This window comes from Belnapia arida, from assembly GCF_016773205.1.
GTDB classification, from domain to species: Bacteria; Pseudomonadota; Alphaproteobacteria; order Acetobacterales; family Acetobacteraceae; genus Belnapia; species Belnapia arida.
In genome coordinates, this window is record NZ_JAETWB010000002.1 from 272423 (window position 1) to 327731 (window position 55309).

General features: G+C 70.8%; 52 protein-coding genes (2 of these 52 cut by a window edge). 28 read left to right on the forward strand and 24 right to left on the reverse strand.

The genetic code is table 11. The features are described 5' to 3' along the window. The 5 genes from hemE to hemJ form a co-directional block, all read left to right on the forward strand. A protein-coding gene (gene hemE / locus JMJ56_RS08305; RefSeq protein ID WP_202831156.1) for a uroporphyrinogen decarboxylase crosses the window boundary here: on the forward strand, nucleotides 1-455 show its end. 604 nt of this gene lie to the left of the window's left edge; the window shows 455 of its 1059 coding nt (coding positions 605-1059); its start codon lies beyond the left edge, outside the window; it ends in the stop codon at nucleotides 453-455. 186 nt (nucleotides 456-641) lie between these two features. Then, nucleotides 642-1718, forward strand: a complete 1077-nt coding sequence (hemH, locus tag JMJ56_RS08310; protein ID WP_236037560.1) for a ferrochelatase — start codon at nucleotides 642-644, stop codon at nucleotides 1716-1718. Continuing rightward, complete coding sequence (locus tag JMJ56_RS08315) at nucleotides 1718-2368, forward strand: HAD family hydrolase (protein ID WP_202831158.1); 651 nt, start codon at nucleotides 1718-1720, stop codon at nucleotides 2366-2368. The genes hemH and JMJ56_RS08315 overlap by 1 nt, the downstream gene beginning before the upstream one ends. Nucleotides 2369-2371: 3 nt before the next feature. Continuing rightward, nucleotides 2372-2953: a hypothetical protein gene (locus tag JMJ56_RS08320; protein ID WP_202831159.1), complete on the forward strand. Its 582-nt coding sequence runs from the start codon at nucleotides 2372-2374 to the stop codon at nucleotides 2951-2953. A 4-nt stretch (nucleotides 2954-2957) separates the two neighbouring features. Next, entirely contained in the window at nucleotides 2958-3410 is a 453-nt protein-coding gene (gene hemJ / locus JMJ56_RS08325) for a protoporphyrinogen oxidase HemJ (protein WP_202831160.1), read from the forward strand. On the opposite strand, the gene def is transcribed toward hemJ, so the two are convergent. Next, nucleotides 3407-3985: a peptide deformylase gene (gene def / locus JMJ56_RS08330; protein WP_202831161.1), complete on the reverse strand. Its 579-nt coding sequence runs from the start codon at nucleotides 3983-3985 to the stop codon at nucleotides 3407-3409. The two genes, hemJ and def, sit on opposite strands and share 4 nt — an antisense overlap. A gap of 315 nt (nucleotides 3986-4300) precedes the next feature. Between def and rho the strand changes: the two genes are divergently transcribed. Further along, on the forward strand, nucleotides 4301-5575 hold the full coding sequence (gene rho, locus JMJ56_RS08335) for a transcription termination factor Rho (RefSeq protein WP_043336915.1): 1275 nt from the start codon (nucleotides 4301-4303) through the stop codon (nucleotides 5573-5575). A gap of 170 nt (nucleotides 5576-5745) precedes the next feature. On the opposite strand, the gene JMJ56_RS08340 is transcribed toward rho, so the two are convergent. Beyond that, nucleotides 5746-6222: a putative adhesin gene (locus tag JMJ56_RS08340; protein ID WP_202831162.1), complete on the reverse strand. Its 477-nt coding sequence runs from the start codon at nucleotides 6220-6222 to the stop codon at nucleotides 5746-5748. Nucleotides 6223-6313: 91 nt separating this feature from the next. Between JMJ56_RS08340 and JMJ56_RS08345 the strand changes: the two genes are divergently transcribed. From JMJ56_RS08345 to JMJ56_RS08355, 3 genes are all read left to right on the forward strand, one after another. Next, on the forward strand, nucleotides 6314-6913 hold the full coding sequence (locus JMJ56_RS08345) for an HD domain-containing protein (RefSeq protein ID WP_202831163.1): 600 nt from the start codon (nucleotides 6314-6316) through the stop codon (nucleotides 6911-6913). A 332-nt stretch (nucleotides 6914-7245) separates the two neighbouring features. Further along, nucleotides 7246-8220 (forward strand): tripartite tricarboxylate transporter substrate binding protein, encoded by a 975-nt coding sequence (locus JMJ56_RS08350; protein WP_202831164.1) that lies wholly within the window; start codon nucleotides 7246-7248, stop codon nucleotides 8218-8220. Beyond that, entirely contained in the window at nucleotides 8220-8975 is a 756-nt protein-coding gene (locus JMJ56_RS08355; RefSeq protein ID WP_202831165.1) for a GNAT family N-acetyltransferase, read from the forward strand. Before JMJ56_RS08350 ends, JMJ56_RS08355 begins: the two co-directional genes overlap by 1 nt. An 81-nt stretch (nucleotides 8976-9056) precedes the next feature. Here the strand turns inward: JMJ56_RS08355 and JMJ56_RS08360 are convergent, their stop codons facing one another. From JMJ56_RS08360 to JMJ56_RS08370, 3 genes are read right to left on the reverse strand one after another with little or no spacing between them, the layout of a single operon-like run. Beyond that, a complete protein-coding gene (locus JMJ56_RS08360; RefSeq protein ID WP_202831166.1) occupies nucleotides 9057-9965 on the reverse strand; it encodes a LysR family transcriptional regulator in 909 nt (302 codons plus the stop codon). Nucleotides 9966-10023: 58 nt separating this feature from the next. Next, on the reverse strand, nucleotides 10024-10992 hold the full coding sequence (locus tag JMJ56_RS08365; RefSeq protein WP_202831167.1) for a quinone oxidoreductase family protein: 969 nt from the start codon (nucleotides 10990-10992) through the stop codon (nucleotides 10024-10026). Further along, nucleotides 10989-11528, reverse strand: a complete 540-nt coding sequence (locus JMJ56_RS08370) for a methylated-DNA--[protein]-cysteine S-methyltransferase (protein WP_202831168.1) — start codon at nucleotides 11526-11528, stop codon at nucleotides 10989-10991. Before JMJ56_RS08370 ends, JMJ56_RS08365 begins: the two co-directional genes overlap by 4 nt. A gap of 105 nt (nucleotides 11529-11633) precedes the next feature. Between JMJ56_RS08370 and JMJ56_RS08375 the strand changes: the two genes are divergently transcribed. From JMJ56_RS08375 to JMJ56_RS08405, 7 genes are read left to right on the forward strand one after another with little or no spacing between them, the layout of a single operon-like run. Continuing rightward, on the forward strand, nucleotides 11634-11993 hold the full coding sequence (locus tag JMJ56_RS08375; protein ID WP_202831169.1) for a (2Fe-2S) ferredoxin domain-containing protein: 360 nt from the start codon (nucleotides 11634-11636) through the stop codon (nucleotides 11991-11993). Beyond that, nucleotides 11986-13281, forward strand: coding sequence for a tRNA uridine-5-carboxymethylaminomethyl(34) synthesis GTPase MnmE (gene mnmE, locus JMJ56_RS08380; RefSeq protein WP_202831170.1), 1296 nt, complete (start codon nucleotides 11986-11988; stop codon nucleotides 13279-13281). Before JMJ56_RS08375 ends, mnmE begins: the two co-directional genes overlap by 8 nt. 1 nt (nucleotide 13282) lies before the next feature. Then, nucleotides 13283-13897, forward strand: coding sequence for a hypothetical protein (locus tag JMJ56_RS08385; RefSeq protein WP_202831171.1), 615 nt, complete (start codon nucleotides 13283-13285; stop codon nucleotides 13895-13897). Between the two features lie 21 nt (nucleotides 13898-13918). Continuing rightward, nucleotides 13919-15790: a tRNA uridine-5-carboxymethylaminomethyl(34) synthesis enzyme MnmG gene (mnmG, locus tag JMJ56_RS08390; protein WP_202831172.1), complete on the forward strand. Its 1872-nt coding sequence runs from the start codon at nucleotides 13919-13921 to the stop codon at nucleotides 15788-15790. Nucleotides 15791-15831: 41 nt separating this feature from the next. Further along, nucleotides 15832-16398 carry a 16S rRNA (guanine(527)-N(7))-methyltransferase RsmG gene (rsmG, locus tag JMJ56_RS08395; protein ID WP_236037561.1) on the forward strand — a complete coding sequence of 189 codons (567 nt, stop codon included), beginning with the start codon at nucleotides 15832-15834 and terminating at the stop codon, nucleotides 16396-16398. After that, complete coding sequence (locus JMJ56_RS08400) at nucleotides 16367-17185, forward strand: ParA family protein (RefSeq protein WP_328702315.1); 819 nt, start codon at nucleotides 16367-16369, stop codon at nucleotides 17183-17185. The genes rsmG and JMJ56_RS08400 overlap by 32 nt, the downstream gene beginning before the upstream one ends. Further along, nucleotides 17182-18024 (forward strand): ParB/RepB/Spo0J family partition protein, encoded by an 843-nt coding sequence (locus JMJ56_RS08405; RefSeq protein WP_202831174.1) that lies wholly within the window; start codon nucleotides 17182-17184, stop codon nucleotides 18022-18024. Before JMJ56_RS08400 ends, JMJ56_RS08405 begins: the two co-directional genes overlap by 4 nt. A gap of 63 nt (nucleotides 18025-18087) precedes the next feature. Here JMJ56_RS08405 and holA read toward each other — a convergent pair whose 3' ends face one another. Genes holA through leuS form a run of 3 tightly spaced genes read right to left on the reverse strand, consistent with a single transcriptional unit; the run spans nucleotide 18088 to nucleotide 22254 of the window. Next, nucleotides 18088-19107 (reverse strand): DNA polymerase III subunit delta, encoded by a 1020-nt coding sequence (holA, locus tag JMJ56_RS08410; RefSeq protein WP_202831175.1) that lies wholly within the window; start codon nucleotides 19105-19107, stop codon nucleotides 18088-18090. Next, nucleotides 19107-19670 carry an LPS assembly lipoprotein LptE gene (gene lptE / locus JMJ56_RS08415; protein ID WP_202831176.1) on the reverse strand — a complete coding sequence of 188 codons (564 nt, stop codon included), beginning with the start codon at nucleotides 19668-19670 and terminating at the stop codon, nucleotides 19107-19109. Before lptE ends, holA begins: the two co-directional genes overlap by 1 nt. Next, complete coding sequence (leuS, locus tag JMJ56_RS08420) at nucleotides 19636-22254, reverse strand: leucine--tRNA ligase (RefSeq protein WP_202831177.1); 2619 nt, start codon at nucleotides 22252-22254, stop codon at nucleotides 19636-19638. Before leuS ends, lptE begins: the two co-directional genes overlap by 35 nt. A gap of 169 nt (nucleotides 22255-22423) precedes the next feature. On the opposite strand from leuS, the gene JMJ56_RS08425 reads away from it, so the two are divergent. Genes JMJ56_RS08425 through JMJ56_RS08440 form a run of 4 tightly spaced genes read left to right on the forward strand, consistent with a single transcriptional unit; the run spans nucleotide 22424 to nucleotide 27221 of the window. Beyond that, nucleotides 22424-23518, forward strand: coding sequence for an alpha/beta hydrolase (locus JMJ56_RS08425; RefSeq protein WP_202831178.1), 1095 nt, complete (start codon nucleotides 22424-22426; stop codon nucleotides 23516-23518). Nucleotides 23519-23563: 45 nt separating this feature from the next. After that, nucleotides 23564-24424, forward strand: a complete 861-nt coding sequence (locus JMJ56_RS08430; RefSeq protein WP_202831179.1) for an FAD binding domain-containing protein — start codon at nucleotides 23564-23566, stop codon at nucleotides 24422-24424. Next, entirely contained in the window at nucleotides 24421-26727 is a 2307-nt protein-coding gene (locus JMJ56_RS08435; protein WP_202831180.1) for a xanthine dehydrogenase family protein molybdopterin-binding subunit, read from the forward strand. Before JMJ56_RS08430 ends, JMJ56_RS08435 begins: the two co-directional genes overlap by 4 nt. Continuing rightward, nucleotides 26724-27221, forward strand: a complete 498-nt coding sequence (locus JMJ56_RS08440) for a (2Fe-2S)-binding protein (protein WP_202831181.1) — start codon at nucleotides 26724-26726, stop codon at nucleotides 27219-27221. The genes JMJ56_RS08435 and JMJ56_RS08440 overlap by 4 nt, the downstream gene beginning before the upstream one ends. Before the next feature lie 10 nt (nucleotides 27222-27231). On the opposite strand, the gene JMJ56_RS08445 is transcribed toward JMJ56_RS08440, so the two are convergent. The 3 genes from JMJ56_RS08445 to JMJ56_RS08455 all read right to left on the reverse strand — a co-directional run bounded on the left by JMJ56_RS08445 (nucleotide 27232) and on the right by JMJ56_RS08455 (nucleotide 30136). Further along, nucleotides 27232-27768: a DUF3576 domain-containing protein gene (locus tag JMJ56_RS08445; RefSeq protein WP_202831182.1), complete on the reverse strand. Its 537-nt coding sequence runs from the start codon at nucleotides 27766-27768 to the stop codon at nucleotides 27232-27234. 110 nt (nucleotides 27769-27878) lie between these two features. Next, a complete protein-coding gene (locus JMJ56_RS08450; RefSeq protein WP_202831183.1) occupies nucleotides 27879-29309 on the reverse strand; it encodes a porin in 1431 nt (476 codons plus the stop codon). A gap of 245 nt (nucleotides 29310-29554) precedes the next feature. After that, a complete protein-coding gene (locus JMJ56_RS08455) occupies nucleotides 29555-30136 on the reverse strand; it encodes a thiamine phosphate synthase (protein WP_202831184.1) in 582 nt (193 codons plus the stop codon). A gap of 3 nt (nucleotides 30137-30139) precedes the next feature. On the opposite strand from JMJ56_RS08455, the gene JMJ56_RS08460 reads away from it, so the two are divergent. Beyond that, nucleotides 30140-30805: a YggS family pyridoxal phosphate-dependent enzyme gene (locus tag JMJ56_RS08460; protein ID WP_202831185.1), complete on the forward strand. Its 666-nt coding sequence runs from the start codon at nucleotides 30140-30142 to the stop codon at nucleotides 30803-30805. 59 nt (nucleotides 30806-30864) lie between these two features. Here the strand turns inward: JMJ56_RS08460 and JMJ56_RS08465 are convergent, their stop codons facing one another. The 3 genes from JMJ56_RS08465 to ribA form a co-directional block, all read right to left on the reverse strand. Beyond that, on the reverse strand, nucleotides 30865-31038 hold the full coding sequence (locus tag JMJ56_RS08465) for a hypothetical protein (protein ID WP_202831186.1): 174 nt from the start codon (nucleotides 31036-31038) through the stop codon (nucleotides 30865-30867). A gap of 72 nt (nucleotides 31039-31110) precedes the next feature. After that, a complete protein-coding gene (locus tag JMJ56_RS08470; RefSeq protein ID WP_202831187.1) occupies nucleotides 31111-31608 on the reverse strand; it encodes a L,D-transpeptidase family protein in 498 nt (165 codons plus the stop codon). Continuing rightward, nucleotides 31605-32753: a GTP cyclohydrolase II gene (gene ribA, locus JMJ56_RS08475; RefSeq protein ID WP_202831188.1), complete on the reverse strand. Its 1149-nt coding sequence runs from the start codon at nucleotides 32751-32753 to the stop codon at nucleotides 31605-31607. Before ribA ends, JMJ56_RS08470 begins: the two co-directional genes overlap by 4 nt. Before the next feature lie 205 nt (nucleotides 32754-32958). On the opposite strand from ribA, the gene JMJ56_RS08480 reads away from it, so the two are divergent. After that, nucleotides 32959-33681 (forward strand): response regulator transcription factor, encoded by a 723-nt coding sequence (locus tag JMJ56_RS08480; RefSeq protein WP_202831189.1) that lies wholly within the window; start codon nucleotides 32959-32961, stop codon nucleotides 33679-33681. A 6-nt stretch (nucleotides 33682-33687) separates the two neighbouring features. Here JMJ56_RS08480 and JMJ56_RS08485 read toward each other — a convergent pair whose 3' ends face one another. The 4 genes from JMJ56_RS08485 to ispH all read right to left on the reverse strand — a co-directional run bounded on the left by JMJ56_RS08485 (nucleotide 33688) and on the right by ispH (nucleotide 37281). Next, nucleotides 33688-34278 (reverse strand): malonic semialdehyde reductase, encoded by a 591-nt coding sequence (locus tag JMJ56_RS08485; protein WP_202831190.1) that lies wholly within the window; start codon nucleotides 34276-34278, stop codon nucleotides 33688-33690. 106 nt (nucleotides 34279-34384) lie between these two features. Continuing rightward, complete coding sequence (locus tag JMJ56_RS08490; protein ID WP_202831191.1) at nucleotides 34385-34945, reverse strand: NifU family protein; 561 nt, start codon at nucleotides 34943-34945, stop codon at nucleotides 34385-34387. A 93-nt stretch (nucleotides 34946-35038) separates the two neighbouring features. Further along, on the reverse strand, nucleotides 35039-36211 hold the full coding sequence (gene hpnH, locus JMJ56_RS08495; RefSeq protein WP_202831192.1) for an adenosyl-hopene transferase HpnH: 1173 nt from the start codon (nucleotides 36209-36211) through the stop codon (nucleotides 35039-35041). Between the two features lie 125 nt (nucleotides 36212-36336). Next, complete coding sequence (ispH, locus tag JMJ56_RS08500) at nucleotides 36337-37281, reverse strand: 4-hydroxy-3-methylbut-2-enyl diphosphate reductase (protein ID WP_202831193.1); 945 nt, start codon at nucleotides 37279-37281, stop codon at nucleotides 36337-36339. 184 nt (nucleotides 37282-37465) lie between these two features. Here ispH and JMJ56_RS08505 point away from each other — a divergent pair, with 184 nt between their 5' ends. From JMJ56_RS08505 to JMJ56_RS08515, 3 genes are read left to right on the forward strand one after another with little or no spacing between them, the layout of a single operon-like run. Further along, nucleotides 37466-37864 carry a copper resistance CopC family protein gene (locus JMJ56_RS08505; protein ID WP_202831194.1) on the forward strand — a complete coding sequence of 133 codons (399 nt, stop codon included), beginning with the start codon at nucleotides 37466-37468 and terminating at the stop codon, nucleotides 37862-37864. Continuing rightward, nucleotides 37865-39520, forward strand: coding sequence for a copper resistance D family protein (locus JMJ56_RS08510; RefSeq protein ID WP_202831195.1), 1656 nt, complete (start codon nucleotides 37865-37867; stop codon nucleotides 39518-39520). It begins immediately after the preceding gene. A gap of 4 nt (nucleotides 39521-39524) precedes the next feature. Then, nucleotides 39525-42092 (forward strand): MMPL family transporter, encoded by a 2568-nt coding sequence (locus tag JMJ56_RS08515; protein ID WP_202831196.1) that lies wholly within the window; start codon nucleotides 39525-39527, stop codon nucleotides 42090-42092. Nucleotides 42093-42107: 15 nt separating this feature from the next. Here the strand turns inward: JMJ56_RS08515 and murJ are convergent, their stop codons facing one another. Continuing rightward, complete coding sequence (murJ, locus tag JMJ56_RS08520; RefSeq protein WP_202831197.1) at nucleotides 42108-43652, reverse strand: murein biosynthesis integral membrane protein MurJ; 1545 nt, start codon at nucleotides 43650-43652, stop codon at nucleotides 42108-42110. Between the two features lie 21 nt (nucleotides 43653-43673). Then, nucleotides 43674-44570 carry a LysR substrate-binding domain-containing protein gene (locus tag JMJ56_RS08525; protein ID WP_236037562.1) on the reverse strand — a complete coding sequence of 299 codons (897 nt, stop codon included), beginning with the start codon at nucleotides 44568-44570 and terminating at the stop codon, nucleotides 43674-43676. 68 nt (nucleotides 44571-44638) lie between these two features. On the opposite strand from JMJ56_RS08525, the gene JMJ56_RS08530 reads away from it, so the two are divergent. Both JMJ56_RS08530 and JMJ56_RS08535 read left to right on the forward strand, forming a co-directional pair. After that, nucleotides 44639-45400, forward strand: a complete 762-nt coding sequence (locus JMJ56_RS08530; RefSeq protein WP_202831198.1) for a TSUP family transporter — start codon at nucleotides 44639-44641, stop codon at nucleotides 45398-45400. Nucleotides 45401-45405: 5 nt separating this feature from the next. Then, nucleotides 45406-45636: a hypothetical protein gene (locus JMJ56_RS08535; protein ID WP_202831199.1), complete on the forward strand. Its 231-nt coding sequence runs from the start codon at nucleotides 45406-45408 to the stop codon at nucleotides 45634-45636. 79 nt (nucleotides 45637-45715) lie between these two features. On the opposite strand, the gene JMJ56_RS08540 is transcribed toward JMJ56_RS08535, so the two are convergent. Further along, entirely contained in the window at nucleotides 45716-47398 is a 1683-nt protein-coding gene (locus JMJ56_RS08540) for a methyl-accepting chemotaxis protein (protein WP_202831200.1), read from the reverse strand. 484 nt (nucleotides 47399-47882) lie between these two features. On the opposite strand from JMJ56_RS08540, the gene JMJ56_RS08545 reads away from it, so the two are divergent. Beyond that, nucleotides 47883-49664 (forward strand): chloride channel protein, encoded by a 1782-nt coding sequence (locus JMJ56_RS08545; protein ID WP_202831201.1) that lies wholly within the window; start codon nucleotides 47883-47885, stop codon nucleotides 49662-49664. Here the strand turns inward: JMJ56_RS08545 and JMJ56_RS08550 are convergent, their stop codons facing one another. The 3 genes in view from JMJ56_RS08550 to mutS are tightly spaced (at most 56 nt apart) and all read right to left on the reverse strand, a layout consistent with a single transcriptional unit that may run on beyond the window. Then, nucleotides 49665-49946 carry a hypothetical protein gene (locus JMJ56_RS08550; protein WP_043360560.1) on the reverse strand — a complete coding sequence of 94 codons (282 nt, stop codon included), beginning with the start codon at nucleotides 49944-49946 and terminating at the stop codon, nucleotides 49665-49667. A gap of 56 nt (nucleotides 49947-50002) precedes the next feature. Then, nucleotides 50003-52819 (reverse strand): [protein-PII] uridylyltransferase, encoded by a 2817-nt coding sequence (locus JMJ56_RS08555; RefSeq protein WP_202831202.1) that lies wholly within the window; start codon nucleotides 52817-52819, stop codon nucleotides 50003-50005. 20 nt (nucleotides 52820-52839) lie between these two features. Then, nucleotides 52840-55309, reverse strand: the 3' portion of a protein-coding gene (gene mutS / locus JMJ56_RS08560) for a DNA mismatch repair protein MutS (RefSeq protein ID WP_202831203.1). 173 nt of this gene lie beyond the right edge of the window; 2470 of the gene's 2643 nt are visible here — the last part of the coding sequence; the start codon falls outside the window, past its right edge; it ends in the stop codon at nucleotides 52840-52842.

Below are 55309 nucleotides of genomic sequence, written 5' to 3' on the forward strand. Positions count from 1 at the left end.
AGGCCGATGCGGGGGCCGAGGTGCTGATGCTGTTCGACAGCTGGGCCGGGCTGCTGGCGCCGAGCCAGTTCCGCCGCTGGGTGATCGAGCCGACGGCGAGCCTGGTGCGGGCCATCCGCAAGCGCCACCCGACCATCCCGCTGATCGGCTTCCCCCGCCTCGCCGGGCCGATGCTGGCGGAATACGCCCAGCGCACCGGGGTGCAGTGCCTCGGCGTCGATACCTCGATGGACCTCCGCTGGGCGGCCTCCGCCGTGCCGCCGTCGATGTGCCTCCAGGGCAACCTCGATCCGCTATCCCTGGTCACCGGCGGCATGGCCCTGGAGACGGAGGCCCGTTCCATCCTGGGTGCGATGCGCGGCCGTCCCTTCATCTTCAACCTCGGCCACGGCATCGAGAAGGTGACCTCGCCCGAGAATGTATCGACCCTCGTGAGGCTGGTCCGCACCGGCTGACTCAAGGGCTCCAAAGGCCGTTCGGCCCCTGGCGGGCGGAGCTTGAGGAGGGCAGCGCCCTCCTCGAACGCCCGGTTTTGCGCCCCAGGGTAATTCCCCCCGCCCCCGCTTTGCTCTAACCCCCGGCTTGACCCGCTGGCGAAGCGGCCAAATCTGCGGGCCTGGATTATGGCTCGGGGAGTTCCGATGCAGCGGGTGGCGGTGGTGCTGTTCAATCTCGGGGGGCCGGATGCGCCGGACAGCGTGCGCCCGTTCCTCGAGAACCTGTTCACCGACCCGGCCATCCTGCGGGTGCCCGGCTTCATCCGTCCCTGGCTTGGCCGGTTCATCGCCAGGCGGCGCACGCCGGCGGCGTCCGAGAACTACGCCATCCTCGGCGGCCGGTCGCCCCTGCTGGACCTGACCGAGGCGCAGGCCCACGACCTCCAGGCGGCGCTGAACGAGGCCGGCGGGGCGGAGTATCGCTGCTTCATCGCCATGCGCTACTGGCACCCCATGAGCGATGCCACCGCCCGCGCCGTGCGCGAGTGGGGCCCGGACCGGGTGCTGCTGCTGCCGCTCTACCCGCAGTACTCGACGACGACGACCGGCAGCAGCGTCACCGCCTGGGACGAGGCGGCCGCCCGCGCCGGCCTCGCCGTGCCGACCAAGACGCTCTGCTGCTACCACTCCGACCCGGCCTTCGCCGCGGCGACGGCGGCGGCCGTGCAGACCGCCTACGAGGCCGCCCGTGCCGCCCTGGCGCCGGAGGTGAAGCTGCGCATTCTGTTCTCCGCCCATGGCCTGCCGGAGAGCATCGTGAAGCGCGGCGACCCCTACCAGTGGCAGGTGGAGCAGACCGTGGCCGCCGTGGTCGAGCGCCTGGCGATCGAGGGGCTGGACCACATCGTCTGCTACCAGTCCCGCGTCACCCCGCAGAAATGGATCGGCCCGAGCACCGAGCTGGAGCTGGAGCGCGCGGCGCATGACAAGACCGCGGTGCTGATCTGCCCCATCGCCTTCGTCTCCGAGCATTCCGAGACGCTGGTCGAGCTCGACGTCGAGTATCGGGAGGAGGCGGAGCGCCTCGGCGTCCCCGGCTACTACCGCGTCCCCGCCCAGAACAGCGACCCGGGCTTCATCGCCGCGCTGCGCGACCTGGTCCGCCGCGCCGAGGCCGATGACCGCCCGCTGTGCAGCTTCGCCGGCGCCCGGCAATGCCCGAAGCCCTTCGGCGACTGCCCGCATGCCAGGGCCCGCATTCGCGCCCCGGAGCTCGCCTGATGCGCCCCGCCGCCGTCCTCTTCGACTGCGACGGCGTGCTGGCGGACAGCGAGGGGCTGGTGAACCGCCTGGTCGCCGAGGCGATCAGCGCCCAAGGCTGGCGCCTTTCCACCGAGCAGGCGCGCGAGACGTTCCTCGGCATGGCCCTGCCGGAGATGCTGCCCGTCATCGAGGCCCGCTGCGGCCGCCTGCCAAGCGACTGGGGTGGGGCGCTGACCCGCCGCATCATGGCCGCCCTGACCGGGGAGGTGGAGGCCATCCCCGGCGCCCCGGCTGCCGTCGCCGCCGCTGCGGCTGCCGGGCTGCCGCTCGCCGTCGCCTCCAACTCCACCCGCGGCGAGCTGCGGGCGAAGCTTGCCCGGCTCGATCTCGCCCGGTATTTCGGCACGCGCGTCTTCACCTTCGAGGACGTGCCCCGGCCGAAGCCCGCGCCCGACATCTACCGCGCCGCCGCCGCCGCCTGCGGCGCCGACCCGGCTGACTGCATCGTGGTGGAAGACAGCCTGCTCGGCGCCCGCGCCGGGATCGCCGCGGGCTGCCGCGTGTTGGGCTTCACGCGGGATACGGAAGCGGCCGTGCTGGCCGCCATCGGCGCCCGGCCCTTCGCCAGCATGGCGGAGCTGCCGGCCCTGCTGGGAATCGAGGAGTAGCCCATGATCGGACGCGGAATACTGGCCGCCGTGGCGGCGCTGCTGCTGGTGGCCGCCGGCGAGCCGCCCGAGGCGGAGCGGATGGTCCCCGGCGGCCGCGCCGGCTGGGTGGCCGACCCAAGGAGCGGCTGCTGGCTCTGGGCCGGCGGCATCGAGCCCGGCGCGAGCGACATCGTCGCTGACTGGAACGGCGCCTGCCCCGAAGGCCCCGCCGAGGGCCCTGGCCGCGCCATCGTCACCTGGCAGAGCCGCGGCGAGACCCGCCGCATGGACTACCAGGGCGACATCCTCCGCGGGAAGAACGAGGGCCGCGGCAAGCTCACCATCACCGAAGGGCAGCGGGTGGTGAGCGAGGAAGAGGGCGTGTTCCGCGACGACCGGCTGGTGGAGGGCCGCCTCGCCCTGCCCCGCCTCGGCATCGAGTTCGAGGGGACGCTCCGCGCCGGCCATCCGCAGGGCCCGGGGCGGCTCAGCGTGCAAGGCCGCGTCTTCCAGGGCAATTGGGTGAATGGCTGCCTGCAGCAGGGCGACAACTGGGTCGCCTTCACCCGCCCGGTCGAGAGCTGCGCGGGCCAGGATACCTGACACCGTGACCATCGACGCCCTTGCGCCGTTCTATCCCTGGACCAAGGCGCTGCACCTGATCGCGGTCATCGCCTGGATGGCCGGGCTGCTCTACCTGCCGAGGCTCTTCGTCTATCACAGCCAAGTGCCGGCCGGCGGGGCGCAGAGCGCGCTGTTCCAGACCATGGAGCGCCGCCTGATGCGCGGCATCATGAACCCGGCGATGATCGCCGTCTGGCTGCTGGGCCTCACCCTGGTGCTGACGCCCGGCGTCATCGACTGGCGGGCCGGCTGGTGGCACACCAAGCTGCTCTCGGTGCTGGTGATGAGCGGCGTCCACGGCCATCTCTCCGCCGCCCGCCGCCGCTTCGCCGCCGACGAGCGGCCGAAGACCGAGCGCTACTGGCGCATGGTGAACGAGGTGCCGGCGGTGCTGATGGCGATCATCGTCATCATGGTGATCGTGAAACCCTTCTAGCCCGCGTACCCCGCCCATTCGGCCCGGATCTCCTCCATCCGCGCCGCCAGCTCCTCCGCCCGGCCGATCTCCTCGGTGAAGCCCATCGGTCGGAAATCCGCCATGCGCATCGGGTAGAGGATGCCGTCCAGGTGGTCGTACTCATGCTGGACAACGCCGGCATGGAAGCCCGTCACCTCGGCCAAGACCGGCTGGCCGTCGCAATCGACGCCCGAGTAGCGGATGCGCGCGAAGCGCGGCACCGCGGCGCGCAGGCCGGGGATGGAGAGGCATCCCTCCCACCGCATCTGCCGCTCCTCGCCTACCGGCTCGATCACCGGGTTGATGACGACGGTGTTGCCGGCCACCGCATCCCGCTCCGCCCCGGTCGAGCGGTGCGGCTGCACCCGGAAGACGAAGAGCCTGAGCGGCACATGCACCTGCGGCGCCGCGAGCCCCGCCCCCGGCGCATCCTCCATGGTGTCGAACATGTCCCGCACCAGGCGGCGGATCTCCGGCGCACCGGGATCGGCGACCGGCCGGCAAGGCTCGAGCAGGACGGGGTGGCCCATGCGGGCGATCTTCAGGACGGCCATGGCGGAAGCTTACCAGCCCGCCCGCCCCCCGCGAGACTTGACCTTGAGGGGGAAATACCCCATCTCAATCGTTGACGGCCAGCGATTCGGTCCTTTAGGGTCCGCTCCGCTTCCTCGGGGCATAAGGTGCTTTACGCGCCTGCTGCCTCTCTCCTTCCTTCCTTCCTTGGGACATCGCCGGCCACTGGCCCCGGCCCCTATCCAGGGTCCGTGTTCATGGCACAGGCGGAAGGGCCGGACTTATGGCGCGCCACGCGCCGCGATCCCGGCCTCATTGGGACTGTCCCGTCCCCTCGCATCCGGACGCACCGCGCCATGCATCTTTCCGAACTCAAGGCCAAGAGCCCAGCCGAACTCCTCTCCTTCGCCGAGGAGCTTCAGGTCGAGAACGCCTCGTCCCTGCGCAAGCAGGACATGATGTTCGCCATCCTCAAGCAGCTCGCCGAGAATGACCAGGCGATCTTCGGCGAAGGCACGCTCGAGATCCTGCCCGACGGCTTCGGCTTCCTCCGCAGCCCGCAGGCGAACTTCCTCCCCGGGCCGGACGACATCTACATCTCGCCCGCCCAGGTGCGCCGCTTCGGCCTGCGCACGGGCGACACCGTCGAAGGCCAGATTCGCGCGCCGAAGGACGGCGAGCGCTACTTCGCGCTCCTCAAGGTCAACGCCATCAATTTCGAGCCGCCGGAGGCGCTGCGTCACCGGATCAATTTCGACAACCTGACGCCGCTCTACCCCAACCGCCGCCTCAAGATGGAAAACCCGGATGCGGAGGCGGTCGCCAAGGGTCCGTCCAAGGACTACACCCACCGCGTCATCGACCTGATTGCGCCGATCGGCATGGGCCAGCGCGCCCTGGTCGTCGCGCCGCCGCGCACCGGCAAGACGGTGATGCTGCAGAACATCGCCAAGTCGATCACCGCCAACCATCCCGAGGTCTTCCTCATGGTGCTGCTCATCGACGAGCGGCCGGAGGAAGTCACCGACATGGCGCGCACCGTGCGCGGCGAGGTCGTGGCCTCCACCTTCGACGAGCCGGCGACGCGCCACGTCCAGGTGACGGAGATGGTGCTGGAGAAGGCCAAGCGTCTGGTCGAGCACAAGCGCGACGTGGTGATCCTGCTGGACTCCATCACCCGCCTCGGCCGCGCCTACAACAGCGTCGTCCCGTCGAGCGGCAAGGTGCTGACCGGCGGCGTGGACGCCAACGCCCTGCAACGGCCGAAGCGCTTCTTCGGCGCGGCGCGCAACATCGAGGAAGGTGGCTCGCTGACCATCATCGCCACGGCGCTGATCGACACCGGCAGCCGCATGGACGAGGTGATCTTCGAGGAGTTCAAGGGCACCGGTAACTCCGAGCTCGTCCTCGACCGCAAGCTCTCCGACAAGCGCACCTTCCCGGCGATCGACATCACCAAGTCCGGCACCCGCAAGGAGGAGCTGCTGGTGGATCGCGCCACGCTGGCCAAGATGTGGGTCCTGCGCCGCATCCTGAATCCGATGGGCACCCAGGACTCGATGGAGTTCCTGCTGGACAAGCTGAAGTACAGCAAGACCAACCAGGACTTCTTCGACGCGATGAACACCTGACGGTGCTCCTCGCGTCGACGCATCTCCCCACGCGCCACGGGCGCGACGCGATGAACACCTGACGGTGTTCGTCGCATCGAGCCATTCCCCTGCGCGCCACGGGCGCGACGCCATGAACGCCTGACGGCGTCCACGGCATGCGGCCCGATCCGGCTTCCGATCCGGATCGGTCAGGGCCTCTTCGTGGCCAGGACCCCCAGGGCGCCGCTATAGGTCGGCTTGTCCCAGGAGAAGACGTCGGTGCCGCTTTCGAGCGAGCGGCAGGCGCTCCAATGGATGCGGGCATTCGGGGACTTCGCGATCACCATCTTCACGATGTCCTCCAGATGGATGCCCACATCCTTGTCTGTCGTGGTGATGTAGCGGTCGTTCGCCGTCGAGGACATCGCCAGGTTGAGGTAGCCGCCGGCCTTGCTGCTGAACAACCGGTAGTTCCGGCACGGCGAGCCCGCAGTGACGGTCTCGATCGGCGTCGGCGCGGTGCCGCCGGCCAGCACCTGATCCACCTTCTGGCCCATGGTATTGGGCAGTGGATCGCCATCGGGCACGTAGAACAGGATGGTCACCCCGGCCGGCACGGTGAAGGTCCCATCGGTCGGCCAGCGTGCGCCATGCCCGCCGCAGACATAATCGACGACGCCGAACAACGAGGCACGCAATGCGGCAATACTTCCTGACATACTTCAGCCCTTCCCGGGGCGGCATGGGATGAGGGAGCCGCCCGAGGGAACCTAAACTGTGCAGAACCCGGATGCCATGACCGTCGCCCCGACAGTGTTCCTCGCCGGGCAGGCCTCAGCGGAGACCATCCTCGCCACCATTCTCCGCGCCGCCGGCTTTGCCGCCCGCGTCCATGCCACGCACCGCCGCAAGGGTGCCGCCGCCGAGCCCTATGTGAACCATGTGCTGGAGGTGGCGGAGATCCTCGCCGCCGCCGGCGCCCCGCCCGCCGCCATCGTCGCCGGGCTGCTGCACGACACCGTCGAGGACAGTGATGCCGACCCTGTCCCGACCACCCTCGCCGACCTTGAAGCCGCCTTCGGCGCCGAGGTGTCGGACGACAAGTCGCTGCCGAAGGAGGTTCGCAAGGGGCTGCAGATCCGTCATGCCGCCCGCGCTTCGGAGGCGGCGAAGCAGGTGAAGCTGGCCGACAAGATCGCCAATCTCCGCACCATGCGGAGCAGCCCACCCATCGGCTGGGACCATGCCCGTCGCCTCGAATATGTGGGTTGGGCCGGTCGCGTCGCCGCCGGCGCCAAGGGCATCAATCCGGCCCTCGACGCGCTTTTCGACGAAACCTATCGCCATGCGGTGGCTCGCTTGGCGGAGGAAGCCTGAACAGGAGGGGTATTCGGGACGCCGGCCGGCTTGGGGGGTCTGATCCCGAGCCGCATGGAGGGGGGGAGCGGCCCGGGAATGCTCAACCGGCGTCCCGTGCTCCGAACATGGCACGTCCGACGGCCGATTGTGAGTCTCCAGTCAATGACAGTACCGATAGCTGCCCGGCGCCTGAGGCATGATCGTGGGGAGCCGGAATGGCTTGATGTACAAATTCCCTCGACAGAACAATATCTTAATAGATAGCACGATCGGCAGGCCGTGGATTCTGGTCTGGCGCAGGAATGCATGAGGCGCCATGGTGCGCGCCCTTTTGTTCCCGGGAGTTCCGAATGCCCCATCAGGCTCTCTTGGCCTTGCCCCGCCGCGCCCTGCTCGGCGGCCTGCTCGCCACCCCCATGCTGGCCAGGGCCCAACCGGCCTTCCCAGTCCGGCCGGTCTCGCTGATCATCCCCTTTCCGCCCGGCGGTACCACCGATGTCGTGCTGCGCGCCCTGGCGGAAGGCGCCTCCCGCCACCTGCCCCAGCCGATCGTCATCGACAACAAGCCAGGCGCGGCGAATACCCTCGGCGCCGCCACGGTCGCCCGTGCCAGACCGGATGGCTACCTCCTCACCCAGCTCCCCGCCTCGGCCATCCGCGTGCAGCTCCTACAGAAGCTGCCCTACGACACGTTGCGCGACTTCACCCCCATCCTCAGCGTCACCGGCTATTCCTACGTGGTCATCGCCAAGGCCGGCCGCTTCCCGAATGGCTGGACCGACTTCATCGCCGAGGCCCGCCGCCGCCCCGGCAAGCTCGCCTACGGCTCCACCGGCGCCAACGGCTCCCCGCATGTCACCATGGCGGAGCTGGCGGCTAAGGAGGGGGTGGAGCTGATCCACGCCCCCTTCCGCGGCGATGCCGACGGCTCCCAGGCGCTGCTCGGCGGGCATATCGATGTCATGGCCGGCGGTTCCGGCCTCGGCGCCCTCGCCGATGGCGGCCAGGCCACCATCCTCAATGTCTGGACGGCGGAGCGCCTCACCCGCTGGCCCACTGCGCCGACGCTGAAGGAGCTTGGCTACGACATGGCGGTGACGACGCCCTTCGGCATCGTTGCCCCGGCCGGCCTCGACCCGGCGGTGACGCGCACCCTGCATGACGCCTTCGCCGCCGCGCAGAAATCGGAGGAATTCCGCGCCATCCTCGGCCGCTACGACATGCCCGACGAGTACCGTGACAGCGCCGGCTACGCCGTCAGCCTGCGCGAGACCGTCGCGCGGGAGGAGGCGCTGATCCGTCGGCTCAACCTGACCGCCGGCTGATGGGGGAGGAGACGACGGCGCTGGAACGCGCCTGCCTCACCGCCCTGCCCGCACCACGCCAAGCCTTCGACGGGAATTTCGTGGCGAAGCTCTTCCTTGGCGGCACCGGCCGGGCCAATGCGGTGAGCTCGCTCGACCCGGCGCCCGACCCGGCGCTCGCCAGCCGCATCGCCCGGATCGAGGCGCTTTACGCCCGCCACGGCCTGGCCTGCCGCTTCCGCCTGACGCCCCTCGACCCGCCCGGGCTCGAGCCGCTGCTCGCGGCGCGCGGCTATGCCGAGGGCGAGGAAACCATCGTCCATGCCGGGCCCCTCCCTCCCCACGGGCCCGACCCCGCCGCCCGTCGCCTCGACGGCCCCGAGCCGGCCTGGATGGCGGTCGTGGCGACGGCCGAATACCAGACCGAGGCTCGCCGCGCCGAGAAGCTGGGTCTGCCGGAGCTGCTGGCTGCCCCCGGCGGCTGGTTCACGCTGCGGGAGGAGGGGGTGGAGGCCGCGTGCCTCTTCGCCGTGGCGGACGGCCCGTATTGCGGCATCTTCGACCTAGCGACGCGCCCCGAGTACCGCCGCCGCGGTCTGGGCGACCGGCTGGTCCGCGCCGCTGCCCATTGGGCGGCAGGTCTCGGCGCCACCCGCCTTTGGGCGCAGGTGGCAAGCACCAACGCCGCCTCCCTCGCCCTGCAACGTCGCGTCGGACTGGGGGAAGCCTATCGCTACCGCTACCGGATCAGGCCGCTCGGCCCACAACCGTCCTGAAGGGATGGCTTCAGGGCGCAGGTCACCGGCTCGACGACACCGATCCCGCATGGCCTGGTGTGCAGTCAGGCCCATGCGGCATCAGCGCGCCCTGAGCCGTGGTTCGGCCTTCGCCTTCTCCACCAGGACGTCGAGCACCGCCCGCACCCGCCGTGGCAGGCCGCGGCTGCCCGGCCAGACGGCATGGACGTCGCGCGGCTCCGCCCGCCAGCCCGGCAGCACGGGGACGAGCAGCCCCGCCTCCACCTCCTCCATCACCCCCCAGGGGGCCAGCAGCGCGATGCCGAGCCCGGCGCGGGCCGCCGCATGGGTGCTGTCCACGCTGTCCGCGCTGAAATGCCCGTGGGTCTCGAGCGTCACCGTCCGCCCATCCGGCCCGTCGAGGGTCAGCAGGCTGTTGGCCCGCCCGATGGTGAGGCGGCAGAATTCATGCTCCGCCAGCGCCTCCGGAGTCTGCGGCATTCCGGCCCGCTGCAGATAGGCCGGCGAGGCGAAAAGCGAGAAGTCGATCCGCCCAAGCCGGCGCACGATCAGCGACTGCTCGCGGATCGGCCCGAAGCGGACGGCGAGGTCGATGCCCTCGCCGATCAGGTCCACCGGCCGCGGATCCAGCCGCGCATCGAGCTGGATGCCAGGGTTGGCGAGCAGGAAGTCCCGCAGCCAGGGCAGCAGGACCTGGTTGAAGAAGGTCGCCACGCAGGCGATGCGCACCGGCCCGGCAAGCGAGGCCTGGGCGCCACGCACCGTCGCCTCCGCCTCGTCGAGCTGCTCGAGGATGCGAACCGCCTCGGCATGGAAGGCCTGCCCCGCCTCGGTCGCAGAGAGCCCGCGCGGCGATCGCAGCAGCAGCGGCACGCCCAGCCGTCCCTCCAGCTCGCCGATGATGCGGGAGACGCTCGGCTGGCTCATCGCCAGGTCGCGCGCTGCGCGGGTGATGTTCCCGGTTTCCACCACGCGCCGGAAGACCGAGAGCTGCTGAAGCTTGTCCATGAGCCGGAAAATTTCCTGCCGGAATCATTCCGGCAGAAATGTGAAGAGTTGCGAAAGTCTAGACCGTGAAGACCGTGCTGCCGGTCGTCTTCCTGCTCTCCAACGCCCGATGCGCATCGGCGGCATCCTTCAGGGCGAAGGTCTGGTTCACGGCGATCTTCACGCCGCCCGACTTCACCACCTCGAACAGGTCGTTCGCCGTCGCCACCAGGTCGTCGCGCTTGGCGGTGTAGGTGTTGAGCGTCGGCCGCGTGACGTAGAGCGAGCCCTTGGCCGCCAGCACGCCAAGGTCGGTCGTGACCGGGCCCGAGGCATTGCCGTAGCTGATCATCAGCCCGAAGGGGCGGAGGCAGTCGAGCGAGGTGGTGAAGGTGTCCTTGCCGACGCTGTCGTAGACCACGGGCAGCATCGCCCCGCCGGTAATCTCGCGAACCCGGGCCGGGACGTTCTCGCTGGTCAGCAGCGCATGATCGGCGCCGAGCGAGGTGATGAGCTGCGCCTTCTCCGGCGTCGAGACCACGCCGATCACCGTGGCGCCGAGATGCTTGGCCCACTGCACGAGGATGCTGCCGACGCCGCCGGCGGCCGCATGCACCAGGATGGTGTCGCCCGCCTTCACCGCATAGGTGCGCTTGACGAGGAACTGCGCGGTCATCCCTTGCAGCATCATCGCCGCGGCCTGGGTGAAGTCGATCCCTTCCGGGATCTTCACCAGGCGGTCAGCCGGGGCGCAGCGAGCCTCCGCATAGGCCCCGAGCGCGCCGGCATAGGCCACGCGGTCGCCGACCTTCAACTCGGTCACGCCATCGCCCACTGCCTCGACCACGCCGGCGCCTTCCATGCCGACCGTCACCGGCATGGAAGGCGCCTTGTAGAGGCCCGTGCGGAAATAGACGTCGATATAGTTCAGCCCCACCGCATGGTGGCGCACCAGCACCTCGCCCGGCTTCGGGTCGGGCAACGGCACTTCTTCCCATATCAGCTTTTCAGGGCCGCCGTGTTCATGGACGCGGATGGCATGGTTCATGGCAGGGTTCCTTGCGCCGCCGTCGGCTTTTGGGAGGAAGTGCGGAACAGCGGAAGCGTTGCCGCTTCCTCGCGCGAAACCCCGCGCGCTTCAAGGGCCAGGAGGAAACGCTTGGTCGCGATCCCACCCTCCCCCGAATAGCCGCCGATTCCGCCGCCGGCCGCGACGACCCGGTGACAGGGGATGATGATCGGGATGGGGTTCGCGCCGTTCGCCTGGCCGATGGCCCGAGGCGAGCCGCAGCCGATCTCGCGCGCGATGTCGATGTAGCTTCGCGTCTGGCCCGGCGGGATGCGGCACAGCGCCGCCCAGACGCTCTGGCGGAAGGTGCTGCCCTGCGGCGCCAGCGGCAGCTCGAACCGCACCCGTTTGCCGTCGAAATAGTCGTGCAACTGCGCCGCTGCCTCCCGCAGCAGCGGCGTCGGAGCCGGATTGCCGGCACCATAGGCCCGGCCCCAGTCGAGGGCCAGGATGGCGCCACCCTCCTCGAAGACTGTGATCTCGCCGAGAGGCGAATGCATGGTCAGGTACGACATGACGGGAGCATGCCACACCGCGGCCGGGGCGTCGTCAAGCGCACGGCCCTGGCCGCCGGGGGGTGCCGCCGCTACATGAGGGGAGATTGTCAGGAAGCCTGCCCCATGGCTGAACTCGCCGACCCGCCGCCCTATTTCCGCGCCCATGTCTTCGTCTGCTGCAACCGCCGGCCGGAGGGGCATCGCCGCGGCTCCTGTGCCGCCCGCGGCAGCGAGGCGCTGCGCGACTACATGAAGGTCCGCGCCAAGGAACTCGGCCTGGAGGGCGTCCGCATCAATCAGGCCGGCTGCCTCGATCGCTGTGAATTCGGCCCCGCCATGGTCATCTATCCCGAAGGTATCTGGTACCGGCCGCAGACCCGGGAGGATATCGACGAGATCCTCACCGCTCATCTCCAGGAGGGCGGCCGTGTCCCGCGCCTGATGCTGACGGAAAAGGACGTTCCTCCCCCCAAGCATGCCTGACGACGTCATCTTCGCGCTGGCCTCCGGCGCCGGCCGGGCCGCCGTGGCTGTGCTGCGCCTCTCCGGCCCTGGCACCGGCGCCGTGGTGCAAGCCCTGGCTGGCCGCCTGCCGCCGCCCCGCCACGCCTCCCTCCGCCGCCTCCGCCACAAGGGCGAGTTGCTGGATGAGGCGCTGGTTCTTTGGTTTCCCGGCCCCGCCAGCTACACCGGCGAGGACAGCGCCGAGTTCCATCTCCATGGCGGCCCTGCCGTCCTCGCCGGCGTCGCCGAGGCGCTGGTCTCTACCGGCGCCCGCCCAGCCGAACCCGGCGAGTTCACCCGCCGCGCCTTCGTCAACGGCAAGCTCGACCTGACCGCGGCCGAGGGCATTGCCGACCTCATCGCTGCTGAGACGGCCGGCCAGCGCCGCCAGGCCCTGCGCCAGGCCGGCGGTGCCCTCGCCACGCTCTATGAGGACTGGACGGCGCGCCTGACCGCCCTGCTGGCCCGCCAGGAAGCCTTCATCGAATTCGAGGAGGAGGACCTTCCCTCCGGTCTCGACGACGCCGTCGCCATTGCCGCGACGACACTGCGCACCGAGATCGCCACCCATCTCGCCGATGGCGGCCGCGGCGAGCGCCTGCGCGAGGGGCTGCACATCGCCATCCTCGGCGCCCCGAACGCCGGCAAATCCTCCTTGCTGAACGCCCTCGTCGGCCGCGAGGCCGCCATCGTCTCCGCCCGCGCCGGCACGACGCGCGACGTGGTGGAAGCCCGTCTCGACCTCGCCGGCATCCCCGTCACCCTCGCCGACACCGCCGGCCTTCGCGACGCCACCGACGAGATCGAGGCCGAGGGCATCCGCCGCGCCCGCCGCCGTGCCGAGCAAGCGGACCTCCTCCTCCTCCTCTTCGCCGCGGACCAGCCGCCGGATGCCGAAACCCTCGCTTGGCACCGACCCAATGCGCTGGTCGTCCACAGCAAGTCCGACCTCGGCCCCGTCCCGTCCGATGGCCTCCCCGTCTCCGCCCATACAGGCGAAGGCCTCCCCGCCCTCCGTGCCCGCCTCGAAGCCGAGGCCTTGTCCCGCGCCGGAACAACGGCCGAAACCCTTCTGACTCGCCCCCGCCACCGCGCCGCCTTGCAGGACGCTCTCGCCTGGCTCGACACCCTGCCCTCCGCCCCTCTCCCCGAACTCCGCGCCGAAGCCCTGCGCGCCGCCCTCCGCGCCATCGGCCGCATCACCGGCCGGGTGGGTGTCGAGGCGGTGCTCGACGTTGTCTTCGGCGAATTCTGCATCGGAAAATAAGATGGACGACGACCTCCGCGCCGCCTGGACCCGACATGCCGCTGCCCGCCAGCGCTTCCTGGAGATGGCTGCCCACGTCGTGCCGCCCGCGAAGCTGGCTGAGCAGGCCCGTCGCCTGGGGCTGCAGCTCGACCGGGAGCTCGCGCAGGTCGGTGAGGAGGAACTGGCCTATGCCATCGACCTTGCCATCTATGCAGCACCGCCCGGCCGCAGCCGTGCCATCGACCGCATCGCTCGCCAGCATGCCAGGCTGACCACCGAAGCGGCTCTTGTGCTCAACGCCCTCAGCCATGCCTGGCTGTCCATCTTCCGCGTCGAGGACAACCATCCCGATGCCGGGTTGCTGCTGGAAGACACCTTGCTCGGCGGCCAGGTCTGGGTTCTCGACGAGGGTCTGGCCGAAGCGGCCGAGCCTGGCAGCATCGTCGCTACCCGTCTTGGTCGCGTCCATGGCTATGCAATCACGACCGGCGTCCATCTGGTGCTCGACGAACCCGCCCTTGCCAGCATCCGCGAGGTTCTGGCGCGCGGCGGCCTCGCCCCCGCCGAGTTGCTGGAAGACACCCGCTTCACCGAAGGCCTCTGGCGCCGCGCCTTGGGCTTCGGCCCTGGCTGAGTTTTGCGCTATACGCCCTGAATGTTCGACACGACATGCGATGTGGCGGTGATCGGCGGCGGCCATGCCGGTTGCGAGGCCGCGGCGGCCGCCGCCCGATGCGGCGTCCAGACCCTGCTGCTGACCCACAGGCTTGAGACCATCGGCGAGATGTCCTGCAACCCGGCCATCGGTGGCATCGGGAAAGGACATCTGGTGCGCGAGATCGACGCTCTCGATGGCCTCATGGCCCGCGCCGCAGATGCCGCTGGCATCCATTTCAAGCTACTCAACCGCAGCAAGGGCCCCGCCGTCCGTGGCCCCCGCGCTCAAGCCGACCGCCGCCTGTATCGCCAGGCGATGCAGGCTCTGCTGCGCGCCACCCCCAGCCTCGAACTCCTGGCCGAGGCCGCCGAAGACCTTCTCTTTGATTCAGCCGGTCGCATCGCCGGAGTAGTGACGGCATCCGGCCGCCGCATCGGCGCCGGTGCCGTCGTCATCACCACCGGCACTTTTCTCCGTGGCGAGATCCACATCGGCGAACGCCGTATCGCCGCCGGTCGCGCCGGTGAAGCTGCCTCGATCGGCCTCGCTGAATCCCTACGCCGCCTCGGCCTGCCTCTTGGCCGGCTGAAGACCGGCACGCCCCCTCGCCTCGACGGCCGCAGCATCGACTGGGCCAGCCTAGAGGCTCAGCCCGGCGATGACCCGCCCGAGCCCCTCTCATGGCTCACTAAGCACATCGGCAACCGCCAGATCGCCTGCGCCATCACCGCGACTACGCCCGAGACCCATACGCTGATCCGCGCCAACCTGCATCGTAGCGCCGTCTACGGCGGCCGCATCTCGGGCACCGGCCCGCGCTACTGCCCTTCCATTGAGGACAAGGTGGTCCGCTTCGCCGAGCGCCAGCGCCATCAGATCTTCCTCGAGCCTGAGGGTCTGGACGACGACACCGTCTACCCCAACGGCATTTCGACGAGCCTGCCGGAGGAGGTTCAGGCTGTGCTGCTCGCCTCCATTCCCGGTCTGCAGCGCGCTCGCATCCTCCGCCCCGGCTACGCCATCGAGTACGACTTCGTCGACCCTCGTTCACTCCTGCCGACGCTGGAGCTGCGCATGAGTCCCGGCCTTTTCCTTGCCGGACAGATCAACGGTACTACAGGCTATGAAGAAGCTGCCGCCCAGGGCCTGATGGCCGGCCTCAACGCTGCATGCCGCGCTGCTGGCAGCGTGCCCGACCGCATCCTCACCCGAGGTGAGGCCTATACGGGGGTGCTGATCGACGACCTCGTGCTGCAAGGCGTGACTGAGCCCTATCGCATGCTGACGGCTCGCTCCGAATACCGGCTGGCCTTGCGCGCCGACAACGCCGGCCTCCGCTTGACCGATCATGGCCTCGCCTGGGGCTGTGTCGGTTCCGAGCGCGCGGCCCTCCACGCCCGTTTCAAACTGGAGGTGGCGGATGCCATGGCTCGCGCCCGCGAGGATGGCCGTACTCCTGCCCAATATGCCGCAGCCGGCATTGCCGTGAACCAAGATGGGCGCTGGCGCTCCACCATGGACGTGCTTGCCCTGCCCGTAGTCTCTGCCGCTGATGCCGAACGCGTCTTTCCCTGGCTCCGCGAGCTGTCTTCCAAGGTTCGCGCTGAGTTGGATGCCCAGGCTCTGTACGCTCCCTATCTGGAGCGCCAGTCAGCAGAGCTTCGCATTCTGGAGCGGGAGGAGAAGCTCTCCATTCCTGGAGCCTTGGAGTTTGCCGACATCCCTGGCCTCTCCGCTGAGATGTGCCAGCGTCTCGCTGCCTCCCGCCCTCCCACGTTGGGCAGCGCGGGCCGCATTCCTGGCATCACGCCAGCCGCCCTTGCTGCCCTCGCTGTTCATCTCCGCCGGGTGGAAGCGCGTTTCACGTGAAACAGGCTCTCCCAAGCGTTCCACGTGAAACGGAAGCGCCATTGCAGGACTATCTTGCCCTACTGCTCCGCTGGAACACCCGTATCAACCTCGTCGCCAAAGCGGAGGCCAGAACGCTCTGGGCCCGCCACATCCTCGATTCCGCCCAACTTGCCCCGCTTATTCCTGAAACGCCCGGTCCCCTAATCGATCTTGGCTCCGGCGCCGGCCTTCCAGGCCTTGTCCTGGCTTTGCTGAGCGGCCGCGAAACCCATCTCGTCGAATCCGACCGGCGGAAATGCGCCTTCTTGCAGGAAGCCGCCCGCCTTCTTGGTCTTACCAAGCTGACCATTCACCCAACCCGCATCGAAGAAACGGCTTCCCTTCCCCCTGCCGCCATTCTCACGGCCCGCGCCCTTGCACCCCTCCCTATCCTCCTCACCCATGCTCATCGCATCCTTGCCCCCGACGGCGTCGCCCTCTTTCCCAAAGGCCGGACTGCCACGGATGAATTGACGGCTGCCGCCCTGCACTGGACTATGCGCACCGAGCGGTTCCAAAGCCGCACAGACCCCGATTCCACCATCCTCCGGCTCAGTGAGATCCGCCCTGTCAGCGCCCAAGCCTGACCGCGCCACGCCGCGCGTCATCGCCTTTGCCAACCAAAAGGGTGGCGTCGGCAAAACCACCACCGCCATCAACCTGGCCACCGCGCTGGCCGCCCAAAGCCGCGTGCTGCTGATCGACCTGGATCCGCAAGGCAACGCCTCCACTGGCCTCGGCATCGACCGCAGCGCCCGCGGTGCCGGCACCTACGCGCTGATGATCGAGGACAAGCCGCTAGCCGAAGTGCTGCGCCCTACTCCCGTGCCCAACCTCTCGCTCATCCCGGCCGATGGCGACCTCGCCGGTGCCGAAGTGGAATTGGTCGCCTTCGACGACCGGGAGCGCCGCCTTCGCCATATCCTCGCCACGGCCCCCGAACTCACCCAGGGCTTCGACTACATATTCTTCGACTGCCCTCCGTCCCTGGGGCTTCTGACGCTCAACGCCCTGGTCGCCGCCCATGGCGTCCTTGTGCCCTTGCAGACGGAATTCTTTGCCCTCGAAGGCGTCAGCCAGATCACCAAGACCATCGACCGGGTCCGCCGCGCCCTGAACCCGGCTCTGGCCCTCGATGGCATCGTGCTGACCATGTATGACCGCCGCAACAACCTCTCGGAGCTGGTGGCTCAGGATGTCCGCGGCTTCTTCAAGGACAAGGTGTTCGAGACCGTGATTCCACGGAACGTCCGGATCAGCGAGGCGCCCTCGCATGGCCTGCCCGTCAGCCTGTATGACGCTCGTTCGCCCGGCGCTCAGGCCTATGCCTCCCTCGCCGCTGAATTCCGCCGCCGCGAAGGCTCCGCTGCATGAAATCCCCCCGTCTCGGCCGTGGCCTCTCTGCCCTGCTTGGGGATGCCCCCAGCCAAGCCCCTGCCGTCGGCGAGGCCCTTCGCACCCTCCCCATCGAGATGCTGGAGCCAGGCCCCTTTCAACCCCGTGGTCCGATGGAGCCTGCCGCCTTGCAGGAACTGGCGGAGAGCATGCGGGAACATGGCGTCCTTCAGCCGATTCTGGTTCGCGAGAAACCCGGCCAAGCCGGCCATTACCAGATCATTGGTGGCGAGCGCCGCTGGCGTGCGGCCCAACTTGTCCCCCTGCACGACGTCCCCGTTGTCATCCGGAACCTTGGTGACCGCGAGGCCATGGCCGCCGGCCTGGTGGAGAACCTCCAGCGCCAGGACCTCAACGCCCTGGAGGAAGCCGAAGGCTACCGCCGCCTGTTGGAGGAATTCGGCCTTACCCAAGACAAGCTCGGCCAGGCCGTCGGCAAGAGCCGCAGCCATGTCGCCAACACCCTCCGCCTGTTGGCGCTGCCCGACCGGGTACGGGAGTTGCTGCGCGACGGCGCCCTCACCGCGGGCCATGCGCGCGCCCTGCTGACGGCGCCCGACCCCATCGGCCTCGCGCTGCAGATCGTCGATCGTGGCCTCAACGTCCGTCAGGCGGAAGCTCTCGCCGCTGCCAAGCCGCGAGACCCTGCCGAGCCTCCCGCCCGTGCCGAACCCGAAGTCGCCGCCCTGGAACGCAAACTGTCGGAGCGCCTTGGCCTTCGCATCAACATCCGCAGCAGTGGCCGCGGCGGCCAGGTGACGATCGCCTACCGCGATCTCGACCAGCTCGATGGCCTGATCCGCCTCCTGCAAGGCTAGGTCAGGGTTTCCAAAGACCCTTCGCCTTCGGTGGGGTGACTGCGAGGAAGGGCGAAGCCCCTCTCAACGCCTTGCCGCCGCCTGCCTTGCCAATCCGGTGACGGCGTTCCGCGCCACCACCTCGCTCGGAATGCCGGTTGTCTTCGTCCGCCTCTCGGCTTCCAGCAGCGCCACCCCCGCCGCCTCCAGAGCCTCCGGCCGCCACAGCCGCAGCGCCCGCTCAAAGGCCGGCTTGTGGCGGAAGAAGACCGGCGGCCGCAATCCGTCCACCGCCGCCGAAGCCGCCGCTCCAGCTGCTATGGCGAGTGAGGCCAGATGCAGCCGCTGCACATGCCGCAGCGCCGCCCGTACCACCTGCACCGCATTCGCTCCCTCGGCGAAGGCCGTGGCGAGCGCGCGGTCGGCCACTGCCGTCTCCCCCGTCATGGCTGCCATCAGCGCTTCTTCCAGGTCGAGCGCGGAGCCTTCGGCAATGCAGGCCAGCACATCCTCCGGCGTCACCCGCCCGCCGGCGCCGACGAAAAGCGCCAGCTTCTCCAGCTCTCGCCGCAGCAGCATCCGGTCCTCGCCCAGACGCTGCACCATCCACTCGATAGCCGCCGGCTCGGCCGAGACGCCCAGTTCCTGCAGGATATGCCCGATGGAATTCGCTAGCTCCGCCCCCCGTTCCCGGTAGCAGGCGATCACCGCCCCCTGCGCCGAGCCCTCAGTGGCCTTGTAGAGCGCGCTGCTGGTCCGCAGCTCCGGCGCCTCCAGCACGACGAGCCCTGGTCCTGGCCCCGCCAGCGCTGCCTTGGCCGCCGCCACCGGCGCTGCGCCATCACCGATGTCACGAACACGGACGAGGCACCGTCCCCCCGTCAGCGGCGAGCTGGCGGCTTCCATGGCGAGTTGACCGGGGCTCCGCAACGCCTCCCGCCCCAACTCCACCAATCGCAGCGCATCGCCCTCGGCGACGCGCCGTACCAGCGTCTCGGCCCGCTCGCGGATCAGCCCGGGATCGTCGCCATGCAGCAGCACCACCCGGCACCCACCAGGGTCGGCGAGGAAGGCTGAAACCCGCCTTGCGTCGAGCTTCGTCATCAGCCCGTCGCCTGCTGCTCCTTCTGCCGGCGCAGCGCCATCGCCACCTGACGTGCAACCTCGTCGGAGAGGTCATCCATCAGCCGGGTCAGCGCGGCGTCGCGTGAGGTGTCAGCCGAGAAGAATTGCAGGTCCGGGATGTTGAAGGAATCGAGCGTCCGATACGGGATGCCCGAAGCTGCGATCCGCTGCGACGGCACGGCCAGGGTATTGAGGTTCCAATTGCCATTGACAGTGAAGCGGATGCGGGTCGGCGTGCCATCCTGCCGGTAGCCCAGCACTTCCACCCCAAGATCGAAGCTGACGTTGAGCAGATACCGCGCCGGCGTCCCCGGCACGGTCTCCTCCATCCGCCGTTGCAGGCTGCGCCGCAGCAGCTGCCCCGTACGCTCGTAGAGCGGCCCGATCCGCACCGCGGCCAGTTCCGCCTCGAGGTCTGCCTCGCTGCCGTCCTCGGCCGTGATCGGTCCGTAGAGCGGGCGGAAGCCGCAGGCCGAGAGGCCGAACAGCCCCCCGAGCAGACCACGCCTAGACCACGAAATTGACGACACGTCCCGGGACATGGATGCGCTTCCGGATGGGGCGGCCGGCGATGGAACGCTGCACATTCTCCTCCGCCTCAGCCAGGGAGAAGATCATAGCCTCATCGGCATCGGCGGGAACCTCGATCGTCGCCCGCAGCTTGCCGAGGACCTGCACGGCCAGCGTCAGCGTCTCCGCCTTCAGCAAGGCCGGGTCCGCCTCCAGCCAGGGCAGGTCGGCGACCATGGCATCCTCGCCCGGCCGCAGCATCGACCAGAGCTCCTCCGCCAGATGCGGCATCATCGGCCCGGAGAGCCGCACCAGCGCCTCCAGCGCCTCGCGCCGCACCGCGCCCGCCACCGCCCCGGCATCGCTCACCGTATTGGCGAATTCATGGATGCGCGCCACCGCGACGTTGAAGGCGAAGCTCTCGAGCGCCTCGGTGATGGCGGCGATGGTCCGGTGCGTCGCCTGCCGCAGCTTTCGCGCCGCGCCCTCCGCGCCCTCGACGGAGGCCCCCGCCGGCGGCAGCTCGCCGAGCGCGCCGGCCACCAGCCGGTAGACCCGTTGGGTGAAGCGATAGGCTCCCGCCACGCCGCTCTCGGTCCACTCCATGTCCCGCTCGGGCGGGTTGTCGCTGAGGATGAACCAGCGCGCCGTATCCGCCCCGTAGCGGCCGATGATGGCGCCCGGATCGACGGTGTTGCGCTTCGACTTCGACATCGCCTCGACGCGCCCGATGACGACCGGCGCATTGCCGTCCTTCATCCGCGCGGTGCGCGTGCCGTCGGCGGCCAGGGAGAACTCCACCTCCTCCGGGTAGAGCCAGCGCCCATCGGCCGACTTGTAGCTTTCATGCGTCACCATGCCCTGCGTGAAGAGCCCGGCGAAGGGCTCCTGCACCGCCAGGTGCCCGGTCTCGCGCATCCCCCGCGTGAAGAAGCGGCTGTAGAGCAGATGCAGGATCGCATGCTCGATCCCGCCGATATATTGGTCCACCGGCAGCCAGCCATCGACCGCATTCCGCACCACCGGCACTTCCGCCCGCGGCGAGCAGAAGCGCGCGAAGTACCAGCTGCTGTCGACGAAGGTGTCGAAGGTATCCGTCTCCCTGCGCGCTGCCTTGCCGCATTGCGGGCAATCGACATGCTTCCAGCTCGGGTGATGGTCGAGCGGATTGCCCGGCCGCGAGAAATCGACGTCGTCCGGCAGTCGCACCGGCAGGTCCGCTTTCGGCACCGGCACCACGCCGCAGGCCTCGCAATGGATCACCGGGATCGGGCAGCCCCAGTAGCGCTGCCGCGACACGCCCCAGTCCCGCAGCCGCCAGTTGACGACGCCCGTCCCCTGCCCCTTGGCCTCCAGCGTCTCGATGGCCCGTCGCTTGGCCGCCGGCACGTCGAGCCCGTCGAGGAAGCCGGAATTGAAGATCGTCCCGTCCCCCGTATAGGCCGCATCGCCGAGCGCGAAGCTGGCGGCGTCGGCCCCTGGCGGCAGCACCACCGGGGTGATCGCCAGCCCGTACTTGCCAGCGAATTCGAAGTCCCGCTCGTCATGCCCCGGGCAGCCGAAGATCGCCCCCGTGCCGTATTCCATAAGCACGAAATTGGCGATCCAGACGGGGAAGCTGACACCTTCAAGGAAGGGATGCGCGACGCGGAAGCCGGTATCGAAGCCCCGCTTCTCCGCCTGCTCGATCGCCGTCTCGCTCGTTCCCATCCGCCGGCACTCGGCGACGAACTCGGCCGCCGCCGGGTCCCGTGCCGCCGCGGCGGCGGCCAAGGGATGCTCCGCGGCGACTGCCAGGAAGCTCATGCCGAACAGCGTATCCGGCCGCGTGGTGAAGACCTCCACCTCGCCGATGCCCGCCTGCGGCTCGGCCAGCCGGAAGCGCACCCGCGCCCCCTCGCTGCGGCCGATCCAGTTGGCCTGCATCGTCTTCACGCGGTCGGGCCAGCGCTCCAGCCCCTGCAAGGCCTCCAGCAGCTCCGGCGCGAATTTCGTGATGCGGAAGAACCATTGGCTGAGCTGCTTCTTCTCGACCAGTGCACCGCTGCGCCAGCCGCGCCCGTCGATCACCTGCTCATTGGCGAGCACGGTCCCGTCCACCGGGTCCCAATTGACCCAGCTCTCCTTCCGCTCGACCAGCCCGGCCTGCCAGAAGTCGAGGAACACCGCCTGCTGCTGTCCGTAGTATTCGACATCGCAGGTGGCGAATTCCCGCGACCAGTCGAGCGAAAGCCCCATGCGCTTCAGCTCGGCCCGCATGTTGGCGATATTGTCGTAGGTCCACTGGCCCGGGTGGATGCCCCGCTCGCGCGCCGCATTCTCGGCCGGCAGGCCGAAGGCGTCCCAGCCCATGGGGTGCATCACCTGGTGCCCGCGCGCCCGCTTGTAGCGCGCCACCACGTCGCCCAGTGTGTAGTTCCGCACATGCCCCATATGGATCTTGCCGCTGGGGTAAGGGAACATCTCAAGGACATAGTACTTCGCCCTGTTGCCGTCCGGCACGTCCGGCACGGCGAAGCATTGCCGGCGGTTCCACTCCTCCTGCCAGCGCGGTTCGGCTGCGGCGAAGTCGTAGCGGGTATCGGTGGGGGGCGTGGTGGTGCTGGCGTCGCTCATCGGGGACCGGATGCTCATCGGACAGAGGGAATAGGCTTGCTATAGCCGTTAGGGAAGTATCTCCCCCGGAGGGAATATTTCCGCCAAGGGGAAGGTGCGCTCCTATTCGTGCCGTTGCCTCTGCGACACGGCCGGCACACCATGGAGCTCCCTTTCGCATGGACCGCTGATGCGCTTCCGCCTGCTCCTGATCCTGATGCTCGGCCTCGCGCCTGCGCTGCGCGCCGAGCCGCTCGAAGAGCAATATCGCAGCATCTTCTCTGTCGCGGCACTCGGCACGCCGGGGCCTTCGCTCGGGCTCGCCAGCAGCTTCACCCTGGTCTATCGCGGCCTGATCGGCCATGCGGCCTTCGCCGTGGCGCGCGAGGCCTCAGGCCGCTCCGCCTGGGGCTATGCCGGCAACGCAGCGCGGCCGGACCTTGCCGAAGCCGCCGCCCTCGAGAACTGCCGCCGCACCCTCGGCCCGGTCCAGGCCGAATGCCGCATCCTCGCCCGCGATGCCGGCCTCGCCAGCGGCCCCGCCCTGCCGCTGGTGCAGGGCAGCCTCGGCCCTTTCCGCTGGGCGCCGATGCTGCTCCGCCGCGGCCCGCAGGCGGCCCACGGCGTCGTCATCTGGTCGCATGGCTATGGCGGCCCGGAGCGCGACAACCGCAGCGCACCCACGCCCGGCTTCGTCTCCATCCTGAACGATGCCGGCTGGGACGTGCTCCGCTTCGACCGCAACCCGGCCGAGGATGCCCTCTACACCAGCCTCCCCCGCCTGGTGGACGGGTTGCAGGCCGTGCGCGCCGCCGGCTACCGCCATATCCTGCTCGGCGGCCAGTCACGCGGCGGCTGGCAATCCGTCATGGCGGCGAGCGCCCGGCCGGATTGGGTGGATGCGGTGATCGCCACCGCCCCCGCCGCCCATGGGGAGGTGAGCCGCGCCAACAACCTCGTCTCCGGCCTGGAGGATTTTCGCCGCCTGCTGGCCGGGCTGCCCTCAGGCGGCCCCCGCCTCGCCGTCGCCGTCTTCGATGGCGACGACTTCGACCCGGACCCGGAGGCCCGTGCCAAGCTGCTCGACGACGCCTCCCGCACCCGCCGAGCGCCCGTCCTCGCCCTCTGGCCCTCCGGCCCGCAGCCCGCCCCCATCCGCGGCCATGGCGGTGGCACCGATTGGCGCTTCACCACCCTCTACGGCGCTTGCCTGCTGACGCTGGTGGACGCCCCCGAGGCCGCCGCCCCGCGCGGCCTCCGCCGTACCCCCTGCGGCGGCGGCTGAAGGCGATCTTGCGCCAGCGGAACCTCCGCCCCTACCCTCGCCCGCATGAAATGCCCCCCCTTCGACTACCACGCGCCGCGGAGCCAGGCGGAGGCCCTCGCCTTGCTGGCCCGGCATGGGGAAGAGGGAAAGATCCTCGCCGGCGGCCAGAGCCTGGTGCCGACCATGGCCTTCCGGCTGGCCAGGCCGGCCAGCCTCATCGACATCAACCGCATCGCCGAACTGGATTACTGCCGCGCCGAGGCCGGCCGCCTCCGCATCGGGGCGCTGGCCCGCCATGCCCGCTTCGAGCGCCTGGTGGCGCCCGGCCCGACCGGCGCCCTGCTCGCCCGCGCGGCGGAGCACATCGCCCATGCGCCGATCCGCACGCGCGGCACCTTCTGCGGTAGCCTCGCCCATGCCGACCCGGCCTCCGAATGGTGCTGCATCGCGCTGGCCCTCGGCGCCGAGATGCGGGTGCTGCGCGAGGGCGGCGAGCGCCTCGTCCCCGCCGCCGACTGGTTTCAGTCCGTCTTCACCACCACCCTCGGCCACGATGAGCTGCTGGCCGAGGCGAGCCTCCCCCTGCTTGGCCCCGACTGGCGCTGCGGCTTCGCCGAGTTCAACCGCCGCGCCGGCGATTTCGCTGTGGCCATGGCAGTGACCGCCCTTCGCCTCGATGCCGCCGGCCATGTCGCCGGGGCGCGCATCGCCCTCGGCGGCGTCGCCGGCACGCCGATCCTGGCCGAAGCCGCCGCTGCGGCCCTGCTCGGCGCCCCGCCCACCTCCGACCGCCTCCGCGCCGCTGCCGCCCTCGCCGCCGAGGGCTTCGAGCCGACCGAGGATGCCCAGGTGCCCGCCGACTATCGCCGCGACCTGGTCCGCGCCATGACCCGCCGCGCCCTGGAAGGCTCGCTCGCCACATGAACTGGACCGGCCGCCGCCTCCCCCGTACCGAGGACCCCGCCCTGCTCCGCGGCGAAGGCGCCTTCACCGCCGACCTCGCCGCCGGGGCCCGCGCCGTGCGCTTCCTCCGCAGCCCCTTCGCCGCCGGCCGCATCCTGTCGATCACAGCGCCCGACCTGCCGCCCGGCGCCCTGTTGGTGACGGGCGCCGATCTGGAGGGCGTCGGCACCATCCGGCCGGAGCTTTTCCGCTTCAACTACCGCGCCATCGCCCAGCCCGTGCTGCCGCGCGAGCGCGTCCACTTCGTCGGCCAGCCCGTCGCCGCCGTGGTCGCCGCCACGCCGGAAGAGGCCGAGGACATCGCAGAGGCCATCCTGCTCGAGATCGAGCCGGAGGAGCCCGTCGTCACCATCGACGACGCGCTACGCCCCGGCGCCCCCATCCTGCACGCGGAGGCCCCCGGCAACACCGTGGTGGACGGCACCATCCGCCACCCGGACTGCCAGGCCGCCTTCGCCCGCGCCGACCGCATCGTCGAGTTCAGCCTCCGCTCCGGCCGCCAGAACGCGACGCCGATGGAGGCGCGCGCCGGCCTCGCCGCCTATGACCGCGCCACCGGCCGCATCCGCCTCACCGCCTCCTGCCAGATGCCGCACATGCTCCGCACCGGCATCGCCACCCTGCTGGGCATGGCCGAGGCCGACCTCCAGGTCGTCGCCCCCGATGTGGGCGGCGGCTTCGGCCAGAAGATGGCGCTCTTCCCCGAATACCCGCTGCTGGTCTGGCTGGCCCGCCGCCATCGCGGCAGCTTCTGCTGGATCGAGGACCGCAACGAGAACCTGATCGCCTCCGCACATAGCCGCGAGCAGCGCCACCACCTGCGCGCCGCCTTCGCCGCCGACGGCACGCTGCTGGGGCTGGAGGCCGACATCCTCGCCAATACCGGCGCCTTCTCCTGCTACCCGACCACCTGCGGCGTGGAGCCGCTGATGGCGCTGGCCGAGTATCCCGGCCCCTACCGCCTTCCCACCTACGCCGCCCGCGCCCGCGCCCTGGCGACCCATACCTGCCCCGCCGCCCCCTATCGCGGCGTCTCCCGCCCCGTCGTCACCTTCGGGCTGGAGCGGCTGATGGACCGCGCCGCCGCCGCGCTCGGCATCGACCCGGTCGAGCTCCGCCGCCGCAACCTCGTCACCGAATTCCCGCATGTGACGCCGACCGGCCTGACCCTCGACCAGGCCTCCTATGTCGAGGCGCTGGACCGCGCGGCGGAGGCCGCTGACATCCCCGGCTTCCGCGCCCGCCAGGCCGCCGCCCGGCGCGATGGCCGCTATCTCGGCCTCGGCCTCGCCGTCTTCAACGAGCGCACCGGCTATGGCACCCCGGCCTTCGCCGCCCGCGGGATGGGCATCGTCCCCGGCTATGAGGTGGTCGACATCGCCATGACCCCGGCCGGGGATGTGGAGGTCCGCATCGGCGCCTCGCCCCATGGCCAGGGCCTCCGCACCACCCTCGCCCAGCTCGCCGCCGACCGCCTCGGCCTCGACCCGTCGCGCATCCGCGTCATCCATGGCGATACCGACCGCACGCCTTATGGCTGGGGCAGCTTCGCCAGCCGCGGCGCCGTCATCGCCGGCGGCGCCACCCAGCTCGCCGCCGACAAGCTCGCCACCCGCCTGCGCCGCGCCGCCGCCCGCCTGCTCCAGGCCGAGCCCGAGGCCGTCACGCTGCGCGACGGTGCCGCCTGGGCCGGCGAGGCTTCCATCCCGCTCACCGAGATCGCCCGCCGCGTCCACCAACGCTCCGAGCAGCTCTCCGACCTCGACGGCTTCAACCTCGCCGAGACCGCGCAATACGACCCGGGCGGGACCTTCTCCAACGCCTGCCATGTCGCGGAGGTGGAGGTCGATGCCGAGACCGGCCATGTCCGCGTCCTGCGCTTCCTCGTCGTCGAGGATGCCGGCCGGCTACTGAACCCGCTGATCGCCGATGGCCAGGTGCACGGCGGCGTCGCCCAGGGCATCGCCAATGCCCTGCTGGAGGAGGTGCTCTACGCCGCGGATGGCAACCCGCTCACCGGCAGCCTCGCCGACTACCTGCCCCCGAGCGCCGCCGAGATCCCGCTGATCGAGATCATCCACATGGAAACCGAAAGCCCCGAGACGCTGACCGGCGCCAAGGGCCTGGGCGAAGGCGGCGCCATCGGGGCCCCCGCCGCCATCGCCAATGCCATCAGCGATGCACTCGCGCCCTTCGGCGTCGACATTGCCGAACTCCCCGCGACTCCCGCCCGCATCCGTGCCCTGATCCGGAACGCCCGATGAGCAAGACGCCGATCCGCCTCACCGTGAACGGCCTGCCGCACGAGGTCGCCGTCGAGCCCCGCCGTACCCTGGCCGACGCGCTCCGCGACGACTGCGGCCTGACCGGCACCCATCTCGGCTGCGAGCACGGCGTCTGCGGCGCCTGCACCGTGCTGCTCGATGGCGAGGCTGTGCGCGCCTGCCTGCATTTCGCCGTCCAGGCCGACAGCCGCGCCATCCGCACTGTCGAGGGCCTCGCCGCCCCGGACGGCACCCTCAACCCGCTCCAGCGTGCCTTCTGGGAAAATCATGGCCTGCAGTGCGGCTTCTGCACGCCCGGCTTCCTGATGCTCGCTACCTGGATGCTTGAGCAGCCAGGGCCGGTGGACGAGGCCCGGCTGCGCCACGTCCTCTCCTCCAACCTCTGCCGCTGTACGGGGTATCAGAACATCCTGACGGCCGTCCGTGCGGCAGCGCAGGAGCTGGGAAAGTGGGCGGAAACGGCGCCCGCCTGACGTTCCGCGGCTAGCGCGAGGCCGACTGGCTCCGCAGTTCCCGCGCCCGCGCCAACACCTTGTCCTCGAGGTCGGAATTGGTCGAGCCCGAGACCGGGCTGTCTACCCACTGCCCATGGTCGAGCGTCTGCCGGAACACCTGCACCCGCACACCATCCGAGCGAAGCTGCCGCCCGAGCACATAGGCCTGCGCCCGGAACCGCTCGCCATTCGCGGAGGGCGGCGAATACCAGTCGGTGATGATCGTGCCGCCGAAGGGATCGGCCGAGGCCAGCGGCATGAAGGAGAGCGTATCCAGCGTCGCGCGCCAGAGATAGGCGTTCACGCTGAGCCCGCTGCCACCGCCATTGGCCGCCGCTTCGCGCGCCTCGCGGTCCTTGTCCACGCCGAAGACGACGATGCCGGCAGTCGCCCCCTGCGGCCGGTTCCGCGCCCGGCCTTGGCGCCAATCGCCATACTCGTCATTCCCAACCAAGCGCTGGTTATCGCCGCCGCAGGCAGCGAGCAGGGAAAGGGCGGCGACGAAAGCAAGAAGGGCTGGTTTCATGATGCGCGCACACTAGATGCGCCGCCCGGGCAATCAAGCATCAATTGTGTCGAGAAACAAAAAGGGACGGCAGGTTGCCCTGCCGCCCCCTTTGTCCTGGTCCCGAAGGATCAGAAGGCCAGACGGGTGCCCAGGATGAACACCTTCGCGGTGTTGCGGTCCTGCACGCCCGGGTTGGACGGATCGAGGTCGCGGCCACGCTCCGCCACCGTGTAGCTGCTGTACTCGGCCACGATGTCGAGGCCCGGGGCGAGGCGGTAGTTGGCGCCGATGCCGTAGCCGAGGCGGCGCATCAGCGCCGCGCCGGCGGGGTTCGGGGTCGCCTGCAGCACGCCGGCAGCGTTGTAGCCGAAGTTGGTGCGGGTCGCGCCTTCGACGGTCTGGATCAGATAGTTGCCGCCGATGGTGAACGGCCCGACCGTGTAGCTGGCGCCGGCGAAGAACTGATCCATGGGCCGGTCGCCCTTGAGCAGATTGCCCCAGAAGAAGTTCGAGGCGCCGTGCTCATACTGCGCACCGACCGTCAGGCCGTAGGCCGAAGCCTGCGCACCCACCTGCCAGACGCCGAGCGGCTGGAAGACCGCGCGCTGCACGTTGAGCGGGCTGAGCTCCTTTGCCGCGCCCGAGCCGACATAGCCGCCGGTGACGGACAGGCCGACGCCGGCCAGGCTGCCGCGCCAGCGCAGCGCGCCCTGGTACTCGTTGCGGCGAACCGACATGTTCGGGCCGGCCGCGGCGACGCCGAAGTTGGCGGCGCCGGTGAAGGCGTAGGAGCTGTCGCACCAGCCGCTGGACTGGTTGGTGGAGCAGCCCGTGTCCTCGCCTTCGTTGTAGTTGAAGGCGAAGCTGCCGCCGAAGTCGAAGCCGAAGAACTGCGGCGACAGGTAGATGATCTTGGTGTTGTCGCCGAGCGAGCCCGGGGAGGTGGTCGTGCGCACATTGGCCTGGCGGGACACGAAGGACTCGCGGTCGCCGTAGATACCGCCGGTGCCGAAGTTGGTGATCACACCCGAGTTCATCAGGCCGCCGACCGGGCCGTCCTCGTCACCGAAGCGGATCTGGCCCCACATCGGCGAGGCGACGAAGGCGTACATCTCGTCGATGCTCGCCGTCGTCTTGCCGGTGCTGGCACGCTGCTGGACGATGTTGCGGCCTTCCTGCTGGTTGAAGGCGATCTCGATCACCGCACCGTAGGACAGGCCGTTGGCCGTCTTGCCGTTAACGAAGACATGGACCTCGGCATCGGTGCTGAAGTCGTTCTTCGACAGGCGGCCGACGTGACCAGGGTTGCCGCCGACGTTCGTCTCCGTCGTCGGAACACCGCCAACGATCGACTGCTGCAGATTTCCGGTCGCCGGGGACGTATTGTTGGCCAAGCCGGACGGCGTGGTGCTGTTGCGGCCGCTCTGCTGCGTGTTGCCGTAGTAAGCCCGGAAGAAGCCGCCGATGCGGACGGTCGGGGCTTCCTGTGCCTCGGCAACAGCCGGTGCCAGGAGCGCCGCGCCGACCACCGCGGTCGTGCCCAGCAGTATCTTGCGCATTCTAAACCTCCTCAGTCGCCGGGCTGGCCGGCTGTTCCCTGTCTGACCCACCCGCCCCCCCTCGGCTTGCGCCGCTTTTGGCAGGTGCCATACCCAAACCCGACCAACGCCGGTTGACGGACATGACCGGGTCCGCACCGGACTATGGTCCAGCGCAATAAAGGGCGGCAACCGGCGACACAGCGTTACCGCGACTTAGCTGAGACACTGTGGCCCCGCCGCCACAGGATATTGCACGAGTTCCGTCACAAAGTCCGGAAACCATCGATGGCTGCCAGTCCGACCGCCCAGCGGGGCACCCGCCCGGCATTTTGCGGCCCGACCCCGCCGAGCGCGATCGCCGGCCGTCCCGCCTGCCGCGCCAGCCCCGCCCAGCGCAACGGCCCGAGTCCCCGCGCCCCCGGGTGGCTCCGGGTCGGGAAGACAGGCGAGACCACCACCGCATCCACTGCCAGGCGCCTGGCACGGGCCAGCCCCGGCCGCCCATGCACCGCTGCCGTCAGCAGCAGGTGCCGCCCTCGCCGCGCCCGGAGGAAAGGCAGCAGGCCCGCCACCCCCTCCCGATCCGGCAGGTGCAGCCCTGCCCCGAGCCTGAGCGCAAGCCGCCCATCCCCACCCACCAGCAGCCGCAACCGCCTCCGCCGGGCGATGGCGGCGAGCCCCTCCGTCACCCCCGGCGCCAGCCCCCGCGCCAGCACCGCCGCCCCCGGCGGCAGCCGCGCCGCCAGCGCCCGCGGGTCGGGAAGCCGCACCGGGTCGCTCACCAGCACCAGCCGCGGCCCCGCCCATGGCTTGAGCCGCCGCGCTGCCGCCCCTAGCTTCTCCATCGCATGACCGACATCGCCGCCAACCTCGCCCTGATCGGGGCCAGGATCGCCGAGGCCACCGCCCGCGCCAACCGCCCGGCCGGCGCGGTGACGCTCGTCGCCGTCTCCAAGACCAACCCGGCCGAGGCCGTCGCCGCCGCGCTCGCCGCCGGGCAGGCGGTTTTCGGCGAGAACCGCGTGCAGGAGGCCGCGGGCAAATTCCCCGCTCTCCGCCCGGACTGGCCGGCGCTCCGCCTGCACATCATCGGCGGCTTGCAGACCAACAAGGCCCGCGACGCCGTCCGCCTCGCCGATGTCATCGAAAGCCTGGATCGCCCGAAGCTCGCCGCCGCCCTCGCCGAGGCCATGGAGAAGGAAGGCCGCCGCCCCGACCTGCTGGTCCAGGTGAATACCGGCGACGAGCCGCAGAAGGCCGGCATCCCCCGCGCCGAAGCCGAGGCCTTCCTCCGCGCCTGCCGTGATGAATGGGGCCTGCCGGTGCGCGGCCTGATGTGCATCCCGCCCGCGGCGGAGGACCCCCGTCCGCACTTCCTCTATCTGGCCGACCTCGCCGCCCGCCACGCCCTGCCCGTGCTCAGCATGGGGATGAGCGCCGATTTCGAGGCGGCGATCGCCTGCGGCGCCACCCATGTCCGGGTCGGCAGCGCCATCTTCGGCGCGAGGGGCTAGCTCCCGCGCCGAATGGCCGGGTCAGGCCCGGCCATGGCAAGGGATGTGGGCGACAGGTGCTATTGCGGCCGGGCGTTCCGCCCATAGGCGTACATCATCACCAACCCGGCCACCATGAAGGCGAGGGCCGCTGGGGTACCCATTTCCAGGAAGGCGAGCACCGCCCCGAGCGCCATCAGCCCTGCCACCACCGGCACCGGCCGTGCCATTACCGTGCTGAACGTCCCCGCCATGACCCTTGGCTCCTTCCCCGCCGCTTTTGCGGCGAGAGTGCCAGGGTCAACGCAAAGATGTCCAGGCGGTCATCATTCCTCCACAAACTGGATGGCGCTCAGCCCCGCCCCCAGCACCGCCCGCAAGGCCGGCTCCGGCAGTGCAACGCATCCCTCGGTCGGCGCCAGGTCCGGCCGGGCGAGATGGAGGAAGATGGCGCTGCCCCGCCCCCGCTGCACCGGCGCGTCGTTCCAGCCGAGCACGCCGACGATGTCGTAGAGCGCATCCTCCCGCCACAGCAGCTCATGCCGCGCCGGATGCGGCAGCTGGACCTGCCGGTTGTAGTCGGCATGCGTGGGGTCGTCGCACCAGCCATCGGTGGGTGCGATCGGCTCCACCGAAACGCGGCAGCGCGGCACCGCCACCCGGTCCGCCCGGTAGAGCACACGCCGCAGCGGCAGCAGCCCGGCCGGCGTCGCGCCGTCCCCCTCGCGCTTGTCCCGCCGGATGCCGCCCTTGCCGAGCGCGCAGCGCCAGGCGCCGGCCTCCAGACGCAGCACTCCCTCGGGGCCGATGATGGCCGTCGTCATGCCAGCAGATGCCCGAAGCGGCGGGCCTTGGTTTCCAGATAGCCGTCATTCACCCCGTTCGGCGCGAAGGCATGCGCCTCCCGCCCCTCCACCGCGATGCCGCAGGCGGCGAGCGAGGCCAGCTTCTCCGGATTGTTGGTCAGCAGCCGCACCCGCTCGATGCCGAGCTGCCGCAGCATGGTCGCCGCCACCATGAAATTACGCTCATCCGCGCCGTAGCCGAGCGCCTGGTTGGCATCCAGCGTATCCAGCCCGCCATCCTGCAGGCGATAGGCGCGGAGCTTGTTGACCAGCCCGATGCCTCGCCCCTCCTGCGCCAGGTAGAGCAGCACCCCCGCCCCCGCCTCGCTCATCCGCCGGATGGCACCGCGCAGCTGCGGCCCGCAATCGCAGCGGAGCGAGCCGAGCAGGTCGCCGGTGAAGCATTCCGAATGCAGCCGCACCAGCGGCGCCGCCTGCTCCTCCGGCCGGCCGATCAGGATGGCGAGGTGCTCGATCCCGCCATCCGCCGCGCGGAAGGCGACGATCCGCGCATCCGGCGCATCCTCGAGCGGCACCGCGGCCTCGGCCACCCGCCGCAAGGAGGTCGCCGCCTCCAGCGGATAGGCGAGCACATCCGCCGCCTCCACCGCGAGCAGCTCGCCGCGCGCGGCACCCGCCGGTGCCGCCACCACCGCCGGCAGCAGCCGCCCGAGCTTGGCCAGCGCCAGCGCCGCATCGGAGGCCGGCGGCGCCGGCACCCGCTCGGTCCGGGTGCCCTCCGGCAACCGGTCGGCGGTCGGGTCGGCCAAGCTGCGCAGCAGCGCCGGGTCCAGCAGCCCCGGCGGGGCACGAAGGGCGATCGCCGCCTCCTCCACCCCCTGCACTGGCCGCAGCGCCGGCGTCGGGGCGATCTCCGCGGCCCGACTCGGCGCCAGCAGCAGCACCGCCGGCCCCTTGGCGAACGCCGCCAGCTCGGCCAGCCCCGCCGCCCCGACGGTTTCCGCCGCGGCGATCACCAGCGCCTGCTCGCCGGCGCGCAGCAGCACGGGCGTGCCCCGCCGCAGCTCCGCAGCGGCGCGATGCACCGCCCGCAACGTGTGGGCAGAAGCATGCACGCCGGGCGCCCCGGTGCCGGGCGGGTCAGAAACAAGGGGAAGGGGCATGATCGTCAATCTGGATCCGTTCAAGCCGATGGCGCCTGATGAATGTGGCAACGAGACGGCATACACCGATAGGCGGAGCGAAATATTGATTTCAGGTCACGCTCGACCCGCCCTTCGGCGTGCAATGGCTTGACAACTGCGCCACAGCTTCGCCATCGACTGGGTCTAATCTAGACTAACAAGAATTCCTTCCTTGGGAGATGGCATGGCTGGCCCCCGCCCGTTGCTGATCGTGGATGATGACGCCGCCCTCCGGGCCACGCTGGCGGAGCAGCTTTCGCTCGACGGCGAGTTCGACCCGGCCGAGGCCGCGACGGCCGGTGAGGCCGAGGAGATGCTCGCCTCCGCTGCGAACCGCTTCGACGCCGTGCTGCTCGACATCGGCCTCCCCGACGGGGACGGCCGGGAACTCTGCACGCGCCTCCGCCGCCAGGGTCTGAAGATTCCGATCATCATGCTGACCGGCGCCGATGCCGAGGCGGATGTGGTGCGCGGATTGGATGCCGGCGCCAACGACTACATCGCCAAGCCCTTCCGGCTGAACGAGCTGCTGGCGCGGCTGCGCGCCCAGCTCCGCGTCTTCGACAATTCCGAGGACGCCGTCTTCCTGGTCGGGCCCTACACCTTCCGCCCCTCGGCGAAGCTGCTGATGGAGCAGGCCCGCAACCGCAAGATCCGCCTCACCGAGAAGGAAAGCGCGATCCTGAAATACCTCTACCGCGCCGGCGGCAAGCCGGTGGGGCGGCAGATCCTGCTGAACGAGGTCTGGGGTTACAACAGCGCGGTGACGACCCATACGCTGGAGACCCATATCTACCGCCTGCGCCAGAAGATCGAGCCGGACCCGACCAATGCCCGGCTCCTGCTGACCGAGGGCGGTGGCTACCGCCTCGACCCGGCGGCGGGCTCTCCCGCCGCCGCCGGATAGCCACCCCTACTCAAGCCGGGCGGCCTCGTCGAAGGACAGGCGCGGGCTGCGGGGGAACAGCCCGCTTTCGTCGCCATAGCCCAGGTTGACGAGGAAGTTCGACTTCCAGCTCGTCCCGGCGAAGAAGGCCTCATCCACCTTGGCATTGTCGAAGCCGCTCATCGGCCCCGCATCGAGGCCGATGGCTCGCGCGGCGAGAATCAGGTAGGCGCCCTGTAGGCTCCCATTGCGGAAGGCCGTCACCTCCGCCAGCGCGTCATTGCCGGCGAACCAGGACCGCGCATCGGCATGCGGGAAGAGCTTCGGCAGCTCGTCGAAGAATTTCATGTCATGCGCCACGATGGCGATGACCGGCGCCGTCATCGTCTTCTCGAGGTTGCCCTCAGAAAGCGCCGGTTTCAGCTTCGCCTTGCCCTCAGCCGTGCGGAGGAAGACAAAGCGCGCCGGCGAGGAGTTGGCGCTGGTCGGACCGAATTTGAGCAGGTCGTAGAGCTCGGCCAGCTTGGTGTCCGGCACCGGCCGCTCCTGCCACTTGTAGTGGGTGCGGGCGGTACGGAAGAGGGTGTCGAGCGCGGCGGCGTCGAGCAGGTCAGACATGGCAAACCTCGTGAAAGGGTTTCGCTATGCCGACCGGTATGGCGCCGTCACGGCCCAGCGCCAATCCCGCCGGGCCTATCATCACCATCACCAGGGATGATGAGGCTCAGGCCTCGACCTGCTCCACGGCCACCACCTCCGGCACATAGTGCCGGAGCATGTTTTCCACGCCATGCTTCAGCGTGGCGCGGGAGGAGGGGCAGCCCGAGCAGGCGCCCTGGAGATGCAGCCGCACCACGCCATCCCGATAGCCGCGGAAGACGATGTCGCCGCCGTCGCCCGCGACCGCCGGCCGCACCCGGGTGTCGAGCAGCTCCTTGATCTGGTCGACGATCTCCGCATCGGCCTCATCGTACTCCTCGGCCTCCGCATCGCCGTCGCTGTCGAGCACCGGCAGCCCGCCCATGAAGTGGTCCATGATGGCGCCGAGCACCTGCGGCCGCAGCAGCGCCCAATCGGCGTCGTCGGTCTGGGTGACGGTGACGAAATCCCCGCCGAGGAACACGCGCGCCACGCCCCCGAGCGCGAAGATGCGGCTGGCCAGCGGGCTGCGCGCCGCCGCTTCGGCAGTGGCGAAATCGGCCGTCCCCGCACTGCCCATCACCTCCCGCCCGGGGAGGAATTTCAAGGTGGCGGGGTTCGGGGTGCCTTCGGTTTCGATGAACATGGGTCAGATCCTGCCTGATGCGGCGTATTTCCGGACTAACGTGGTCGGCTTTAGCCCGGGATGCAACCCGCCCCCTGCCTATTCCTCCTTGGCCTACTCCGCGGCCACGGCCGGGGTGCCGCCATGCTTCGCGCCACGGACCGGCTTCTGCTTCGGCTCGTGCTTCAGCTCGGCCATGGTCTGCTCCACATGCCGGGAGAAGACGAAATCCGCCTTCCGCTGGTGCGTCAGGTCGATCTCGGGCGCCATCTCGCCCTCGGTCTTCGGCCCGCGCATCTGCCGCGCCATCGCCTTCACCGGGTGCTTGATCGAGTCGATCACCGCCGAGGCCTCGAAGCCGGAATGCACCATGCAGTCGGCGCATTTCTCGTAGTTGCCGACCCCGTACTTGTCCCAGTCGGTGGTCTCCATCAGCTCCTTGAAGCTCTTCGCGTAGCCCTCGCCCAGCAGGTAGCAGGGCCGCTGCCAGCCGAAGATGTTCCGCGTCGGGTTGCCCCAGGGCGTGCAGTGGTAGGTCTGGTTGCCGGCCAGGAAGTCGAGGAAGAGCGGGCTGTTGCCCATCTTCCAGCCCTTCCCCTTGCCGCGGGCGAAGATGCCACGGAACAGCTCCTTCGTCTTCCGGCGGTTGAGGAAGTGCTGCTGGTCCGGCGCCCGCTCATAGGCATAGCCCGGCGAGACCATGATCGCATCGACGCCCATGGCGGTGACGTCGTCGAAGAATTTCGCCATCCGCTCCGGCTCGGCATTGTTGAACAGCGTCGCGTTGATGGCGACGCGGAAGCCCCGCGCCTTCGCATCCTTCAGCGCGGCGACGGCCCGGTCGTAGACGCCCTTCTGGCTGACCGCCCAGTCATGCTGGTCCTTGTCGCCGTCGAGATGGATGTCCCAGGTAAAATTCGGATGCGGCTTGTACTGCTCGATCCGCTTCTCGAGCAGCAGCGCGTTGGTGCAGAGGATGACGACCTTGCCGCGGGCGAGGATCCCCTCGACGATCTGCGGCATCTCCTTGTGCAGCAACGGCTCGCCCCCGGCGATGGCCACCACCGGCACGCCCGTCTCGTCGACCGCCTGGAGGCATTCCTCGACCGAGAGGCGCTTGTTCAGGATCGGGTCCGGGTAGTCGATCTTGCCGCAGCCCGAGCAGGCCAGGTTGCACTTGAACAGCGGCTCCAGCATCAGCACGAGCGGATAGCGCTTCCGCCCCATCATGTGCTGCTTGAGCACATAGGCGCCGACCTTCATCTGCTGTCGCAGCGGGATACCCATACTACCTCTCTCCTAACCAACGGCCGGGAGCCAAGCTCCGGGCCGAGGCCACGAACGTGGCCCGCCGCGAGTGCGGCGAAGCCAAGGGGCGCGGATGCGCCCCGCCCGGCGTTTGAGGGCCCCGATCAAGACGCCGCACTCGCCTCGGGTTCAACGAGGGCCGACGGCAGCTTGAACGACACATCCTCGACGATGCCCGGCAAGGCGGAGACCTCGACGGGGCCAAGCCGCCCCAACGCCGCGATCACTTCCTCCACCAGGCTTTCCGGGGCGGAGGCCCCGGCCGTGATACCAACAACCTCCGCGCCGCGCAGCCAGTCCGGCCGCAGCGCCCCGGCATCCGGGATCATGTAGCAGGGCACCCCCTGCTCCGACCCGATCTCCCGGAGGCGGTTAGAGTTGGAACTGTTGGCAGCTCCTACAACCAGCAACACGTCCACCCGCCGCGCCAGCTCCCGCACGGCCGTCTGCCGGTTCTGGGTGGCGTAGCAGATGTCCCGCGTATCAGGACCGACGAGGTCCGTGAAGCGGGCTTTCAGCGCCTCGATGATGCCGCGCGTGTCATCGACCGAGAGCGTGGTCTGGGTCACGAAGGCCACCGGCCGGTCCGCGGCGATCGGCAGGGCCGCCACCTCGGCCACCGTCGCGACCAGGTGAACCTCGCCGGGGATCTGCCCCAGTGTCCCCTCCACCTCCGGATGCCCGGCATGGCCGATGAGGACCAGCACCCGCCCCTGCGCGATATAGCGCCGACCCTCGCCATGGACCTTGGAGACGAGGGGGCAGGTTGCGTCCAGCACCGGCAGCCCGCGCGCCTCCGCCTCCTGCTCCACCGCACGGGAGACGCCATGGGCGCTGAAGACGGTCACCGCCCCCGGCGGCACCTCCTCCAGCGCCTCGACGAAGCGGGCGCCCTTGGCCTCCAGCGTCTCGACGACCCGGCGGTTGTGGACGATCTCGTGCCGGACATAGACGGGAGCGCCATATTTCTCGAGTGCCCGCTCGACGATATCCACCGCCCGCACGACACCGGCGCAGAAACCCCTCGGCTGCGCCAGAACAATCCGCATCAGCAACGCCCCCTAGCCTGATCGCTGCCGGCAGCGTCCCCTGCTGTCCCCTGGGGCCTGCGGCGATCGTTCCACCTCGCGGCATCTTGCGCTGCCCATGTTTTGCTGCACTTTGCCGCCGCGTTGCAACCGGGGAGTAGCGCGCGGCCTGACAGCGCCGATTCCTCCCCGGCCGGAGAGTGCCATGTCACAGCCTGCGTCCCTGGCCCGCCGCACCCTGCTGGCGGCGCTCCTGTCCAGCCTTGCCCTCCCGCTCAGCCTGCTGGGGGCGGGGCCGGCTGCCGCCCATGCCATCGTCGTCACCTCGGAGCCCGCGGTCGGCGCAGCCCTCGCCGCCGCCCCGCGCCAGGTGACGATCCGCTTCAACAGCCGGCTCGACCACGCCCGCAGCCGCCTGCTGCTGATCGGCGCCGACAATGCCCAGATCCCCCTCCCCATCGCCGAGGAGAGCGACCCGGTGGTGCTCGCCGCGTCCCTCCCGGCCACGATCGCCCCCGGCGAGTGGCGGCTGCGCTGGCAGGTGCTGGCGATCGACGGGCACATCACCCGCGGCGACATCCCCTTCACGCTGAAGGCCCCGTAAGTGGAGCAATTCCTCGACCTCTACGGCTTCGCCAGCGTCATCCTCCATGCGATGGAGCTGGTGGCGCGGACCGTCCTGCTCGGCTCGGTGATCTTCTGGGTGCTGCTCGCCGCGCCGCTCGGCCGGCTGATGCCGCCCGGCGACGCCACCCGCCTGCACGCCATCGCCCGCCGCACCGTCCTGGCCTCCGGCATCGCCTCGCTCGCCTCCACCTTCCTGCTCGGCCTGCTGAGCTTCGGCGCGCTGACAGCGACGCTCGACATCGGCGCCCGCGCCCTGCTCGGCGCCGATTTCGTGGTGCTGACCGGGCTCGACCTGCTGGCGATGCTGGTGCTCCTCGCCCTCGCCCTGCCGCAGGAGGCCCCCGCCCGCGGTCGCCGCGCCGCGCTGCTCGGCGTCGCCGCGCTGGTGCTGCTCGCGGTCACCTTCGGCAGCCACGCCATCGCCCGCAGCGAGGGCCGGGCGATGCTCCTCGCCGCCACCGCGCTGCATCAGGCCGGCGCCGCCTTCTGGCTCGGCGGCCTGCCTTGCCTCGTCGCCGCCCTCCGGCTGACACCCCCCTCGGCGCGGATGGTCGGCCAGCGCTACTCGCTCCTCGCCGCCGGCGGCGTCGGGCTGATCCTGCTCGGGAGTGCGGGCTTCTGGTTCGGCTTCATCGGCTCGGCGGAGGCCGTCTACGGCACCGCCTATGGCTCCATGGCCGCCTCCAAGCTCATCATGCTGGCGATGCTGCTGGTGCTCGGGGCGATGAACTACCGCCTGCTCCACCGCATCCCGTCCTCGCCCGGCGGCACGCTCCGCCTCCGCCGCTTCATCGAGGCGGAGATGGCGATCGGCATCGCCGTGCTCGCCGTCGCCGCCTCCCTCACCTCCGTGCCGCCGGCCATGGACCTGCCCGACGACCGCGTCACCTGGGCCGAGATCACCGAGCGCTTCACGCCGGAATGGCCCCGCCTCAGCAGCCCGGACCATGCCGACCTGGCGATCCCCGCCCTCCAGGCCCAGCTCGACGCCGAGGCGCAGCAGCGCCAGGCCGCCCAGCGCCCGCAGGCCTTCACCCCGGGCGAGGGCCTGCTGCCCCCGCGCAACGCCACCGACATCGCCTGGAGCGAGTACAACCACCACTGGGCCGGCATCATGGTCCTGCTGGTCGGCCTCGCCGCCCTGCTGGATGCGACGGGCCGCGTCCCCTGGGCCCGCCACTGGCCCCTGGTCTTCCTCGGCCTTGCCGCCTTCCTGCTGGTCCGCTCCGACCCGGAGGCCTGGCCCCTCGGCGATATCGGCCTGCTGGAGAGCCTGCGCGACCCGGAGGTGGTGCAGCACAAGCTGGCCTCTCTGCTGGTCGTCGCCTTCGCCCTCTCCGAATGGTCGGTGCGTCTCGGCCTGCTGCGCGGGCGGGTGCGCTTCGTCTTCCCGCTGGCGATGCTGGCCGGCGGCGTGCTGCTGCTGGCGCATACCCATGCCATCTCCAACATCAAGGAGGCGCAGCTCATCGAGCTGTCGCACCTGCCGCTGGCCCTGCTCGCCGTCGTCGCCGGCTGCGCCCGCTGGACCGAACTGCGCGGCCCGCCGGAGCTGGCGCGGATCGGCCGCTGGCTTTGGCCGGCCTGCCTGATCGGCATCGGCCTCCTGCTGCTGCTCTACCGCGAGGCCTGAACCCGTGCTGCTTCCGCGAATTGGCGCGGCCCTCGCCGGGGCCGCGGCCCGCAGGCCCTGGCGCGTGGTGGTGCTCGCCCTGGCGCTCGCCCTGCTGAGCGCGCTGGCGGTCGGCAGCCGCTTCTCGATGAACACGGATACGGATGCACTCTTCCCCGCCGACCTCCCCTGGCGGCTGACCGAGGAGCGCATCGCCGAAGCCTTCCCGCAGCGCGAGCGGATCATCGCCGTCGTGGTCGATGGCGAGACGGGCGATGCCGCCGACCGCGCCGCCGCCGCCCTGACCGAGGCGTTGGCCCGCCGCGAGGACCTTTTCCTCGCCATCGAGCGGCCGGACGCCCTCCCCTTCTTCCGCCGCAACGGCCTGCTCTTCCTTGAGACGGAGGAGGTGCGGCAGACCACCGAGCGCATCATCGCCGCCCAGCCCCTGCTCGGCACGCTGGCCGCCGACCCCAGCCTGCGCGGCCTCGCCACCGCCCTCGGCCTGATCCTGCAAGGCATCGAGCGTGGCGAGGCAAAGCTCTCCGACCTCGCCGCTCCGCTGTCGGCCCTCACACCCGCCGCCGAGGCCGCCGCGTCCGGCCGCACCGCGCCGCCCGACTGGAGCGCCCTCTTCACCGGCCGCACGCCGGACCCGCAGGCGCTGCGCCGCTTCGTCCTGGTGCGCCCGCGGCTCGACTTCTCCGCCCTCAGCCCTGGCGCGACCGCGGCCGATGCGATCCGCGAGGCCGCGAGTCGCCTCGGCATCCCCGGCACGCGCTTCCGCATGACCGGCGAGATTCCGATGGCCGACGAGGAATTCGCCTCCGTCGCCGAGGGTGCCGTCCGCAACACCCTGCTCTCCCTCGCCCTGGTCGCCCTGCTGCTCTGGCTGGCGCTGCGCTCCTGGCGGCTGATCCTGCCCGTGCTGGCGACGCTGCTGCTCGGCCTGCTGGCGACGGCGGCCTTCGGCGCGCTGGCGATCGGGCCCTTCAACCCGCTCTCCATTGCCTTCGCCGTGCTTTTCATAGGCCTCGGCGTCGATTTCGGCATCCAGTACGCCGTCCGCCTCCGCGAGCAGCGGCATGAGGCGGGCGGGCTGGCCCCCGCCCTCACCGCCGCCGGCGCCACCGCCGGCCCCGGCATCCTGCTGGCGGCGCTCGCCATCGCCGGCGGCTTCCTCGCTTTCCTGCCGACCGACTACCGCGGCGTCTCGGAGCTTGGCGCCATCGCCGGCGTCGGCATGCTGGTCGCCGCCTTCCTCTCGCTCACGCTGCTGCCCGCCCTGCTCCGCCTGCTCGCCCCGCCCGGCGAGCCGGGGGAAATCGGTTGGGCCGCCCTCGCCCCGCTGGAGCGTGCGCTGGCGCATCGCCGGGTGGTGGCCCTGCTCGCTGCCCTGGCCCTCGCCGCCGCCGCGACCCTCCCGGTGCTGAGCTTCGACTTCAACCCGCTGAACCTGCGCGACCCCCAATCCGAAGCGGTCGCCACCTTCCGCGACCTGATGCACTCGGCCGAGACGACGCCCAATACGCTGAACGTCCTCGCCCCCTCGCTCGAGGCCGCCCGGCCCATCGCCGCCCGGCTGGAGGCGCTGCCCGAGGTCGCCCGGGTGATGACGCTGGCCAGCTTCGTCCCCGAGGACCAGCCGGCGAAGCTCGCCCTGATCCAGGACGCCGCCGACCTGCTCGGCCCGACGCTCGCCCCGCCCGAGGTGCAGCCGCTGCCGGACGACGCCGCCACCGCCGCCGCGCTCCGCGGCCTTGCCACGGGCCTGGCGAAGGCCGCCCAGGGCAACGGCCCGGCCGCCGCCGATGCCCGGCTGTTCGCCACCGCGCTCGACCGCCTCGCCGCCGGCCCGCCCGAGGGCCGCGCCCGCCTCGCCACGGCCCTGCTGCCCGGCCTGACCGCGACCCTCGCGCAACTCGCCGAGGTGCTCCAGGCCGGCCCGGTGACGCTGGAGGGCATCCCCCCCGAACTGCGCCGCGGCTGGGTCGCCGCCGACGGCCAGGCGCGCATCGAGGCCTGGCCGCGCGACCTTTCCGACGACAACGCCGCCCTCCGCCGCTTCGCCGCTGCGGTGGAGGCGGTGGCGCCCGGCGCGAGCGGCATGGCGATCTCCATCCAGGCCTCCTCGGCGACGATCCGCGAGGCCTTCCTCCAGGCCGGCGCCATCGGCCTCGCCTGGACCTGCCTGCTGCTGCTGGTGATCCTGCGCAGCCTGCGCCTCGCGCTGCTGGCCCTCGCCCCGCTGGTGCTCGCCGGGCTGGTGACGCTGGCGATCTGCGCCGTCTTCGGCCCGGCGCTGAACCTCGCCAACATCATCGCCCTGCCGCTGCTCTTCGGCATCGGCGTCGCCTTCGACATCTACTACGTCGTCGCCTGGCAGGCCGGGGAGCGCACCCTGCTGCCCACGGCGCTGACCCGCGCGGTGCTGTTCAGCGCCCTGACGACGGGCGCCGCCTTCGGCACTCTGGCCCTCTCCTCCCATCCCGGCACCGCCAGCATGGGCGTGCTGCTGGCGATCTCGCTGATCACCGTCCTGGCCACGGTGCTGCTGGCGCTGCCTGCCCTGCTGCACAATTTCGCCAAGTAGCGTTGCGAGGGCGACCTACGCCTTCCGCCTTCGCCGCAGCAGCATTCCCCTGACCTCGCCGAGATTGACCGCCCGCAGCAGGTGCGCTGCCCCGAAATAGGCGACGCAGCCGGAGAGAATCAGCACCGCCAGCGCCGCGAAGCGGAAGCCGGGCCCCGCCGGGAAGAGCAGCCACTCCATCCCCCAGAGCACCGCCCCCATCACCCCGGAGGCCACCAGCAGCCGCGGCACCCTTTGCCGCAGGCGCCGGTCCGGCAGGAAATGCCCCTGCCGCCACAGCAGCCCGCCCAGCGCCACGGCGTTGAACCAGGCCGACAGCGCCGTTGCCAGCGCCACCCCGACATGGCTGAGCCACTGCGTCAGCACCAGGTTCAGCGCCAGGTTCAGCGCGACGGCCGCGAACCCCACCTTCACCGGCGTGGCCGTGTCGCCGCGGGCGAAGAAGCCCGGCGCGAAGATCTTCACCAGCACATAGGCCGGCAGGCCGATGGCATAGGCGGCCAGCGCCGCCGCCGTCGCCTCCGCCTCGGCCAGGCCGAAGACGCCGCGCTGGAACAGCACGATGACGATCGGCCCCGCCGCCACCGCCTGCCCGACCGCGGCCGGCAGGCAGAGCAGCAGCGAGAGCTCCGCCGCCCGGTTCATCGTCCGGTGCGCCGACAGGCTCTCCCCCGACCGCACCTGCCGCGAGAGCAGCGGCAGCATCGCCGTGCCCACCGCCGCGCCGATCACCCCGAGCGGCAACTGCCCCACCCGGTCGGCGTAGTAGAGGTAGGAGACGGCCCCCGCCGGCAGGAAGCTGGCGATGATGACGTCGACCGCGAGGTTAAGCTGCGTCACCCCCGCCCCGATGATCCCGGGGATCATCCGCCGCAGCACCTGCCGCACCTCCGGCGCCAGGCTCGGCAGCCTGAGGAAGTGCAGCGCCATCCCCGCCCGCGCACAGGCCCACAGCACGAGCGCGAGCTGCACCGCGCCCGAGACGGTGACGCCCCAGGCCAGCGCATGCGCCGGCGTCGCCACGTAGGGCGTGAGCACCAGCAGCGAGGCCATGGACAGGAGGTTGAAGAAGATCGGCGCCGCCGCCGCCGCCGCGAAGCGATCGAGCCCGTTCAGCACGCCCGAGACCAGCGCGGTGAGGCAGATCAGCAGCAAATAGGGAAAGGTGATCCGCGTCAGCTCGATGGCGAGCTGGAACTTCGCCGGGTCGTCCGAGAAGCCCGGCGCCAGCACCTGCATCAGCTGCGGCATGGCGATCATGCCGATGACGACCAGCAGCGAGAGCCAGAGGGTCATCAGCGCCGCCATCCGCTCGGCGAGCTGCTGCGCGACGCGCGGCCCCTGCACCGCCAGCGTCCCCGCGAAGGCCGGCACGAAGGCCGCGTTGAACGCCCCCTCCCCGAACAGCCGCCGGAACAGGTTCGGCAGCTTCAGCGCGACGAAGAAGCAATCCGCGATCGGCCCGGCCCCGAGCCGGGCCGCGATGAACATATCCCGCGCGAAGCCGAGGACGCGGCTGGCCATGGTCCAGCCGCCAACGGTGAGGACGCCTTTGAGCATGGCGCGCCCTGTAGCCTGGATTCATCCCGTCGGCGAGGCTTGCGCGATCCCCGTGATCCACCGCGCGAAGGCGTCGAAGGCCGGCTCCCCCGCGCGGAAGGGTTGATGCACCAGGAACCACCCGCCCCCCTTGGAGACGAAGCGCGGAAACGGCGCGACCAGCCGCCCGGCGGCAAGGTCATCGTCGATGTAAGGCCGGATTCCCATGGCGACCCCGACGCCATCCGCCGCCGCCTGCAAGGCGTGCCCGTAGAAATCGAAGCGCGGTCCCGCCGCCGCGACACCGGCCACTCCCGCCGCCGCCAGCCAGCGCGGCCAGTCCTCCGGCGCATGATCGACCCGCAACAGGCTCTCGCCGGCGAGGTCCTCCACCCGCCCCAGCCGCCGCGCGAGCCCCGGCGCGCAGACCGGCGTCAGGTCCGCGGCGAAGAGCGGCTGCGCCACCAGCCCCGGCCAGCGCCCGTCGCCGAGCCGGATGCCGCAGGTCCAGTCCTCCGCATAGGGCACCCCTGCCCCGCCGGTGGTGATCCGCACCTCGATCCCCGGCTCCCGCCGCTGCCAGTCGGCCAGCCGCGGGATCAGCCAGCGGATGGCGAAGGTCGGCCCGACGCCGAGGGTCAGCACCTGCCGCCCGCCCATCGCCGCCACCTCCTCGGTGAGGCCCGCGAGCCCGTCGAGCAGGGCCGTCAGCCCCGCACGGTACCGCGCCCCCGCCGCCGTCAGGCTCAGCCGGTTGGCCCGCCGCTCGAACAGCGCGACGCCCATCCGCGCCTCCAGCAACTTCACCATGCGGCTGATGGCGGCCGGGCTGACATGCAGCTCCTCCGCCGCCGCGGCGAAGCTGCCCGTGCGTCCCGCCGCCTCGAAGGCGCGGACACCGTTGAGGAAGGGCAGCCGGCGCATGGCGGGCAGGCTCAACTTTCCTGAGGCTCAGCGCAGCATAACTCGGTTTGTGACGGCGCCTCAACGGGCGCATCCCTGGCGCCATGACGCCCCTCGCCATCCTTCTGCTGTGCTGCGTGATGCTCGGCACCGCCTTCCTCTCCGGCATCTTCGGCATGGCCGGCGGGCTGGTGCTGATCGGCGTCCTCCTCGCCCTCCTTCCCCTGCCGGAGGCGATGGCCCTCCACGCCGTCACGCAGATCGCCTCCAACTTCTGGCGCGGCCTGCTGTGGCGGAAGCACATCCTCTGGCGCCCGTTGCTCGCGGTCGGCGCCGGCTTCGGCCTCGCCCTGCTGCTCTGGAGCCTGGTCGGCTGGGTGCCCGACAAGCCACTGGCGCTGCTCGCCCTCGGGATCACCCCCTTCCTTGTCAAGCTGATGCCGGCCCGCCTCGCGCCCGACCCGCACAGCCCCGCCCAGGGCCTCGCCTACGGCACGGCCGCGATGTCGCTGATGCTGCTGACCGGCGTCTCCGGCCCCCTCATCGACCGCTTCTTCCTTGGTAGGAAGGAGGGGGGCGGCGGCCTCGACCGCCGGCAGATCGTGGCGACCAAGGCCGCCGGCCAGATCCTCGGCCATGCCCTGAAGCTCGGCTATTTCGGCGGCCTCGCCAGCCAGACCGCCAGCCTCGACTGGCGGATCGCATGCGCAGCCGTGCTCTGCTCCATCCTCGGCACCACGCTCGCCCGCCGCATCCTCGAGGCGATGACCGACACCCAGTACCGCCGCTGGACCGACCGGCTGATCGCCGCCGTCTCCGGCACCTACATCCTTTACGGCATCACCCTCCTCGCCCTCCCGGAGTGACCCCCATGCAGGACGTCATCACCCCGCTGATCCGCGACCTCGTGGCCTCCGTCGCCGTGGCACCCCGCCCCTACCATGAGGTGCTGGAGGCCTGGCGCACCTCCTGCCCCCGGCTGACGGTCTGGGAGGATGCGGTGGATGGCGGTTTCGTCGCCCTCACCCACGATGCGAAGGGCGGCGTGCAGGTGGTGGCGACGGCGCGCGGGCGGGAATTGCTTGATGCTCAGGCAAAATGAATATATAGGAAACAAATCAACTGCGCCTGGACCGAGTGAAGCGGCGCTGCCGCTCCACCCGACCTCCAGGCGAGTCACGTCAGGCGGCCTTGACGCCTGCGAGGAAGGCGCTGACCTCGGCGCCAAGGCGTTCAGACTGGCGGGACAGTTCGCCGGCCGCCTCGAGCACATCGCCCGCGCCGCTCCCGACCTCCTTGTTGGCCAGGTCGACGCCACCGATGTTGCGGGTCACCTCCTGGGTGCCACTCGCGGCCCGTTGCGCGCTGCGGGCGATCTCGCGCGTGGCGGCTCCCTGCTCCTCGACTGCGGCCGCGATCGCGCCGGCGATCTGACTGGCCTCACCGACCGTGCCCGCGATGCCCTGAATGGCGGCAACGGCGTCCTCAGTGGCAGCCTGGATGGCGGCGATCTGGGCGCCGATATCCTCCGTCGCCCTGGCCGTCTGTGCGGCGAGAGTCTTCACCTCGGAGGCCACCACGGCAAAGCCCTTGCCCGCCTCGCCGGCCCGTGCCGCCTCGATCGTGGCATTCAGCGCCAACAGGTTGGTCTGCCCCGCGATGTCGCCGATCAGCCGCACCACATCGCCGATCCGCTGGGCGCCCTCGGCCAGGGCGTGGACGGTCTCGTCGGTGCGGCGAGCGTCGGCCGCGGCCTGAGCCGTGACCTTCGACGACTGCACGACCTGGCGGCTGACCTCGGCGACCGACGCCGCGAGTTCCTCGGCCGCCGCGGCCATGGCGTCCACATCGGCGCCGGCCTGCTCGGCGGCGGCCACGGCCGCGCTGGCCTGCTCGCTTGCCTGCCCTGCACCACGCGACATGGACTGGGCGGTTGCCTGCAGCTCGGTCGCGGCGGCGGCCAGGGCTCCGGCCAGCTCCCCCGCCTGGACCTCGAAGTCCTGGGTGAGCCGGTCCAGGCGTGCCCCGCGCTCGGCCTTGGCGGCCTGCTCGCGCGCCTGCCCGGCCGCCAGCGCGTCGGCTGCCTGCAGCCCGCTGCGGCACTCGTCCATGGCGCGGGCCAGCTCGCCGATCTCGTCTGCCCGGGCCGTGCAGGGCAGGTCGAACGCATAATCGTGCCGCGCCAGCTGGCGCATGACCCCTGACAGCCGCACGACCCGTGCCACCACGCTCCGGTTGAACCACATGGCGGAGGCAAATGTCAGAATGGCGACGATCATGAGGGCGGCGAGGCCGAGCCGGAAGGCGTTGGTGTAGGTCTGCCGCGAGCGCGTCGTGGCCTCGACCGTGCCGCGCTCGATGAGGGCACTCAGCTCGTCCAGGATGGCGAGGGTGGCCCGCCACTCGCTCACCAAGGCGTTGTTGAAGGCGCTCACCGCGTCATGGTCGCCGAAGGGCAGGTTCAGGACGCGCAGTGCATGCTCCGAGTAGAGCCGGTACCGCTCGCGGAAGCGCCCGATCAGTGCCCGGGCTTCGTCGGAAGTGGCGAAGCGTTCGTAGTGCGCCGTGGCGGCCAGGACCTGCGCTCCGCCTGCTTGCGTATCGCGGAGGGCGCTCGCGCGCTCCTTCGGGTCTTGGGTGCCGAGCGCCCGCGCCGCCCTGGTCCGTTCCCGGCTGAATGCAATCTTGATCTCGGCGACGGCGCGGGTGGCCGGCAGCCAGGTTTCCTCGATGGCGAGGGCGTCGCGGCTCATGGCGCGGAGCTGAAAAGCGCCGAAGCCGCTGATGCCCGCGATCAGCACGAACATGAGGCCGAAGACTGCCAACAGCTTGGTCCGCACACTCAGACGATGAATGAATACCATCTTCGCTTCCGATACGACCTTGGGCTGCTCGGGTTGAGCTCACACCATTACGAATACTGCGGTTGGCGAGAGGCCCGCTGGCGCGCACGGGCAACCCGGAGCAGCAGCCGTGATTGTCGCGCATCGAATTGAAGTCGAGGTTAAGGCGCGTCGGGGCGGCCCGCCTGCACAGGACACGGCACAACCTTGGCAGCCGCAGCGCTCCTGACGGCCAGCCCCGCTCTGCATTCCCGCACATGCCGAGGATCCGGAAGGGCCAATTCTTTCCGCCCTCCCTGTAGCGATCCGACGGGGGCCGGCCTGACCGCCAAGCCGATATCATGATGGACCGGCGCTAAAGACCTAAAACCCTAAACTCCTGGCGAACCTCCAACCGCAACAACACCTTCCCCGCCTCCATCCTCAAATCTCGAAGCATTGAAGCCTCCGCATCCCCCACAAGCCCCCTCGCCAGCCGCCCCTCATTGCGGCAATGACACCTGGCATGACCACGCTCGCCCTTCCCCGCCGCGTGCTGCTGCTGCGCCGCTGGACCCACCTGGCGACGCGCGCCCGCGGCTGGGTCCGCGGCAGCGAGGTCGCGGTCGTCGGTCTCGCCGTGCTGATCGGCATCGCCGTCGGCCTCCTCGCCTGGGGGATGGGCGCCGCCGCCCATGGCCTGCAACGCCTGCTCTACGGACTGGAACCGCATCTCCGCCTATCCGCCGCCACGGGCCTGCCCACCTGGCAACTCCTGCTGGTCCCCTGCCTCGGCGGCCTGGCGCTGGCCGGGCTGAACCGCATCATTCGCCGCTGGCGCCCGCGCGCCCCCGTCGATCCGATCGAGGCCAATGCGCTCCGCGGCGGCCGCCTTTCGCTGACGGACGGCGTGGTGGTCGGCGCCCAGACGGTGCTCTCCAACGGCGTCGGCGCCTCGGTCGGGCTGGAGGCGGGCTACACGCAGATGGGCGGCGGCCTCGCCTCCCGCCTCGGCCGCGCCTTCTCGCTGCGCCGCGGCGACCTGCGCATCCTGGTCGGCGCCGGCACCGCGGGCGCCATCGGCGCCGCCTTCAACGCCCCGCTGACCGGCGCCTTCTACGCCTTCGAGCTGGTGATCGGCACCTACAGCATCGCCGCCCTCTTCCCGGTAGTGGCGAGCGCCGTCAGCGCCGTCCTCGTCGCCCGGGCCCTCGAGGCCGGCACTTATGCGGTGGAGACGGCGGCGCCAAGCGTCGTCGATCCGGTCTACTACCCGCTCGCCCTGCTGGTCGGTGCCCTCTCCGGCCTCGGCGGCATCGCTCTGATGCGCGGCGTCGGCCTCACCGAGGGCCTGCTCGCCCGCTTCATCCCCTCGGCGACGCTTCGGCTGATGGCGGGCGGCCTCGCGGTCGGCGGGCTGGCGCTGATCTCGCCGATCGCCCTCTCCGCCGGCCATGGCGCGCTGCACATGGCCTTCATGACCGAGGCGCCGGCCTGGCCCGTCCTCGCCCTGCTGGTGGTGAAGGCCATGGCCTCCATCCTCTCGCTCGGCAGCGGCTTCCGCGGCGGGCTGTTCTTCGCCTCGCTGCTGATCGGCGCGCTCGGCGGCAAGCTCTTCGCCGCCGTGCTGGCGGTGGTCTCGCCGCCCGGCCCGGACCCGCTGATCCTCGCCATCGTCGGAATGAGCGCCTTCGGCGCCGCCGTCATCGGCGCGCCGCTGGCGATGACCTTCCTGGCGCTGGAGACCACCGGCAGCCTCGCCGTCACCGGCCCGGTGCTGGCCGCGGTCGCCGTCTCCGGCCTGATCGTGCGCCGGCTTTTCGGCTATTCCTTCGCCACTTGGCGCTTCCACCTGCGCGGCGAGACGATCCGCAGCGCCCACGACATCGGCTGGGTGAACGACCTTACCGTCGGCAGCCTGATGCGGCGCGAGGTGCAGACGGCGCCGCTGACCATGGAGCTCGCCGCCTTCCGCGGGCGCTTCCCTCTCGGCGCGGTGAGCCGGGCGGTGGTGCTGGGCGAGGGCGGCCGCTATGCGGGTATCGTCTCGGTGCCGGAGGCCCATGCCGCCTCGCCCGAGGCCAGCATCGAGAGCCTGCTGCACCTGACCGACCGCGTGCTGCTGCCGAGCATGAACGCCCGCATCGCCATGTCTGCCTTCGAGGCGGCCGAGGCGGAGGCGATGGCAGTGGTGGACGGGCCCGGCCGCCGCGTCATCGGCCTGCTGACCGAAGCCCACCTCCTCCGCCGCTATGGCGAAGAAGTGGAGAAGCGACGCCACGAGGAAAGCGGCATCGCCTCTGCCTGACTACTCCTGGGCCAGCCCCGCCGTGCTGTCCTTCTTGCCGAGCCCGGTCGCGCGGTCCTCTTCCTGCCCGGCGCCCTCGGGGCCGTTGTCATCCGGCACCCCGCCCTTGACGCCGATATTCACCGGCCCGCCCGGCGCCTTCGCATCGGTGCGGTTGTTGTTTTCGCCCGGCGAGGGCTTGTACTGATGGGTCTTGTCCCGCTGCGGCGCCTGCGGGCCATGGCTGCTGGTCAGGTTCTCTTGCGGCTCGATATTGCTGCGGCGATCGGGTTCCGGCGGCATGGGCGTCTCTCTTCTTCCTGGGTTCGGAAGAGCCAACGCAGCAGCCGCCCGCGGGATCATGCGGGGTCGGCAGCCGCCCGCGGGTTGACGGCGACCATGCCGCCGCCCTCGCTCCCCGGCGGCGTCAGCGCCGCCTCCACCGCCCGGCGCAATGGGGCGAGCTTCCGCTCGTTCTCCACCTTCAGGCCGAAGACATCCTTCACGTAGAAGACATCGACCGCCCGCACGCCATAGGTCGTGATATGGGCCGAGGCGATCTGCAGCCCCTGGTCGCTGATCGCCGCCGTCACGTCATGCAGCAGACCCGGCCGGTCGCGCCCGTTCACCTCGATGACGGTGTGGGTATTGCTCGCATGGTTGTCGAAGACGACGCGCGGCGGAACGGTGACGGCCCGCAGCCGAGCCGGCTCCCGCCGCACCTTGCGGATCTCGTCGCGCAGCCTGAGCCGCCCCGACAGCGCCTGCTCGATCAGCACGGAAAGCCGCGCGAGGCGGTGCGGCGCATCGAAGGCGCCGCCCATCGCGTCCTGCACCCAGAAGGTGTCGAGCGCCATGCCGTTGGTCAGCGTGTGGATCCGCGCATCGACGATGCTGGCGCCTGCGACGGCAAGCGCACCCGCGATGCGGCTGAACAGGCCGGGATGGTCGGCGGCATAGATCGTCACCTCCGTCACGGCCCGCGCTTCCATCACCCGCGTCCGCACGGTGAGGGGCGCCTGCACCGATTCCGCCTCGCGGATCAGCGCGGCATGGCGCGCATGGGTCTCCGCATCGAAGGAAAGCCAGTAGCCGGGATAGCCGAGCGAGAGGAACCGCTCCCGGTCCGCCGCCGGCCAGGCTTCCAGCATGGCACCCGCCGCATCCCGCGCGCGGGCCACGCGCACGTCGCGCTCCGGCACGGAGAGGCCGCCGGCCAAGACTTCCGCCACGCGCCAATAGACCTCGCGCAGCAGCGTCGCCTTCCAGCCGTTCCAGACCTTGGGCCCGACCGCGCGCATGTCGCAGACCGTCAGCACCAGTAGCAGGCGAAGCCGCTCCGGCGACTGCACCAGGTCGGCGATGTCGAGGATGGTCTTCGGATCCTCGATGTCGCGCTTGAAGGCAGTCTGGCTGACCAGCAGGTGGTGCAGCACGAGCCAGGAGACCGTTTCCGTCTCCTCCGAGGTCAGGCCGAGCTTCGGGCAGATCTCGGTGGCGATGCGCGCGCCGAGTTCCGAATGGTCGCCGCCGCGGCCCTTGGCGATGTCGTGCAGCAGGCAGGCGGCATAGAGCGCACGGCGGGACTGCAGCTGGCCGATCAGCTCGCTCGCCACCGGCGCCACCTCGCCCAGCTCGCCCCGCTCGATCTGCTGGAGGACGCCGATCGCCTCGATCGTGTGCTCGTCGACGGTGAAGACATGGTAGGTGTCGAACTGCATCAGCCCGACGATGCGCGCCCAGTCGGGGACGAAGCGCGAGAGGAACCCCGTCTCGTTCATCAGCCGCAGCCAGAGCGCGGCATCGCGCCCGGTGAGGATGTCGAGGAAGAGGGTGTTCGCCTCCGCCTGGCCGCGCAGCACGGCGGCGTGGTGCGCGTTGCGGATCAGCGCGCGGATGGCAAGCGGATGGATCTCCAGCTTCCGGTCGCGTGCCGCCTTGACGATGCGGAGCATCAGCACCGGCTCGCGCGAGAAGTCGCGGTTGGGCGGCGCCGCCACCAGCTTGCCGTCGGCCAGCGCCAGGCCGGCCTCGGCCAGCGACGCATCGCCCTGGCGGCGGAGGGCAGGGGCCCCGAGCACCGCGCGCTCGATCGCCGGCTCCAGCACCCGCGTCAGCCGCAGCACGTCCCTGACCGTCAGGAACAGGTGCTTCATGAAGCGCTCGACGCCGTTCTGCCGGCCGCGCGGCGTGTAGCCCATGCGCGCGCCGACCACGGGCTGGAAGTCGAAGGTCAGCCGCTCCTCCGCCCGCCCGGCGACGTAATGGAGGTGGAAGCGGACGGTCCAGAGGAAATTCCAGGCGCGGCGGATGGCGCGCGCCTCATGCTCGGTGATGAGGCCGCCGCCCGGGCTGTCCTCGCCGACCAGCTCCGGCATGCGCTGGGTGCCGAAGGCATAGCGGGCCAGCCAGTACAGGGTTTGCAGGTCGCGCAACCCGCCGCGCCCCTCCTTGACATGAGGCTCGACCAGGAAAGGGCTGTCGCCGTAGCGGGCATGGCGCCCGGCCCGCTCCTGCCGCTTGGCGGCGAGGAAGGGGCCGAGGCCGCGTTCCTTCCGCGCGGCGTCGAAGGCAATGCCGAAGCGCTCGAAGACCGGCCGCTCGCCGACCAGGAAGCGGGCATCGACGAGGGCGGTGAGCACGGTCGCGTCGCGCCCGGCCTCCTCCATGCAGTCGCGGATGCTGCGCGTTGCATGGCCGACCTTCAACCCGAGATCCCAGAGCAGGTAGAGGATGAACTCCACCACCCGCTGCGCCCTCGGCCCCGCCTGACCATCGGTGAGGAAGAGCAGGTCGATGTCGGAGAAGGGCGCCAGCACGCCGCGTCCATAGCCGCCGGTTGCGACGAGGGCGAAGGGTGCCTCGGCCTCCTCCGCCGCGTTGCGCGGCGGAACCATGGCGAGGGCATAGGCGTGGATGGCGCTCATCAGCCCATCGGCCAGCGCGGCCAGCCAGCGCGCGGCGGGCAGGCCGTCGAGCTCATGGCTCTCGAAGGCGTCCTGCACCCGGCCTTGGATGCGGCCGAGATGGCCGCGCAACAGATCGAGGGCCTGTTCGCGCCGCAGGGGGCCCGCCACCAGCTCGGCGATCAGGTCCGGAAGGACCCCGGGCGCATCGGCCGGGGTAGAGGGCCGGGGGGAGGGGCCCCGGGCCTGGAAGGTCGCCGCTTCGGTCATTCCCCTCAGCCTAACGCGAGTTAAGCGCGGTTGACAGCGCCATCCATGAGGCTTCTGAGATGATAGACCGTCTCCTGCGCCTCGCGCGGCGAGAGGTTGTCCAGGTCGAGGGCGGCGAGCGCGGCCAGCACCGGATGGCCCGGTGCCGGGTCGGCGGGGCGGGCGAAGAGCGGCATTTCCTCGGCCAGGGGATCGAGGCCGCGCGCCCGCTCCTCCAGCGAGGCCAGCACCTGGCCGGCGCGGGCGAGCACGGCGCGTGGCACGCCGGCGAGCTTCGCCACATGCAGGCCCCAGCTCCGCTCCGCCGAGCCGGGTGCGACGCTGTGCAGGAAGACGACCTCGCCCCGCCATTCGCGCACGCGCATCGTCGCCAGCTGCAACTCCGGCAGCTTGCCCGCGAGCGCCGTCAGCTCGTGGAAATGGGTGGCGAAGATGGTGCGGCAGCGGGTGCGGTCGTGCAGCGCCTCGAGCACCGCCCAGGCGATGGCGAGCCCGTCCCAGGTCGCGGTGCCGCGCCCGACCTCATCGAGCACGACGAGCGAGCGCGGGCCGGCGAGATTCAGGATCGCCGCCGTTTCCGCCATCTCCACCATGAAGGTGGACCGCCCGCCGGCCAGGTCGTCCGAGGCGCCGACGCGCGAGAACAGCCGGTCGGTCAGGCCGATCCGCGCCCGCTCGGCCGGGATGAAGAGCCCGGCCTGGGCGAGCACGACGAAGAGCGCATTCTGCCTGAGGAAGGTGGACTTGCCCGCCATGTTCGGCCCGGTCAGCAGGCAGATGCGCCCGCCGGCCGAGAGGTCGCAGTCATTCGGGACGAAGGCGCCGCTGCGGCTGCGCGCGAGCGCCGCGGCGACGACAGGGTGGCGGCCGGCGGCGATGGCGAAGTCGGGCCGCTCGGTGACCTCCGGCCGGCACCAGCCGCCGTCGGAGGCGAGTTCGGCGGCGGCGGCCTGGATGTCGATCTCGGCCAGCGCCTCGGCCGCGCGGGCGATGCCGGCTGCGGCCGCGAGGCACAGGCCGCGGAGGTGGCGGGTGATCAGCTTCTCGCGCCGCGAGGCTTCGTCGGCCGCTTCGGAGAGCCGGCGGTCGAGGCCGGCCAGCGCCGCGCAGGTGAAGCGTACGCCGTTCGCCATGGTCTGCCGGTGGATCGGGGCGAAGTCGCCGCTGGCCTTGGATGGCGGGTCGCGCAGCAGCTTCTCGCCCGCGGCGGCAGGCAGTTCGGCGAGGTAGCCGAATTGCTGGTGGTGGCGGATCTTCAGCGCGGCGACGCCCCAGGCCTGGCAGAGGTCGAGCTGCAGGGCGGCGATGGCGCCGCGCGCATCGTCCCGCAGCCGGCGCAGCGCATCGAGCTGCCCGTCATAGCCGGAGGCGACGATGCCGGCATCGTCGAGCCGCGCCGGCAGGCTCTCGGCCAGGGCACGAGCGAGTTCCGGCGCCGGGTCGGGCGATGGGCACAGCGCGGCGGCGGCGTTGGCGAGCAGGGGCGGCAACTCGGCCTGCGCCAGCGCCTCGGCGATGGCGGTGGCGCGGGCGAGGCCGTCGCGGATGGCGGCGAGGTCGCGCGGGGCGAAACGGTCGAGGGAAAGGCGGCCCAGCGCCCGGGCCATGTCCGGCGCGCCCTTCAAGGCGGCGCGGATGGCGCCGCGCAGCGCGGGCGCGGCGAGCAGGGCGGCGACGGCATCGTGCCGGGCGCGGATCGGCGCCGCCTCGGCCAGCGGGCAGGCGAGGCGGGCGGCGAGCAGCCGGCTGCCGGCCGCCGTCACGCAGCGGTCGACGGCGCCGAGCAGGCAGTCGCGGGCGCTGCCGCGCTCCGAGCGGAGGATCTCGAGGCTGCGGCGCGTGGCGGCATCCATCTGCAGCACGCCCTGGCTGCCACGCGGCACCGGGCGGGAGAGATGGGCCAGCGCCTCGCTGTTGGCGCCCTTCTGCGTCGCCTTCAGGTAGCCGAGCGCCATGGCGGCGGCGGCGATTTCGGCCGCATGGTACTCGCCGAACCCGTCCAGCGTGCCGACGCCATAGGCCTCGGCGACGCGGCGGGCGGCATCGCGCGGAACCAGCGTTTCCACCGCGCCGGGGAGGGCGAGGGCGGCCGGGGCCAGAACCTCGGAGGGTTCGAGCCGGGCGAGCAGGGCGTGCAGGTCGGCCGGGGCCAGAGTTTCGGTCTCGAAGGCGCCGGTCGAGAGGTCGAGCCAGGCTGCGCCCAGCTTCTCCTCCCCGGGCGCCAGCGCCAGCAGCCAGGCGGGGCGGGCGGCCTCCAGCAGCGTCTCCTCGGTCACTGTCCCCGGAGTGACGAGGCGGACCACCTCGCGCCGCACGGCAGGAGCCTTGCGGCGCTTGGCCTCCTCCGGCGTCTCCATCTGCTCGCAGATGGCGACGCGGAAGCCGCGGCGGATCAGCCGGGCCAGGTAGCTCTCGTGGCTATGGGCGGGGACGCCGCACATCGGAATCTTCTGGCCCTGGTGCTCGCCGCGAAAGGTCAGCGCGATGTCG

Excerpts from the sequence above, each read along its gene's own strand:
- hemH (WP_236037560.1), top strand. The coding sequence starts at position 642 with ATGCAGCGGGTGGCGGTGGTGCTGTTCAATCTCGGGGGGCCGGATGCG.
- JMJ56_RS08315 (WP_202831158.1), top strand. The coding sequence starts at position 1,718 with ATGCGCCCCGCCGCCGTCCTCTTCGACTGCGACGGCGTGCTGGCGGAC.
- JMJ56_RS08320 (WP_202831159.1), top strand. The coding sequence starts at position 2,372 with ATGATCGGACGCGGAATACTGGCCGCCGTGGCGGCGCTGCTGCTGGTG.
- def (WP_202831161.1), bottom strand. The coding sequence starts at position 3,985 with ATGGCCGTCCTGAAGATCGCCCGCATGGGCCACCCCGTCCTGCTCGAG.
- rho (WP_043336915.1), top strand. The coding sequence starts at position 4,301 with ATGCATCTTTCCGAACTCAAGGCCAAGAGCCCAGCCGAACTCCTCTCC.
- JMJ56_RS08350 (WP_202831164.1), top strand. The coding sequence starts at position 7,246 with ATGCCCCATCAGGCTCTCTTGGCCTTGCCCCGCCGCGCCCTGCTCGGC.
- JMJ56_RS08355 (WP_202831165.1), top strand. The coding sequence starts at position 8,220 with ATGGGGGAGGAGACGACGGCGCTGGAACGCGCCTGCCTCACCGCCCTG.
- JMJ56_RS08360 (WP_202831166.1), bottom strand. The coding sequence starts at position 9,965 with ATGGACAAGCTTCAGCAGCTCTCGGTCTTCCGGCGCGTGGTGGAAACC.
- JMJ56_RS08365 (WP_202831167.1), bottom strand. The coding sequence starts at position 10,992 with ATGAACCATGCCATCCGCGTCCATGAACACGGCGGCCCTGAAAAGCTG.
- JMJ56_RS08370 (WP_202831168.1), bottom strand. The coding sequence starts at position 11,528 with ATGTCGTACCTGACCATGCATTCGCCTCTCGGCGAGATCACAGTCTTC.
- JMJ56_RS08375 (WP_202831169.1), top strand. The coding sequence starts at position 11,634 with ATGGCTGAACTCGCCGACCCGCCGCCCTATTTCCGCGCCCATGTCTTC.
- mnmE (WP_202831170.1), top strand. The coding sequence starts at position 11,986 with ATGCCTGACGACGTCATCTTCGCGCTGGCCTCCGGCGCCGGCCGGGCC.
- JMJ56_RS08385 (WP_202831171.1), top strand. The coding sequence starts at position 13,283 with ATGGACGACGACCTCCGCGCCGCCTGGACCCGACATGCCGCTGCCCGC.
- mnmG (WP_202831172.1), top strand. The coding sequence starts at position 13,919 with ATGTTCGACACGACATGCGATGTGGCGGTGATCGGCGGCGGCCATGCC.
- JMJ56_RS08405 (WP_202831174.1), top strand. The coding sequence starts at position 17,182 with ATGAAATCCCCCCGTCTCGGCCGTGGCCTCTCTGCCCTGCTTGGGGAT.
- holA (WP_202831175.1), bottom strand. The coding sequence starts at position 19,107 with ATGACGAAGCTCGACGCAAGGCGGGTTTCAGCCTTCCTCGCCGACCCT.
- lptE (WP_202831176.1), bottom strand. The coding sequence starts at position 19,670 with ATGTCCCGGGACGTGTCGTCAATTTCGTGGTCTAGGCGTGGTCTGCTC.
- leuS (WP_202831177.1), bottom strand. The coding sequence starts at position 22,254 with ATGAGCGACGCCAGCACCACCACGCCCCCCACCGATACCCGCTACGAC.
- JMJ56_RS08425 (WP_202831178.1), top strand. The coding sequence starts at position 22,424 with ATGCGCTTCCGCCTGCTCCTGATCCTGATGCTCGGCCTCGCGCCTGCG.
- JMJ56_RS08430 (WP_202831179.1), top strand. The coding sequence starts at position 23,564 with ATGAAATGCCCCCCCTTCGACTACCACGCGCCGCGGAGCCAGGCGGAG.
- JMJ56_RS08435 (WP_202831180.1), top strand. The coding sequence starts at position 24,421 with ATGAACTGGACCGGCCGCCGCCTCCCCCGTACCGAGGACCCCGCCCTG.
- JMJ56_RS08440 (WP_202831181.1), top strand. The coding sequence starts at position 26,724 with ATGAGCAAGACGCCGATCCGCCTCACCGTGAACGGCCTGCCGCACGAG.
- JMJ56_RS08445 (WP_202831182.1), bottom strand. The coding sequence starts at position 27,768 with ATGAAACCAGCCCTTCTTGCTTTCGTCGCCGCCCTTTCCCTGCTCGCT.
- JMJ56_RS08450 (WP_202831183.1), bottom strand. The coding sequence starts at position 29,309 with ATGCGCAAGATACTGCTGGGCACGACCGCGGTGGTCGGCGCGGCGCTC.
- JMJ56_RS08455 (WP_202831184.1), bottom strand. The coding sequence starts at position 30,136 with ATGGAGAAGCTAGGGGCGGCAGCGCGGCGGCTCAAGCCATGGGCGGGG.
- JMJ56_RS08460 (WP_202831185.1), top strand. The coding sequence starts at position 30,140 with ATGACCGACATCGCCGCCAACCTCGCCCTGATCGGGGCCAGGATCGCC.
- JMJ56_RS08465 (WP_202831186.1), bottom strand. The coding sequence starts at position 31,038 with ATGGCGGGGACGTTCAGCACGGTAATGGCACGGCCGGTGCCGGTGGTG.
- JMJ56_RS08470 (WP_202831187.1), bottom strand. The coding sequence starts at position 31,608 with ATGACGACGGCCATCATCGGCCCCGAGGGAGTGCTGCGTCTGGAGGCC.
- ribA (WP_202831188.1), bottom strand. The coding sequence starts at position 32,753 with ATGCCCCTTCCCCTTGTTTCTGACCCGCCCGGCACCGGGGCGCCCGGC.
- JMJ56_RS08480 (WP_202831189.1), top strand. The coding sequence starts at position 32,959 with ATGGCTGGCCCCCGCCCGTTGCTGATCGTGGATGATGACGCCGCCCTC.
- JMJ56_RS08485 (WP_202831190.1), bottom strand. The coding sequence starts at position 34,278 with ATGTCTGACCTGCTCGACGCCGCCGCGCTCGACACCCTCTTCCGTACC.
- JMJ56_RS08490 (WP_202831191.1), bottom strand. The coding sequence starts at position 34,945 with ATGTTCATCGAAACCGAAGGCACCCCGAACCCCGCCACCTTGAAATTC.
- hpnH (WP_202831192.1), bottom strand. The coding sequence starts at position 36,211 with ATGGGTATCCCGCTGCGACAGCAGATGAAGGTCGGCGCCTATGTGCTC.
- ispH (WP_202831193.1), bottom strand. The coding sequence starts at position 37,281 with ATGCGGATTGTTCTGGCGCAGCCGAGGGGTTTCTGCGCCGGTGTCGTG.
- JMJ56_RS08505 (WP_202831194.1), top strand. The coding sequence starts at position 37,466 with ATGTCACAGCCTGCGTCCCTGGCCCGCCGCACCCTGCTGGCGGCGCTC.
- murJ (WP_202831197.1), bottom strand. The coding sequence starts at position 43,652 with ATGCTCAAAGGCGTCCTCACCGTTGGCGGCTGGACCATGGCCAGCCGC.
- JMJ56_RS08530 (WP_202831198.1), top strand. The coding sequence starts at position 44,639 with ATGACGCCCCTCGCCATCCTTCTGCTGTGCTGCGTGATGCTCGGCACC.
- JMJ56_RS08535 (WP_202831199.1), top strand. The coding sequence starts at position 45,406 with ATGCAGGACGTCATCACCCCGCTGATCCGCGACCTCGTGGCCTCCGTC.
- JMJ56_RS08540 (WP_202831200.1), bottom strand. The coding sequence starts at position 47,398 with ATGGTATTCATTCATCGTCTGAGTGTGCGGACCAAGCTGTTGGCAGTC.
- JMJ56_RS08545 (WP_202831201.1), top strand. The coding sequence starts at position 47,883 with ATGACCACGCTCGCCCTTCCCCGCCGCGTGCTGCTGCTGCGCCGCTGG.
- JMJ56_RS08550 (WP_043360560.1), bottom strand. The coding sequence starts at position 49,946 with ATGCCGCCGGAACCCGATCGCCGCAGCAATATCGAGCCGCAAGAGAAC.
- JMJ56_RS08555 (WP_202831202.1), bottom strand. The coding sequence starts at position 52,819 with ATGACCGAAGCGGCGACCTTCCAGGCCCGGGGCCCCTCCCCCCGGCCC.